We start from the raw sequence: 56,504 nt of genomic DNA on the forward strand, positions 1-56,504 counted from the left end.
CGGGACGCGGCCGAGGGCGGCAGGCCGATCACCGCCAGCGCGGCGGCCGCCACGCCGACGCCCACGAACGCGAGCCGCCAGCTCGCCTCGGCGGCCAACCCGCCCAGCAGCGGCGCCGAGGTCTGCCCGGCCGCCTGCATCGACGCGAACAACCCGAGCGACCGGCCGAGCCGCGCCCGCGGCGTCGCCGCCGCGATCGTCGCGATCAGCAGCGGCGTCGTGAACGCGTTGGCCACGCCTTGCACGCCCCGACCGGTCAGCAGCAGCGGGAACGTCGGCGCCATCGCGCACAGCGCGGACCCGACGATCGACACCACGTACGCCCCGATCACGCTGCGCCGCAGCCCCCACCGCGCGCCGAGGGTCCCGGAGAACAGCATCAGCCCGGCGAACGGCACCAGGTACGCGGTGATCGTCGCGGACGCGCCCGCCGCGGACACGTCGAACTCGGCACCCAGCTCCGGCAGCATCGCCGAGGTGACGCCGCCGCCGAACGGTCCGAGGAACGCGCCGGCATGCAGACCCGCGACCGCGAGGCGACGCCGATCGACCAGCCGATCGACCACTCAGGCGCCAGGACCGGTGGGACCCCGGCCCGGTCCGCCCGGTCGCCGCCTGCGCAGGTAGCGCTCGAACTCCGCGGCGATCGCGTCGCCGCTGGTCTCGTTCAGCGCGGTCTCCGCGTCGCCGCGCTCCTCCAGCGCCCGCACGTAGTTGCGCACGTCCTCGTCCTCGGCGGCCATCTCGCTGACCGTCTGCTGCCATTCCTCGGCCTGGTCGGGCAGCTGGCCTAGCGGCACCTCCATGTCGAGGACCTCCTCGACCCGGTGCAGCAGCGCGAGTGTGGCCTTCGGTGACGGCGGCTGGGAGACGTAGTGCGGCACCGCGGCCCAGATCGATATCGCCGGCACGCCGGCTTGCACGCAGGCGTCCTGCAGCACGCCGACGATGCCGGTCGGGCCCTCGTACCGGGACCGCTCGAGGCCGAACTGGGCGGCCGACGCGGCGTCGTACGCCGTTCCGGTCACCGGCACCGGCCGGGTGTGCGGGGTGTCGGCGAGCAGCGCGCCCAGCGTCACCACGGTGGTCACGCCGAGCTGGTCGATGTGCTCGAGCAGCTCGGCGCAGAACCTGCGCCACCGCATGTTTGGCTCGATGCCGTGCATGAGCACGACGTCCCGGGCGGCCCCCGGCGGGCGGCACACCGACAGCCGGGTGGTCGGCCACTCGACCCGCCTGGTCACCCCGTCCACCATGCGCACGGTCGGCCGGGTGACCTGGAAGTCGTAGTAGTCGTCGGGGTCGATCTCGACCAGGTCCGTCGCTTCCCAGGTGAGCTGGAGATGTTCGATCGCGGCGCTGGCGGCGTCTCCCGCGTCGTTCCAACCTTCGAACGCCGCCACCAGTACTGGCTCGACGAGTGGGCGCTCCTCGTCGGCTGGGGACGGGGTCGGCGGCTGCTGGTCCGGATCGGTCACCGGGCAAGCCTACGACCCGTGCCGAATGGCGGGGGATCGTAGGCTTGGTCGCATGCCAGCGGACACCACGTCGGGGCTGCTCCACGCCCTGACCGAGCAAGTGCTCGTCGCCGACCGGGCGATGGGCGGGGCGATGGGCACGGCGCACCGTGGCCCGGTCAAGGCTGTGCGCAACGTCACAGCGGCCAATCGACGTCCGCGATCCGAGCCGGGCGTGTCGTCGCTCCACCACCCGGAAGCCAAGTACGTCAACATATGAGCCGAGTCAACAGCCGCCCTGCCGCTGTCCTGTGGGACCTCGACGGCACCCTGCTCGACTCCGAGAAGCTGTGGGACATCCCGCTGTACGAGCTGACCGAGAAGCTGGGCGGCCAGCTCTCGACGGCCACCCGGCAGGCGATGGTGGGCACCAACGTGATGGTGACGCTGCGCCTGCTCTACGCCGAGGTGGGCATCCCCGACCCGTCGCCGGAGCAGGTCGCGGACGGCGCGGCGTGGATCGACCGGCGGATGGCCGAGGTGTTCCGCCAGGACCTGCCGTGGCGCCCCGGCGCCGAGGCCGCGCTCGCCGCGGTCCGCGCCGTGGGCTTCCCGATGGCCCTGGTGACCTCCACCGAGCGGGACCTGACCGAGATCGCCCTCGGCACGGTCGGCCGGCACCTGTTCGACGTGACGGTCTGCGGCGACGAGGTCGACGGCCTCAACAAGCCGCTGCCCGAGCCGTACCTCAAGGCGTGCCGCCTGCTCGGCGTCGACCCGGCGGCCTGTGTCGCGATCGAGGACTCACCGACCGGCACCGCCTCGGCGGTGGCGGCGGGCTGCACGGTGCTCGTGGTCCCCTGCGAGGTCCCGGTGGAGCCGGGGGAGCGGCGCGTGTTCCGCTCCTCGCTCAACGGGCTGACGGTGGCCGACCTGACCGGTCTGTTCAGCGGTTGAACCTACCCTCAGTCGATCTTCACGACTTCCGACCTGACACCGGGGTAGCTGGTCGAACCGCGCGGCGGCGTCGGTGGTCAGCAGAACGCTGCCGTATCAAGGATCAGCCGGCGGGCCACGCACGCTCCCGGTCGTCCTGCCACTCGCGGTTCGGTGACGTCTCCGTGGTGATGTCCGGTGCGGGCGCGCTTCGGGCGGGATGAAAGGATCTGTGCTCGTGAAGACGTTCGACGAGCTGTTCGCCGAACTCCGCGACCGGGCCGCCAGCCGGCCCGAGGGCTCCGGCACCGTCGCCGCGCTCGACGCGGGGGTGCACGCGCAGGGCAAGAAGGTGCTCGAGGAGGCCGGCGAGGTGTGGATCGCCGCCGAGCACGAGTCCGACGAGCGCCTTGCCGAGGAGGTGTCCCAGCTGTTGTACCGGGTGCAGGTGCTGATGCTGGGCCGCGGCCTCACCCTCGACGACGTGTACCGCCACCTCTGAGCCGTATCTCCGAGCCCACTGGAGTCATGATCATGCTGCGGGTTGCCGTGCCGAACAAGGGCGCGCTGGCCGGTCCGGCCGCCGAGATGCTCGCCGAGGCCGGGTACCGCGGGCGACACGAGTCGCGCGACCTGACCGTGCTCGACCCCACGAACGACGTGGAGTTCTTCTTCCTGCGTCCCAAGGACATCGCGGTCTACGTCGGGTCGGGCGATCTCGACCTCGGGATCACCGGGCGCGACCTGGCGCTGGACTCCGGCGCGCCGGTGACCGAGCGGCTCGCCCTCGGCTTCGGCGGCTCCACGTTCCGCTATGCCGCGCCGGCGGGCCGCACGTGGGAGGTCGGGGAGCTCGCGGGCAGGCGGCTCGCCACGTCCTACCCCCGCCTCGTGCGGGAGGACCTGGCCGCCCGTGGGATCACGGCGGAGGTGATCCGGCTCGACGGCGCGGTGGAGATCTCCGTGCAGCTCGGCCTGGCCGACGCGATCGCGGATGTCGTCGGCTCGGGCCGGACGCTGCGCCAGCACAACCTGGTGGCCTTCGGCGACCCGATCTGCGAGTCGGAGGCGGTGCTGCTGCACGGCACCAACGCGGACGGCTCCGCGACCAAGGACCAGCTCGCGGCCCGGCTGCAGGGTGTGGTGTTCGCGCAGCAGTACATGATGCTGGACTACGACTGCCCGAAGGCGCTGCTCGACCGGGCGATCACGGTGACGCCGGGCCTCGAGTCGCCGACGGTCGCGCCGCTCGCCGACCCGGAGTGGGTGGCGGTGCGGGCGATGGTGCCGCGCAACGAGGCCAACCCGGTGATGGACCGCCTGGCCGCCCTCGGCGCGAAGGCCGTGCTGGCCTCCGACATCCGCTCCTGCCGCCTCTGACGCGGCGCTAACGCTGCGGCCGGACCAGGAGCGCCTGGGCGCCGCGGCCGACCGGGCCGGTGAGGTCGTGCAGGACGCTGAACGCGGTGCCGATCCCGTTCGGTCCGATCGCCGTGGTGGCGTCCAAGGCGATCCACTCGCCCGCGGGCTCGCGGTGGAGATGGACGGTCAGCTCGGAGTTGATGAAGAGCCAGTCGTGCGGGTCCATCCGGCCGGAGACGCCGTTGCCGGAGTCGGCCACGACCAGCAGGCGCTGCAGCCCGGTCGGCCGCTCGCCCGCGACGAGGTCGACGCCCTGGCGGGCCCAGACCGTGGCGGGGCCGGGCTTGCCGAGGTGGCCCTCCAGCGCACGCCACTCCATCGCGTCGAGGTATCCGGCGCCCCAGCTCTCCGGGCGGTGCATCGGCTCCCCGTCCTCGGGCGGCGCCAGCCGCTCGTCGACGGCGACCGCCACCGCGCCGGTGTCCGAGGCGATGTGGCGCCATGCCCGGGCGCGGGCCACCGTCCGGTCACCGGCCTTGAGCTCGGCCCCGAGCAGCTCCACGGCCCGCCCCGGCCGTTCGACGCTCACCGTGACCTCCACCTCGGCCACCGGCACCGGGCCCAGGATCTCGACCGTGAACCGGGCCATGAGCATCGGCGCGTTCGTCGGAAGGTTCTCCATGGCCCGCGCGAGGAGGGCACTCGGCGGGCCCAGGTGCTGGGTCGTGGCGGACCAGGGGCCGGTGGTGTGGACGGTGGAGGTGAACCTGCCGTCGCCCAAGGGCTCGTAGAACGCGTCGGTCATGACTCCGGAAGTTAGCGGACGTTCACCTCGGGGCGCATCCGGCACACCACGACATCAGTCGGCGCGGTCCAGGGGTGTCTCCTCGCCGGGGTCGGGCTCGGGCCAGCCCGGGTACTCCGGTGGCGTGCCGCCGAAGGCAGGGCACCGGGCCTGGTGGGCGCACCAGTCGCACAGCCGGCTCTTGTTCGGGCGGAAGTCGCCGGTCTTGCCCGCCCGCAGGATCGCCTGCCACACCGCGTCGAGGGTGCGCTCGAAGCGGGTGAGCTCGGCCTCGTCGGGGGTGTAGGTGAGGGACTGGCGGTCGGCCAGGTACATCAGGCGGAGCTGACGGGGCACCGTGCCGCGCAGCCGCCACACGACCAGCGCGTAGAACTTCATCTGGAACAGCGCCTTGGCCTCGCCGATCTCGCGGGGCGCGGTGCCGGTCTTGTAGTCGACCACCCGGATCTCGCCGGTCGGTGCCACGTCGAGCCGGTCGATGTAGCCGCGGAGCAGGACCCCGGAGGCCAGCTCGGTCTCGACCAGCAGCTCGCGTGCCTCGGGGTCGAGGCGGCGCGGATCCTCCAGGGTGAAGTAGCCGTCGATGAGGCGGGTGGCCGACTCGAGCCACGACGCCAGGGCGTCGTCCTCGGTGAACAGCTCCGCCAGCTCAGGGCGCTCCTCGCGCAGCCGCTGCCACACCGGCGACAGCAGCGCGTGGGCCCGGTCCGGCACCCGCTCGGCGGCCGGCAGACCGAACAGCTCCTCCAGCACCGCGTGCACCACGATGCCGCGGACCTGCGCGGGCGTGGGTGTCTCGGGCAGCCGGTCGACCGCGCGGAAGCGGTAGAGCAGCGGGCACTGCTTGAAGTCCCCGGCCCGGGACGGCGACAGCGCCGGCCGTCGGGGCGCCGGGGTGCCGGCCTCCGAAGTGGGCAGCGTCGCTGTGTCGGTCATGGCACGAACCCTAGGCGAGGGCACCGACACTCTCGGGAGGCCCACCGCCGCGAGTCAACCCGATCGAGGGGTGCGGCCATCACCGCGTCCCCACACTTTGCCCCATACTCTTTCAGGGTGAGCGCCATCTGGACGCCGGACCGCGAGGGCGGCCTGCTGCTGTTCCGGTTCCGTGGCGTGCCCGTCCTGCTGTCCCCGTCCTGGTGGGTGGGGTCGGTCGCGGTCATCGTGCTCTACGCGCCGCTCGTCAGCCGGTTCCTTCCGGAGGCGACCGCGGTCGTGTCGATACTGCTGGCCGCCGCTTTCGCGATCCTGCTCGGCGCGTCCGTGCTGGCCCACGAGCTCGGCCATTGCGTCGTCGCGTTGCATCTCGGGATTCCGGTGCGCCGGCTCCGGCTGTTCCTCCTCGGCGGGCTGGCCGAGATCACCCGGACGCCCCGGCGGCCCGCGCACGAGGGCGTGATCGCGGCGGCCGGGCCCGCGGTGTCGGCGGTGCTCGCCGCGCTGTGCGGGTTCATCCTCCTGTTCATGCCCGCCGAGGGACCGGTGTGGCTGCTGGTGCTGGAGTGCGCCGTCGCCAACGTCGCGGTCGCGGTCTTCAACCTGCTGCCCGGCCTGCCGCTCGACGGCGGCCGGATGCTGCGCGCCGGCGTGTGGGCCGTGTCCGGGGACCGCGGCGTCGGCACCAGGGCCGCCGTCGTCGGCGGGTGGCTCGTCGCCGGGCTGCTGATGCTGTGGGCCCTCTGGGGTCTCGCGACCGAGAGCCCGGACCGATGGCTGCGCCTCGGCGTCTGCGCCCTGACCGCGTGGTTCGTCGCGTCCGGCGCGCGTGGCGAGCTGGCCGCCGACCACCGCCGCAGCTGGCCGGAAGGGCTCACGCTCGCCGACCTCACCCGGCCGATCCTGCAGCTGCCCGCGGAGAGTCCGGTCGCCGACGCGCTCAGCGCGGCCGCGGGCCGGGGCGTCGTGCTGGTCCGCGCCGACGGCGTCGCCGCCGGGCTGCTCGACCCGTACGCCGCGGAGCGGCTGGCCGAACGGTCCCCGATGGCACCGGCCGAGCAGGCCGCCGAGCCCATCCGGCCGGAGTCCGTGCTGTTGGACTCCGAGCCGGGGGAGGACATCGTCGAGCGCGTGCAGGAGACCGCCGCGTGGCAGTTCCTGGTGGTGGACCAGGACGGCCGGCCCGCGGGCGTGCTTCGCCGCGAGGACCTGCGCGCCGGCCTCACCGGTCGGCGTTAGTTCGTGGTCGGGATCGGGTTCGGCGGCAGCCGGCGGCTCGTGGACGGACGGTCACCGTCACCGTCACCGTCATGGTCGTCACCGTTGTCGGCGGTCGGCGACGGGCGGTCCTCGTCCTCGTCGCGGTAGAGGCCGCACACCGTCCAGTCGCCGTCCTCCTTGGCGACCGTCATCTTCCGCGAGTCCCCGTCGTCGTCCTCGACGGTCTGGGTCAGGGTGAACGTGGCGCCGTCGGACGTCGGCTCGTAGTCCTTCATGGTGAGGCCGACCTCGGGCTGGTCGCCGGGCGATGCGCTGTGGCTCTTCGAGAAGTCGCGCGCGTCCTCGATCTCCTCGTCGAGCTTCTCGTAGTCGCCCGCGCAGGCGAGCGGCTGGAGCGGGTGGAGGTCGATGTCCTGGAGGTCGGTGTTGAGGATCGTCGTCAGCTTCCCCACGTACGACTCGGCCGCCGACCGCGCGTCGCCGCCACCGCCACCGCTCCCGGTGTCGTCGTCCTTGCCGAGCAGGAGGTACGCGCCGACCCCGCCACCACCCACGACGAGGATCGCGACGATGACCAAGCTGGTGATCAGCCCGGTCCGCGGCTTGGCCGGCGGCGGTCCGACCGGGAAGCCACCCTGGTCTCCTGCGCCCCAGGGCGTCTGCGGCGGCTGGGGTGGGTACGGCCCCTGGTTGCGGGGGCCCTGGTGGTAAGGACCTTGCGGTCCGTAGGGACCCGGCTGCTGACCGTACGGACCCGGTGGTTGCGGCGGATAGGTCATGGCTCCCCCTGGTGAGCGCCCGGCATGGCGGCCGTCAGAGTAGTGCCGGCCCCCATTCGGCCCTGGCCGGGTCTCTGCGACGATCACCGGGGCGCACACGGCGCGAGGACACGAGGGAGCAGGGTGGGCGAGGTCAGGGCGAGCGGTCGGTTCCGGGTGGGGGACCGGGTGCAGCTCACGGATCCGAAGGGCAGGCACTACACCCTGGTGCTGACCCCGGGCGGGCAGTACCACACGCACCGCGGCGCGGTGTCCCACGACGACGTCATCGGGCAGCCCGAGGGCTCGCTGGTCAGCTCGGTCGGCGGCACCGCCTACCTCGCGCTGCGCCCGCTGCTCGCCGACTACGTGCTCTCGATGCCGCGCGGCGCGCAGGTGATCTACCCCAAGGACACCGGCCAGATCATCGTGTGGGGCGACATCTTCCCCGGCGCCCGCGTGCTCGAGGCCGGTGCCGGCTCCGGTGCGCTCACCTGCTCGCTGCTGCGCGCGGTCGGTCCGGAGGGCCGGGTGACCTCCTACGAGGTGCGCGCCGACCACGCCGAGCACGCCGAGCGGAACGTGACTGCGTTCTTCGGCGAGCGCCCGGCCAACTGGGACCTACACGTGCGCAGCCTGGCCGAGCACGGCGCCGACGGAACCGGGGAGGTCGACCGCGCGATCCTGGACATGCTGTCGCCGTGGGAGATGGTGCCCGTGGTCGCGCGAAGCGTGCTCCCGGGCGGCGTGCTGGTGGTCTACGTAGCCACCACGACCCAGCTGTCCAAGGTCACCGAGGCGCTGCGCGAGCAGCAGTGCTGGACCGAGCCGCAGGCGTGGGAGACGCTGATGCGACCCTGGCACGTGGTCGGGCTCGCGGTGCGCCCCGAGCACCGGATGGTGGCGCACACCGCGTTCGTGCTGACCACCCGCCGCCTCGCCGATGGCGTGCTGCCACCCCGGCTGCAGCGGCGGGCTCAGCGCGCCTGACCGGTCAGGGCACGCACCACTTGCCGCCGCGCTTCTCAAGCGGCAGCGGCACTACCGTCGGCTCGCTGCCGGCGATGGTCAGCTCGACCTGTGCGGTGGCCTTGTCGCCGGTGATCTGCGGGTTCTCGACCAGCCGCGCGGTGGCCTCCGGCGGGAACTCCTCGACCGTGCCGACCGCGCTCGGGTCGCAGGCGAGCTCCTCCATCGCGGAGACGTCCCGGCTCTCGATCGCCGCGGCGGCCTCCTCGGCGACCGTGCGCGCCGCGGCCACGTTCTCGTCCGCGGGCGGCGGCGGGGTGGTCAGCGGGCCGGGCTGCTCGCCGCCCGGCTCGGGGGTGGGTGCCTCCGAGCTCGGTGGCGCCGAGCCCGTGATGGTCGGCAGGTTCGGGTCGGCGTTGTCGTCGTCGCCGGGCTTGACCAGCAGGTAGACGACCAGGCCGACCACCGCCAGCACGACGACCGCGGCGACGATCGCCACGACGGCCCCGCGTCTGCTCGCCGGCTTCTCCGGTGGGTCCTGGTTCGTACCCGGGTCCTCGTTGGTGTCGGTCACCGGACCGCCCTCAGATCGCCACGCACCAGCCGTCCTCCCTGTTCTCCAGCAACAACGCGGTCTCACCGTCCCCGACGGTCACCTGTGCGGTGCCGACCGTTCCTTCCAGTACCTCGACCTTGCCGAGCCGAACGTTGCGTCCTTCGGTCACCGAGTAGAGCGTGCCCGGGTTGGCGCGCTCGCAGGTGAGCCCGGTGGCCGCGGCCTCGTCGCGGTCGTTCACCGCGTCAACGTAGTCGCGCGCGGTTGCCTCCAGGTCGTCGGTGCCACCGGGATCCGGTCCCTGGACCGCGGACGAGCCCGACCCGGTGCCCGACCCGGTGTCCGGCTCCGAGCCGCCGCCGGTCCCCTGGGACGGCGGCGCGGTCGAGCCGGGGGACCGCGGCGCGCTCGTCCCGGTCGCCGGCGGTGGCGCCGCCTCCTCCGGGTCGTCCGGGCCGAACAGCAGGTAGATGACGAGGCCGATGGCACCCAGCACCAGCAGAAGGCCCAGCAGCAGCACGGCGATCATGCCGGCGCGGCGGACCAGCGGCCGGTCGGTGATCAGGCCTCCCCCTCACCGCAGAACCGCCACTCGCCGTCCTCCTCGACGATCTTGATGAAGATGCTCGGCCGCTCGGTCGTGCCGCCCTGGGACAGCTCGAGGTCGATGTTGGCGGTCGCGGTGTTGCCGTTGACGTCCGGCTCGCCGCTGGCGGTGGCCGTGATGTCGAAGGGCGCGAGGGTGGTCTCGAGCTCGGAGGTGTCCGTGCCGTACTTGCTCTTGTAGGCCGCACAGGCGCTGTCGACGACCTCGCCGAAGCTCTTGTTCTCGTACGCGGTCATGTAGGCGTCGCGCACGTCGTCCGGGGTGTTGCTGGAGTTGTTCTCGTCGGTGGGCTCGTCGTCCGTCGTGGTGTCGTCGTCCGTGGGGTCGGTCGTCGGGTCGTCGGACTTCGGCGCCTCGGTCTTGCCGTCGTCCTGCGCGGCCGGCTTGTCGTCCTTGTTGAGCACGACGAGCGCCACGCCACCGCCGCCGACGACCAGCAGCACGATCACCACGATCGCGACGATCATGCCGGTGTTGCGCTTCTTCGGCGGTGGGGGCGGAGGAGTTCCGTAGCTGCCGAGGCCCTGGTAGGCGGACTGGCCGCCGTAGGGCGGAGTCTGCGGGGGTCGCTGCTGCCCGTACGGGTCCTGCCCGTACGGACCCGGCGGCTGCGGTGGGTAGGTCATCTCGGCCCGGACTCCTTCAACAGGTGTGCCAACACAAGCTAGACGGAGTCGCCGAACGACCCGTTCCCCCGGAAGACATCGTATTGTCCCGATTACGGCGATCGCCGCCGGGACCCGGGCCCCGGCGGCGATCGTCATCGAGTTGTGGCACCCGTCAGATGTTGGGCACCAGGTCGTCGACGCACCACTTGTCGTCCTTGTTGGACATCTTCAGCGTCATCTCCTGGCTGTTCATGCCCTCCGGCATGCCCTCCGGAAGGTCCCCGGAGAGGGTCAGCGTGACCTTGGCGCTCGCCTCGGTGTCGCTGTCCTTCGTGACCTCGCCGAGCTCGGCGCTCACCTCGAGGCCCGACGGCAGGCCCATGGCCTCCGGATCGATCGACTTGTCGACGTCGGACTCAGTCGCGTCGCAGCTCAGGTCGGCGATCGCGTCGGCGTCCTGGTTGTTGAACGCGTCGACCGCGGACTCGGCGACGCCTTCAGGGCTGCTCGTGTCCGACCCGCCGGACAGCGCGAGGATCAGGACCACCACGACCGCGATCACGACGACGCCGCCGCCGGCGAGAATCCACGGCATCGGGCTCTTCTTCTGCGGGGGGTAACCGTAACCACCCGGCTGGCCGTACGGCCCGGGCTGTCCAAATTGTTCCGGCTGCCCATATCCACCGGGCTGCTGCGGCTGCGGCCCGGTCTGCGGGTAGCCGCCTTGCTGCGGGTAGCCCCCCTGCTGCGGGTAACCGCCCTGCTGCGGATAGCCACCAGGCTGCTGACCAGGGCCTGGCTGCTGTCCGTAGCCGGGCTGCCCTCCCCACGGCCCTGGCTGCTGCGGCGGTTGCGACATCGAAACATCTCCCTCGGTGGCGATCTCGTCGCCAAGTCTGGTGTGGACGTCGGCGTCGGCCGTACCGACCCGACTGCCGGCCTTGGTCCTGACGCACCGTAGCGGGTAGGTGGTTCCGACACTCGCTGAGATGGCGCAATCTACCGGCCGCCCATCACCCGCGACTTCGGTTTCGGCCATGTGACGCGACGGTTCCGAGATGTGGATGCTCTTACTTTGTCGGTATGCACCGGTACCGTGGGACCAAGAGTATTAGCGGGAGGAGGTGCCGACATGCAGCACGATCGTCCCGGTGGTCGGCCCGAGGAGGCCGACGAGCACGGCGCTGGACCCACGCCGGCATCTGGGCAAGAACCGTCGGAGACCGCCCAGATCCGGTTCCTCGAGGAGGAAGTAGCGCTGCTGCGCCGGAAGCTGACGGACTCGCCGAGACATGCGCGGCTGCTCGAGCAGCGGCTCGCGGAGGCGTCGGAGCGGGTCAGCCAGCTGACCGAGCGCAACGCCAAGCTCGTCGAGACGTTGCGCGAGGCACGGAGCCAGCTGCTGGCCCTGCGTGAGGAAGTGGATCGCCTGGCCCAGCCGCCCAGCGGCTACGGCGTCTTCCTGGCGGGTCACGAGGACAGCACGGTCGACGTGTTCACCGCGGGCCGCAAGATGCGGGTCGCGGCGTCGCCTGCGGTCGAGGTGGACCAGTTGCGCCGTGGTCAGTCGGTCCGGCTGAACGAGGCGTTGACCATCGTCGAGGCGGGTGAGTTCGAGCGGATCGGCGAGGTGTCGACGCTGCGCGAGCTGCTCGCGGAGGCCGAGGAGGGCGTGCCGCCGGCACGCGCGCTGGTCGTCGGGCACGCCGACGAGGAGCGCGTGGTGTGGCTCGCCGACCCGCTGCGGGAGGCCACGCTCAAGCCGGGCGACTCGCTGCTGGTCGACACCAAGTCCGGGTACGCCTACGAGCGGGTGCCCAAGGCGGAGGTCGAGGACCTGGTGCTGGAGGAGGTGCCGGACGTCGACTACGCGTCGATCGGTGGCCTGTTCCGGCAGATCGAGCAGATCCGCGACGCGGTGGAGCTGCCGTTCCTGCACGCCGAGCTCTTCCGCGAGTACGAGCTGCGGCCGCCGAAGGGCGTGCTGCTGTACGGCCCGCCCGGCTGCGGCAAGACGCTCATCGCCAAGGCCGTCGCCAACTCGCTCGCCAAGCAGGTGGCGGCGAGCCGGGGCGACGGCAACACGAAGGACGCGAAGTCGTACTTCCTCAACATCAAAGGCCCGGAGCTGCTGAACAAGTTCGTGGGCGAGACCGAGCGGCACATCCGGCTGATCTTCCAGCGGGCGCGGGAGAAGGCCTCGGAGGGCACACCGGTCATCGTGTTCTTCGACGAGATGGACTCGATCTTCCGTACCCGGGGCAGCGGTGTGTCCTCGGATGTGGAGACCACGATCGTGCCCCAGTTGCTCAGTGAGATCGACGGTGTCGAAGGCCTGGAGAACGTGATCGTGATCGGTGCCTCCAACCGGGAGGACATGATCGACCCCGCGATCCTGCGACCGGGCCGGCTCGACGTCAAGATCAAGATCGAGCGGCCGGACGCGGAGGCGGCCAGGGACATCTTCTCCAAGTACCTGACGAAGAGCCTGCCGATCCACGCGGAGGATCTCGCGGAGTTCGGCGGCGACCCGGCGGCGACCATCGACGCGATGATCCAGCACACCGTCGAGCGGATGTACGAGGAGACCGAGGACAACCGCTTCCTCGAGGTGACCTACGCCAACGGGGACAAGGAGGTGCTCTACTTCCGCGACTTCAACTCGGGCGCCATGATCCAGAACATCGTGGACCGGGCGAAGAAGTACGCGATCAAGTCGGTGCTGGAGACCCAGCAGGCCGGCCTGCGCGTGCAGCACCTGCTGGACGCGATCGTCGACGAGTTCGCGGAGAACGAGGACCTGCCCAACACCACCAACCCCGACGACTGGGCGCGGATCTCCGGCAAGAAGGGTGAGCGGATCGTCTACATCCGCACGCTCGTCACCGGCAAGAACCAGGATACCGGCCGGGCCATCGACACGGCCAGCAACACCGGCCAGTACCTGTAGTAACGACGGCGTGTAGTGGCTGAGCGAAGCGAACAGCTCGACACTGCACCGAGGGCGGCGAGTGTCGAGCGGCTTGGGCTCGGGCTCGCCGCCCTCGGCCGTCCGGCCTACATCAACGTCGGCCGCGCCGAGCTGCCCGCGGACCGCTCGGTCGACGCGATGCGCGCGGCTTCCTGGGAGGTCCTCGACCGGGCGTACGCGGCCGGCGTGCGCTGGGTCGACGTGGCGCGCTCCTACGGCCTGGCCGAGGAGTTCCTGGCGGGCTGGCTGTCCTCGCGGGCGTCCGCCGACGTCACGGTGTCGAGCAAGTGGGGCTACGCCTACGTGGGCGAGTGGCGCCTCGACGCGCCGGTGCACGAGGTGAAGGAGCACTCGCTCGCCCGGTTCACCGCGCAGTGGGCGGAGAGCTCGGCGCTGCTCGGCTCGCACATCGCGCTGTACCAGGTCCACTCGCTCACCCCGGACAGCCCGCTGTTCGAGGACCTGGCGCTGCAGGACACGCTGGCATCCCTCGGCGTGCGGGTCGGCTTCTCCACGTCGGGCCCGCGTCAGGCCGACGCCGTGCGCCGCGCGTTGGCGCTGGAGCGGCACGGGGTGCGGGTCTTCACCGCGGTCCAGTCGACGTGGAACGTGCTCGAGCCGTCGGTGGGCGACGCGCTGGCCGAGGCGCACTCGACCGGCGCTCGCGTACTGGTCAAGGAGGCGCTGGCCAACGGTCGCCTGGCGGTCTCGCCACCGCCGGCGGTCGCGGCCCTGGCGGCCGAGCACGGGGTGGGTCCGGACGCCGTCGCCCTGGCCGCGGTGCTGGCCCGGCCCTGGGCGGACACGGTGCTGCTCGGGCCGGTCGGCCCCGAACAGCTCAGCCGCAACCTCGAGGCCCTGCGCGTGCCGCCGGTCGAGGGGCTCGCCGACCTGGCCACCGCCCCGGAGACCTACTGGCGGGACCGCGCGGCGCTCACCTGGGCCTGACCGTGCGGCGGACGACACACCTGCGGCGCGCCTTCGGGCTGCCCGTAGGCTGGCGACATGCGCCGGATCATGGGCACCGAGGTCGAGTACGGCATTGCCGTCCCCGGAGATGCCACCGCCAACCCGGTACTGACCTCCACCCAGGTAGTGCTGGCCTACGCCGCCGCCGCGGACATCCCGCGGGCGCGGCGCGCGCGGTGGGACTACGAGGTCGAGTCACCGCTGCGCGACGCGCGCGGGTTCGACCTCGGCGCGCCGGGCATGCCACCCGCCGACCCCGAGGTCGAGGACCTCGGCGCGGCCAACGTCATCCTCACCAACGGCGCGCGGCTCTACGTCGACCACGCGCACCCGGAGTACTCCGCGCCCGAGGTCACCAACGCGCGCGACGCCGTCATCTGGGACAAGGCGGGGGAGCGGGTCATGGAGGAGGCCGCCATGCGCGCGGCCACCGTCCCCGGCCAGCCGCGCCTGCAGCTGTACAAGAACAACGTGGACGGCAAGGGCGCGAGCTACGGCACCCACGAGAACTACCTGATGGCCCGCAGCACCCCGTTCACCGCGGTGATCGCCGGCCTCACCCCGTTCTTCGCCTCCCGCCAGGTCGTCACCGGCTCCGGCCGGGTCGGCGTCGGCGTTGCCGGCGAGGAGGCGGGCTTCCAGCTCTCCCAGCGCGCCGACTACATCGAGGTCGAGGTCGGTCTCGAGACCACGCTCAAGCGCGGCATCATCAACACCCGCGACGAGCCGCACGCGGACGCCGACAAGTACCGCCGCCTGCACGTGATCATCGGCGACGCGAACCTGGCCGAGATGTCCACCTACCTCAAGGTCGGCACCACCGCGCTCGTCCTCGACATGATCGAGAGCGGCCTGCGGTTCGACCACCTCAAGCTCGCCGACCCGGTCCGCGCGGTGCACACGCTCTCGCACGACCCGAGCCTCAAGGCGACCGTCGAGCTCGCCAACGGGCGCAAGTTCACCGGGCTGGACATCCAGCACGCCTACCACGAGCTGATCTCGGAGAACCTGGAGCGCACCGAGCAGGACGCCGTCGCGATGAACGTCCTCAGCACCTGGGGCGACATCCTGGACACGCTGGCCAGGGACCCGATGGAGTGCGCTGACCGGCTCGACTGGCCGGCGAAGCTCCGGCTGCTCGAGGGCTTCCGCGCCCGAGACGGCCTCGGCTGGTCCTCGCCCCGGCTGCACCTGGTCGACCTGCAGTACTCCGACGTGCGGCTGGCCAAGGGCCTCTACAACCGGCTGGTCACCCGCGGCTCGATGAAGCGCCTGGTCACCGAGGAGGAGGTCACGGCGGCCATCACCACCCCGCCGCTGGACACCCGGGCGTTCTTCCGCGGCCGCTGTCTGGAGCGTTACCCGAACGCCATCGCGGCCGCCTCGTGGGACTCGGTGATCTTCGACCTGGGCCGCGAGTCGCTCGTCCGGATCCCGACGCTGGAGCCGCTGCGCGGCACGAAGGCGCACGTCGGGGAGCTGCTGGAGGCCTCGGCGACCGCGGAGGAGCTGGTCGACGCACTCACCGGGGGACCCCGTCGCTGACGGGTCCGCCGGGCCGTTCGCCAGGAGCGAATCGCGATCATCGTCGTGATCGTCCGCGATTATGTCGGTCCCGGCCGGTAATCTTGAGACAGACAATCCCGATCCGGGAGGCGACATGGCCCAGGAGCAGACTCAGCGGCAAGGCGGCGGTGACGGCGACGACGATGTCGACGGCGGCGGGCCGGCCGGTCAGGAGCGCAGGGAGAAGCTCGGCGAGGACGTGGACACCATCCTCGACGAGATCGACGACGTGCTCGAGGAGAACGCCGAGGACTTCGTGCGCGCATACGTCCAAAAGGGCGGCGAGTAAGTTCGTCCCGGACACCCGCCGCGGCATCCGTAACCAGGAACGAAAGCAGGCATGGAACACACCCCGTCTCGCGCCACGCCCGGCGCCTCGTTGCCAGCTGCCTACCTGACGGCCGAAACGTCCTCGTTCACCGACTTCCTCCGGGTGCAGGCACCCCACCTGCTCCCCGGTTCGCTCGGTGGGCTGGGGTCGGCCGGGCCGGTGCAGGCGCGCCGGCAGGTGGGCGACCTGAGCTCACCTCCGCCGCACGGCACCACCATCGTCGCGGTCACCTTCGACGGCGGCGTGCTCGTCGCGGGTGACCGCCGGGCGACGTCGGGCAACCTCATCTCCCAGCGCGACATGGAGAAGGTGTACGTCACCGACGACTACTCGGCGGTGGGCATCGCCGGCACCGCCGGCATCGCGCTCGAGCTGGTCCGGCTCTACACGCTGGAGCTGTCGCACTACGAGAAGATCGAGGGCGTCACGCTGTCCCTCAACGGCAAGACCAACAAGCTGGCCGCGCTGGTGCGCGGCAACCTCGACGTCGCGATGGCGGGGCTCGCCGTGCTGCCGCTGTTCGTGGGCCTCGACACCGCGGCCGACGACCCGTCGAAGGCCGGCCGGATCGTGTCCTACGACGTGGTCGGCGGGCGCTACGAGGAGCGTGCCGGCTTCCACTCGGTCGGCTCCGGCTCCCCGTACGCCCGCTCGGCGCTCAAGAAGCTCTACGACCCGGGCAGCGACGCCGGCACGGCCGTCCGGCACGCCGTGGAGGCGCTCTACGACGCCGCCGACGACGACTCGGCTACCGGCGGTCCCGACCTGGCGCGCAAGATCTACCCGAGCGTCATCACCATCACCGCCGCCGACGGCGCGGTGCACCTTCCCGACGACGAGGCTGCCACGGTGGCCGAGGCCGTCGTCGCCGAGCGGTCCATCCAGCCGCGCGGCTGATCCCGCCAGACACACCAGAAGCGAACGAGGAGCCACCGCCGTGACCATGCCGCTGTACGCCTCGCCCGAGCAGTTGATGCGGGACCGCTCGGAGTACGCCCGCAAGGGCATCGCGCGGGGGCGCAGCGTGGTCGCGCTCAAGTACTCCGGCGGCGTGGTGTTCGTCGCCGAGAACCCCTCGACCACGCTGCACAAGGTGTCCGAGATCTACCACCGCATCGGGTTCGCCGCGGCCGGCCGCTACAGCGAGTACGAGAGCCTGCGCCGCGGCGGCATCCGGCACGTCGACCTGTGGGGCTACGCCAACGACCCGCAGGACGTCTCGGCCCGCCAGCTCGCCAACGTGTACGCCCAGACGCTCGCGTCGATCTTCACCGACCAGCTCAAGCCGTTCGAGGTGGAGATCTGCGTCGCCGAGGTCACCGCAACGCCGGAGACCGACCAGCTCTACCGGCTCACCTACGACGGCTCCATCGTCGACGAGCCGCAGTACCTGGTGATGGGCGGCCAGACCGAGCCCATCTCCAACACCATGAAGGACTCCTACCAGGAGGGCATGTCGCTCGAGGACGCGGTGGCGTTCGCGGCCGCCGCACTGTCCTCCGGCACCACCGCGGCCAACGGCGACAACGGCGTCGGCAAGCTCGAGGTCGCGGTCCTGGAGCGGTCCCGGCCGCGGCGCGCGTTCCGCCGCATCGAGGGCGCGGCGCTCACCGCGCTGCTGCCCGCGGGCACCGAGCCCGACGAGAAGCCCGAGGGTGAGTCGATGGACCCCAAGCCGGACGGCGACGGTGCCACTGACGAGGGCTGACGCGGTTCACCGTCCGTCGGTGTGGATGACGCGTTCATCTCACCTCGGAGCGGCCCGACCACCTTCGGCCGTTCAACGCCTAGGCTAAGAGAATGCAGCGGCGGATCTTCGGCATCGAGACCGAGTTCGGCGTGACCTGTACGTTTCACGGCCAGCGCAGGCTGAGTCCGGACGAGGTCGCGCGGTACCTGTTTCGGCGGGTGGTGTCCTGGGGTCGTTCCTCGAACGTGTTCCTGCGGAACGGCTCGCGCCTCTACCTCGATGTCGGCTCCCACCCGGAGTACGCCACCGCGGAGTGCGACGACCTCGTGCAGCTGGTCACCCACGACAAGGCGGGCGAGCGGATCCTCGAGGACCTGCTCGTCGACGCCGAGCGCAGGCTCGCCGACGAGGGCATCGGCGGCGACATCTTCCTGTTCAAGAACAACACCGACTCGGCCGGCAACTCCTACGGCTGCCACGAGAACTACCTGGTCACGAGGGCGGGGGAGTTCTCCAGGATCGCGGACGTGCTGCTGCCGTTCCTGGTCACCCGACAGCTGATCTGCGGCGCCGGCAAGGTCCTGCAGACCCCGCGCGGCGCGGTGTACTGCCTGTCCCAGCGCGCCGAGCACATCTGGGAGGGCGTCTCGTCGGCCACGACCCGGTCGCGCCCGATCATCAACACCCGCGACGAGCCCCACGCGGACGCCGAGCGCTACCGCCGCCTGCACGTCATCGTCGGCGACTCGAACATGGCCGAGGCGACGACGCTGCTCAAGGTCGGCAGCGCCAACCTGGTCCTGGAGATGATCGAGGACGGCGTCCAGTTCCGGGACTTCAGCCTGGACAACCCGATCAGGGCGATCCGCGAGATCAGCCACGACCTGACCGGCCGCCGCCTGGTCCGGCTGGCGGGTGGCCGGGAGGCCTCGGCGCTGGACATCCAGCGCGAGTACTTCAGCCGCGCGGTCGAGCACGTGGCGAAGCGCTCCCCGGATCCCGTCGCGGACCGCGTGATCGAGCTGTGGGGCCGCACGCTCGACTCGGTGGAGGCGCAGGATCTGGGCCGCATCGACCGGGAGATCGACTGGGCCATCAAGCACCGGCTGGTCGAGCGCTACCGAGCCAAGCACGGCATGGAACTCTCGAGCCCGAGGATCGCCCAGCTGGACCTGGCCTACCACGACATCCGCCGCGGCCGCGGCATCTTCGACCTGTTGCAGCGCAAGGACCTGGTGGCTCGGGTGACCGACGACGGCGAGATCGAGGCCGCGAAGGACACCCCGCCGCAGACCACCCGCGCGAAGCTGCGCGGCGACTTCATCGCGGCCGCACAACAAGCGGGCCGGGACTTCACGGTCGACTGGGTCCACCTGAAGCTGAACGACCAGGCTCAGCGAACGGTCCTGTGCAAGGACCCGTTCCGCGCGGTGGACGAGCGGGTCGAACGGCTGATCGCCTCGCTGTAGCGGGCGCGGCTCAGCCGACCCGGTCCCGCCGCCGGTCCGCCGCGGCGTCGATCCGGTGCCGGATCGGGGCGAGCGCCTCGGTGAGTGTGCCCGCGCGCAGCGTGCCAGGCTCGGTGGTGTCGAGCAGGTCGACGGTCTCCGGCTCCCGGAACCTGGCGCGCGCGATCATGGGCGCGGACGGGCCGACGTAGGCGCGGATCCCGGTCAGGAACAGCAGGTTGGCCACGACCAGCCACCGGTGGTCCACGTCGTCCGGATCGGCTCCGCCCTCCGGGTCCGACGGGTCGGGTGCCACGAACCGGACCGTGCCCACCCCGGTGAACGCGCACGCCGCCGCGCACATCGGGCACGGCCGGTGGGAGGTCCACAACGCCATCGCCGACAGGTCCCTGGCGGTGCTCACCCCAGCCAGCGCGACCAGTTCCGCATGGCCGAGCGGGGTGCCCTGGAGCGGGTCGTCGCCGCCGGGCGGGTCGTAGCAGCGGTTGCGGCCCTCCGCGACGATCTCGCCGGCGCCGTCCAGCAGGACCGCGCCGACCGGCAGGCCGCCGGCGAGCAGCGTCTGGTGGGCGAGTTCCAGGCTGCGGCGGACCCCGAGATCCACCGCTCGCCACTCGGCCGCCGGTTCGGACGTCACGGTGCCATCCTGGCACGACCCGACGCGGCGACGGGCTCGTCCGCTCCGGACGAGCCCGTCACCGCCAGGTGGCTACACCTTGGCGAGTACCCGAGCATGCTCCGTCGGGGGCTCGGACGGACCCTCGGAAAGACCGACCCGCCCGTGCACCCGCCGCAACCAGCGCGGTGCCCACCAGGCCGCGCGTCCCAGCACCCGCATCCCCACCGGCACCAGCACCCCACGGATCAGCGTGGCGTCGATCAGGATCGCGAGCCCCGAGCCGATCCCGAACATCTGGATGAACGAGACCCCGCTGGTCCCGAAGGCCAGCAGCGACACGGCGAGCAGCACGGCGGCCATGGTGATCAAGCGGCCGGTGCGGGACAGCCCGTGCGTGACGGCGTCGGTGGACGAGTGACCGAGGGAGTGCATCTCCTTGATCCGCGACATGACGAACACCTCGTAGTCCATCGACAGCCCGAACACGATGCAGAACAGCAGCACCAGCATGCTCGTGTCGAGCGGTAGCGGCGTGAAGCCCAGCCACGAGGACAGCCAGCCCTCCTGGAAGATCATCACCATCGCGCCGAGCGTCGCCGACAGGCCGAGCACGTTGAACAGCAGCGCCCGCAGCGGCTGGAGCACGCTCCCGGTGAAGAGGAACAGCAGCAGGAACGTGCTGATCGCGATCAGCCCCGCGGCCAGCGGCAGCCGGTCGCCGATGGCGGACTTGCTGTCCACCAGCCGCGCCGCCGCGCCGCCGACCAGCACGTCCATCCCGCCGGTCGGCACCGCGCGGACCTCTCCGACGAGGTCCTGGCCGGCCGCCGAGTGGGCGTCGTGGTCGGTGAGCAGGGTGAGCCGCTGCACGCCCGAGTCCGCGGCCATCGACGGGTCGACCCCGCCGACCGCGCGGCCGTCGGCGAACGTGCCGGCGCTCGTCGTCACCGACTCGACGCCCGGGACCCGCGACAGCGTCATCGCGTAGTCGCTCACCTGCGCGCCGGAGGCCGGCTCGCGGGTGACCAGCTGCACGGCCTTGCTGTCGTCGGTCGGGAAGTTCGCTCGCAGCACGTCGCCGACCACCCGGGTCTCCGACGCGGTCGTCAGCACCCGGTCGTCCGGCGTGCCGAACTCCACGCGGAGCAGCGGGATCGCGGCGATCACCAGCAGGATCACCACCGGCGCGCCGGCGAGCACCGGCCGCCGCATGGCCACCCGGGCGATCTTCGCCCACATCGCGGACACCGAGCTCGGCGTCTTCTTCACCCACGGCAGCCGCAGCGAGTTGACCTTCGGCCCGAGCACCGCGAGCAGTGCCGGCAGCACCAGGATCGCGCTGAGCATCGCGATGATCACGACGCCGACACCGGCGTAGGCGAACGACCGAAGGAAGTACAGCGGGAACATCAGCAGCGCGGAGAGCGCGACGGCGACGGTCAGCGCGCTGAACATGATCGTCCGGCCGGCCGTCTCGACCGTGCGGACGATCGCGTCCGGCGTGTCGCGCCCGGCCGCCAGCTCCTCGCGGAACCGGGACACCATCAGCAGCGCGTAGTCGATCGCGAGGCCCAGGCCCAACGCGGTGGTCAGGTTGATCGCGAACACCGACACGTCGGTCATCGAGCCGAGGATCGACAGCAGCGCGAACGTGCCGAGCACGGCGATCGCACCGATAGCGAGCGGCAGGAGTGCCGCGATCACGCTGCCGAACACGACCACGAGCAGCACCAGGATGATCGGCACCGCGATCGACTCGGCGAGCGCGAGGTCGCTGCCGACCTGGTCGCCGATGTCGGTGCCGACCGCGTCCGGCCCGCCGATGGACACGGCGAGTGGCCCGCTGGTGGTGTCGTAGGCGTCGCGCAGGTCCTCGACGTCGCCGTCGTCGGTGAGCTTGGCGACCGCGATCGCGTGCTTGCCGTCCGCGGACCTCATCGGCGGCGCGTCGGTCGTGAAGTAGGAGGTGAGGTCGACGACGGTGCCGTCGGCCAGCAGGCGCTCGGTCAGCGCGTCGGCCGCGGTGCGCACGGCCGGGTCGTCGACGGTGCCTTCGTTCGCGGTCATCAGGAAGACCACGTCGTTCTCGCCGCCGAACTGCGCGTTGATCAGTTCTTGAGCCTGGCTGGACTCGGCGGCCGGGTCCTCGAACCCGCCGTCCGTCTCGAGCTTGCCGAACGCGGTGAACCCCAGTGCGCCGGCCCCGAGCATGACCAGGACGGTGACCACGAGTACCGCGCGAGCGTGGGTGGCGGTGAACCGGCCGATTCGACCGAACATGACGTGCTCCCCTTGCCTCGCTGAATGTGTACATCCGTAAACTTGTCGCCTGTTAACTTGCCATCGATGTTTGCTGGTGTCAACATCAATGGCATGGTTTTCTCAGGTTCACCGAAGCGCGCCTACCACCACGGCGACCTGCGCAACGCGCTGATCGCGGCCGCGGCCGAGCTCGCGGCGCAGGGTGGGCCGGGCTCGGTGACCATCCGGGCGGCGGCCCGCCTGGTGGGGGTCACGCCGACCGCGGCCTACCGGCATTTCGCAGGTCAGGAGGAACTTCTCGGCGCCGCGAAGGACGCCGCGCTGCACGAGCTGACCGAGGCGATGCACAAGGAGCTGGCGTCCCGGCCGCAGTCCGAGGACCCGGTCCGCTACGCGCTGGGCAGCCTCGCCGCGCTCGGCCGCGGCTACATCGCGTTCGCCCAGGCCCAGCCGGGCATGTTCCGCACGGTCTTCGCGTGGGAGGGGCCGCTCGCCGGCGAACCGGACACGGGCCGGCGCGAGACGAGCGACCCGTTCCGCCTGCTGCTCGACTCCCTCGACGAGCTGGTCGCGGTCGGCTACCTGAGCCTGGAGCGCCGCCCGCTGGCCGAGGTGGCCGCGTGGGCGATGGTCCACGGCCTGTCCGTCCTGCTCGACGGCCCGCTGCGCGACCTGCCGGCCGCCATCCGGGAGGAGGCGATCGTGAAGGCGATGCTGATCCTCGCGCACGGCCTGTCCGGCAGCGGCCTCACCCCGGCGCAGGAGGCCCTGCTGATCGACGAGATGAAGACCGTCGTCTAACGGGCCTAGCTCGCGGCCGCCTCGCGGGAGTGCAGGTCGCGCACCGTGGGGGAGGTCGTGACCCGCCGCGGGTCGGGGTGCGTGCCGAGCACCCGGTCCGCGGTGCCGGCGCTGGTGACGGTGAACCAGTAGTGCTCGTTCTTGTAGTGGTGCAGCCGGTGGTTGCGCCAGATCGCCCGGTACACCTTGGTGCGCGGCCGGTAGTCGCTGTGGATGAGGTAGTGGGTCCACTCGTAGCCGAGCCCGAGCACGCCGACCACGGTGAGGAACGTCAGCCCGACGCCGGCCCGGGGGAACGCGAGCAGCCCGATCGCGGTGACCGCGGGCAACAGCCACACCAGCACCTGCCACGGGATGAACACCAGCGGCGCGTCGCGCGGGTCGGCGTGGTGCGCGCGGTGCTTGCGGGACAGCAGCGGGTCGATGGTGAGCCTGCCGAGCCGGCGCGGGCGCCAGTGCAGCACGCACACGTGCACGACCCATTCGAAGAACGGGAAGACGGCGACCATGATCACCGGGGTCAGCGCGTCGCCGACCCGCCAGTCGCCCACGACGACCCTGGCCGCGGCGGCGGCGACCAGGAGCGTGCCGACCAGCCACGGCGACGGGTGCCGCCAGAACGCGGCCGCGGAGTCGCGCAGGCCGATCGAGCGGCGGCGGGAGCCGGTGATGGCGGCCTCGTCGGCGCGCACCCGCGCCCGGGCCCTGGCGCCGGCCTCGTCAGTCATCGGGTTGCTCCTCCAGCGTCCGGATCACCGTCAGCAGGCTCTCGGTGGCGGGGCCGAGCAGGTCCTCTGCGATGCGGCGGGCCTCGGTGGCGTCGCCGGCGACGACGGCGTCGGTCAGTGCGCGGTAGGCCTCGATGCGGCCGACCTCGGCGTCCATCACCGTGGCCAGCGCCGCGAGGGCGGGTTCGTAGGCGGCCCGCAGGTTGTTGAACATCAGCCGGAACGCGATCGAGTCGGCGCCGTCGACGACGTGGTCCCAGAACACGAGCGCGTGCCGCTGCCGCTCGACTGCGTCGTCGGACGCCTCCAGCGCGGCGACCGTGTCGTGCAGCGGGGTGCCGAGCCGGGCACCGGCCCGCTCGGCGGCGAGCTCGGCGACCTTGGGCCCGATGTGCAGCCGGGCCTCCAGCACGCTGCGCGCCACCGAGAGGTCGAGCTCGCCGCGCGGCGCCAGCAGCTGGGGAAGCAGGTCGAGGCCCGCGTGCCGCCGGTAGTCCCGGACCGTCGTGGTGTCGCCCTGGCGAACCTCGACGAGCCCGGCGGCGGCGACCCGCTGCAGCGCCTCGCGCACCGCGGGCCGGGAGACGCCGAGCAGCTCGGCCAGCCTGCGCTCGCTCGGGAGCGCGTCGCCCGGCGCGAACTCGCCGGTCACGACGTCGGCGAGGATCTGCTCGAACACGGCGTCGGGAACCGACCGCCGGGCGACGGGTTGCAATGCCATGCCGACACCATGCTCACCGACAGGCGCGGCGGTCAAGTGGTCAGACCAGTTGTTATTCGTGGTCGGGATGTCGTGCAGGTGGTGCACCGCGGCTCGCCATGTGCTCGCGCGGCTGATGGACGCGGTCGACCCGGACCTCGTGACCACGGCGCGGGGCAGCCTCGAGAACACGCCGAGCGGCGGCTGCGCGACGGCGTCCCACGGCTCGCCGCCGCGACCGTGCACCCCCACCCAGCGGGCGCCCACGCCACCACCTGATCGGGGAAAAACCGTGCGAACGGACCGTTCGCACGAATCGCCGGGCGCGTTGGGGGGACCGAGCCGTGCCAGTCGGGCTAGAGTTCGAAACGTGTCCATCGCACGCGCCGAAAGACTCGTCAACCTGGTGCTGTGTCTGCTGTCCACCCGCCAGTACCTGCCCGCCGAACGCATCCGGTCCCTCGTGGCCGGATACTCCGACGCGCCCACCGACGAGGCGTTCTTCCGGATGTTCGAGCGGGACAAGACCGAGCTGCGTGACCTGGGCGTGCCGCTCGAGACCGGGCGCACCTCCACCTTCGACCTCGTCGACGGCTACCGGATCGCCCGCCGCGACTACGAGCTGGGTGACATCGACCTCGAGCCGGACGAGGCCGCCGCGGTGGCGCTCGCGGTCCGGCTGTGGGACTCCCCGGAGCTCACCGGCGCCGCGGCCGGCGCGCTGCTCAAGCTGCGCGCCGCGGGGGTGGACGTCGACCAGGGCGTGCCGTCCGTGGTCGAGCCCAAGGTGCGCACCACCGAGCCCGCGTTCGGGCCGCTGCTCGCCGCGGTCCAGGCCGGCCGGACGGTCGCCTTCGACTACCGCAGGCCCAACCCCACCGAGCTGCGCCGCCGCACGCTCGAGCCGTGGGGCGTGGTGTCCTGGCGCGGCCGCTGGTACGTCGTCGGCCACGACCGCGACCGGGAGGCGCCGCGCTGCTTCCGGCTGTCCCGCATCGTGGGCGAGGTCGAGGCGTTCGGCCGCACGGGTGCGGTCAGCCGGCCGGCCGATGTCGACCTGCTGCAGTTCGTCGCCAAGAGCAGCGGCGAGCCCGCGGACACGTCGATCGTGCGGCTGTGGCTGGCCAGGAACCGCGCGGCCGGGCTGCGCCGCCGCGCCACCGTGGTCGGCGAGCGCACCATCGACGGGGTCGAAGGCGACATCGTCGAGCTGGAGGTCTTCCATACCGACTCGTCGGCCAGCTGGATCGCCGGCTACGGCGAGGACGCCGTCGTGCTCGAGCCGGACGTGCTGCGCAAGTCGGTGCACGAGCGGCTGCTCGCGGTCGCGGGCGGCCCCGAGAGGATGCCGTGACTGGATCGCAGGACCGGCTGCCGCGCCTGCTGGCGCTGGTGCCGTATCTCATCGCCCGGCCGGGCATCCCGGTCGACGAGGCGGCCGCCGACTTCGGCGTCACCGCCAAGCAGCTCCGCAAGGACCTGGAGCTGCTGTGGATGTGCGGCCTGCCGGGCTATGGCCCCGGCGACCTCATCGACCTGTCCTTCGAGGGCGACACGATCTCGGTCAACTTCGACGCGGGCATGAACCGCCCGCTGCGGCTCACCGGCGCCGAGGCCACCGCGCTGCTCGTCGCGTTGCGCACGCTGCTCGAGACGCCCGGGGTGGCCGATGCCGACGCGGTGCGCCGCGCGGTCGCCAAGATCGAGGCCGCGGCCGGGCAGGCCCAGCCGGTCGGGGTGGCGGTCGGGCTCGGCGTGCGCGAGGGCGAGCGCACGGTCAAGGTCCGCCAGGTCGTGCAGGGCGCGCTCCAGGATCGACGGGCGCTGCGGATGACCTACTACACGGCGTCGAAGGACCAGATCACCGAGCGCTCGGTCGACCCGATGCGGATGCTCATCGTCGAGGGCCGCAGCTACCTGGAGGCCTGGTGCCGGCGCGCGGAGGCCGTCCGGCTGTTCCGCCTCGACCGCATCGACGAGGTCACCGAGCTGGACGAGCCCTCCGCCCCGCCGCCCTACGCCGAGCGGACGGACACCACCGCGGGCCTGTTCCGCGAGCGACCCGACCAGGCCGTCGCGCAGCTCGTGCTCGAACCTGACGCGCGCTGGGTGTCCGAGTACTACCCGGTGGAGAAGGTGACCGAGCTCGACGGCGGTCGGCTCCGAATAAGGATGCGTTACGCCGACCTGTCGTGGATGGTCCGGCTGCTCCTGGGCCTCGGCGGTGACGTCACCGCCGAGGAACCGGAGGACCTGGCGACGGGCTTGCGTGACCGAGCAATGCGGGCTCTTTCCCGTGCCGGACAGCTCTCGGTAACCTCGTGATCGGATGTTTGCCGGGTGCCGGTCACCGATGCGCCGGACCCACCCCGACCACACGACCACTACGGTAGGAAACGTGATGTCGTACCTGCCGACCTGGATCGTGGTCGCCGTGGGGTTGGTGCTGCTCGTCTTGGTGGTCATCCGGGTGCTCCGCACCGTGCGCCGGTTCGGCGCCACGGCGGCGGTGGTCAACGCCCGGTTCGCCGACGGGTCCGGCCTGCTCCGAGCGCGTTCCGCTGCCTTGCGGGTTGCGATGAAAGAGACCCGCGATCGGGTTAAGCATGCCTCGGCTGACGTACCATCAGGGCGCCGGGGGAGACAGGAGGATGACCGTGGGTAACTTGGGTGTACCCGAGCTCTTGATCATCGCTGGTGTGATCATTCTGCTCTTCGGGGCCAGGAAGCTGCCGGAGATGGCGCGTTCGTTGGGCAAGTCTGCCAAAGCCTTCAAGGAAGAGACCAAGGGCATGCGGGGCGGCGGCGCCGACGACAACGACGACACCCCGGAGGCACCGCAGGCGCAGCCGGTCGTGCAGCAGCAGCTGCCGCAGGCCCAGCCGGCGACGCCCGCTCAGGCGCCCGCCCAGAACGCCACCACCAACGGCACGCAGCCGGTCGAACAGGCTCAGCAGAACAAGAACGCAGGCTGAGAGAACGGATCCTGAACGGTGGCGCGCAAATCGCACCGCCGGGACGAAGCCCGCAGCGAGAAGAAGATTCGCAGCCGCCGGCACAATCCCGACGGAACCATGTCCCTTCGGGATCATCTGTACGAGCTGAAGCACCGGCTGGGGCTGGCGCTGCTCGGACTGGTGGTCGGCTGCATCGCCGGGTTCTTGTGGTTCCAGTGGCGGATCGGACCGATCCCGTCGCTCGGTGAGGTGATGACCGGCCCGTACTGTTCGCTGCCGGCCTCGGCGAGGCTCACCGGCGAGGAATGCAAGCTGTTGCAGACCCAGCCGTTCGAGGCGTTCCTCGTCCAGTTCAAGGTGGGGCTCGCCGCGGGTGCGGTGCTCACCTGCCCGTTCTGGCTGTACCAGATCTGGGCGTTCATCACGCCCGGTCTTTACGACAAGGAGCGGAAGTTCACCCGCATCTTCGTCGTGCTGGCCTCGTTCCTGTTCGCCTGCGGCGCGGTGCTGGCCTACTACGTGGTGCCGAAGGGCCTGGCGGTGCTGGTGAGCTTCGGTGGTGACCAGTTCACCACCGCGCTCGTGGCCAGCCAGTACATCTCGTTCATCTTGGTGATGCTGCTGATCTTCGGCGTGAGCTTCGAGCTGCCGCTGCTGATCACCATGCTGAACCGGATCGGCATGCTGCCCTACCGCAACCTCAAGAAGTGGCGCCGGGGCATCATCTTCACGCTGTTCGTGTTCGCGGCGATCGCCACACCCGGCACCGACCCGATCGGCATGCTCGCGCTGGCCGGCGCGATGACCGTGCTGTTCGAGGTCGCCGTGCAGATCGCCAGGGTCCACGACCGCAAGAAGGCCCGCCAGGCGGTCGCCGACGGCTGGGGAGACCCCGAGGACTCCGACCTCGAGCCCGAGGACGTGCCGGACAAGCCCGCGGCGGACAAGACCGTGTCGGACCGGGGAACCGGCTTCGACGACGTGACCTGACGGGCGGCTGACCGATGCGGGCCGCCATGGTGGTGCACCCGGCGTCCGGCCTCGGCCGGGCCGGCCGGATCGCGGACTCGGTCGCGGCGCGGCTGCGCGGCGCGGTCGACGACCTCATCACCGTGGCGGCGAGCACCGTCGAGGAGTCCCGCCGGCTGATGCACGAGGCCCACGGGGTCGCCCTCGACCTGCTGGTCGTGGTCGGCGGGGACGGGTCGGCGCACCAGGGCGTGCAGTTCTGCGCGGACACCGGGGTCGCGCTGGGCGTGGTCCCGGCCGGCACCGGCAACGACCTCGCCCGCACGCTCGGCGCGCCCAAGGACCCGCTCGAGGCGACCGACGCGCTGGTCACGGCCATCAAGGCGGGCGAGCGCAGCAAGCTCGACCTCGGCCGGGTCACCGGCGGACCGTGGTTCGCCGGCGTGCTCTGCGCCGGGTTCGACTCCGCGGTCAACGAGCGGGCCAACCGGATGCGGTGGCCGTCCGGCCCGCGGCGCTACGACCTGGCGATCCTCGCCGAGCTGGCCAAGCTGCGGCCGGGTCCGCTCACGGTCGTCGAGGACGGCGAGCGAGCCGAGTACGACGCCACCCAGATCGCGGTCGGCAACATCCCGCACTACGGCGGCGGCATCCCGATCTGCCCGGACGCCGACCCCACCGACGGGGTCTTCGACATCACCCTGGTCGGTCGGGCCAGCCGGTTCGACCTGGTGAAGATGCTGCCAGGGCTGCGCACCGGCAAGCACGTGCTCAACCCCATCGTCAGCACGTCGCGGGCCCGCGAGGTCCGCCTCGGCGGCGCCGACGGTGGGGCCAACGGCTGGGTCGCCTACGCCGACGGCGAGCGCATCGGCCCGCTCCCGGTCGAGGTGACCTGCGTTCCCGGCGCTCTCACGGTGGTCGGGTCCACGACGTGATCGCACGCGTGGTGTGACACGCTTGCGAGCGTGGCCACCAGCCCTTCTCCGTCTCCGGCTCCATCACCGGCGGAGGCCTATACGGCGTCCCGACGCCGGACGAGCTACCCGAAGCTGACCGAGTTCGTCCAGCAGCTGCCCTTCGAGCTCGACCCCTTCCAGGACCAGGCGTGTGCCGCCCTCGAGGACGGCCACGGGGTGCTCGTGTGCGCGCCGACCGGTGCCGGCAAGACCGTCGTGGGCGAGTTCGCCGTGCACCTCGCGCTCGCCGAGGGCCGCAAGTGCTTCTACACCACGCCGATCAAGGCGCTGTCCAACCAGAAGTACGCCGACCTGGTCGAGCGGCACGGTGCCAAGGCGGTGGGCCTGCTCACCGGCGACACGTCGGTCAACGGCGGCGCGCCGATCGTGGTGATGACCACCGAGGTCCTGCGCAACATGCTCTACGCGGGCTCCTCGACGCTCGACGGGCTCGGCTACGTAGTGATGGACGAGGTGCACTACCTCGCCGACCGGTTCCGCGGCGCGGTGTGGGAGGAGGTGATCCTGCATCTGCCGGACCGGGTGCGGCTGATCAGCCTGTCCGCCACGGTCAGCAACGCCGAGGAGTTCGGCGACTGGCTCGTCGAGGTGCGGGGCGACACCACGGTCGTGGTCGACGAGCACCGGCCCGTCCCGCTGTGGCAGCACATGATGGTGTCCGGCCGGATGCTCGACCTGTTCGTCGGTGAGGACGCCGACGCCCAGCCCAAGATCAACCCGGACCTGTTGCGCCGCACCGAGGACGCCTCCCGGCAGCAGGCGCCCTGGCAGGGCCCGCGCAACCGCGGCCGGGGCGCGCCCGCGCGCGGCGGCCCGCGGTTCCGGCCGCCGTCAAGGGTCGACGTGGTGTCCCGGTTGGACGGTGCGGGGCTGCTGCCGGCCATAGTGTTCGTGTTCAGCCGAGTCGGCTGCGACGCCGCGGTGGCCCAGTGCACCCGGTCCGGCCTGCGGATGAACACCGAGGCCGAGATCGTCGAGATCCGCCGGATCGTCGACTCGCGCACCAAGGGCCTCGCCGACGCCGACCTGGGGGTGCTGGGCTTCTGGGAGTGGCGCGACGCGCTCGAGCGCGGGTTCGCGAGCCACCACGCGGGGCTCCTGCCGGCGTTCAAGGAGACCGTCGAGGAGCTGTTCGTCCGCGGCCTCGTGAAGGTGGTGTTCGCGACCGAGACGCTCGCGCTCGGCATCAACATGCCGGCCCGCACGGTCGTGCTCGAACGGCTCGTGAAGTACAACGGCGAGGCGCACGTCGAGCTCACCGCGGGGGAGTACACCCAGCTCACCGGGCGGGCCGGGCGGCGCGGCATCGACATCGAGGGGCACGCGGTCGTCGTCTGGGGCCCGGGTGTCGACCCGAAGACCGTCGCCGGCCTCGCGTCCACCCGCACCTACCCGCTGCGCTCGTCGTTCCGCCCGGCCTACAACATGGCGGTCAACCTGGTCGACCGGCTCGGCGCCCGGCAGGCGCGGGAGCTGCTGGAGCAGTCCTTCGCCCAGTTCCAGGCCGACCGGTCGGTGGTGGGCCTCGCGCGGCGGATCGAGCGCAACCGCGAGGCGCTCGAGGGCTACCAGGAGTCGATGACCTGCCACCTCGGCGACTTCGCGGAGTACGCGGCGCTGCGCGCGAAGCTGTCCGAGCGGGAGAAGTCGTTGTCCCGCAAGACCGCCTCGGCCCGGCGGGCGGAGGCGGCCCGGTCGCTGGAGGCGCTGCGCAAGGGCGATGTCATCGCCGTGCCGGCCGGGCGGCGCTCCGGCCTCGCCGTCGTCATCGACCCGGGCGTGGACCCGATGGGGGAGCCGCGGCCGCTGGTGCTTACCGAGGACCGCTGGGCCGGCCGGCTGTCGGTGGCCGACTTCCCCACGCCCGTGGAGGCGCTCGGCCGGATCAGGCTGCCCAAGCAGGTCGACATCCGCTCGCCGCGCTCGCGCCGCGACCTCGCCTCGACGCTGCGCAACACCGGCATCGAGGCGCCCGGCCGCAACCGCCGCCGCACCGGTGACGGCGAGGACGACGGCGAGCTGGCGGCGCTGCGCAGGGCGTTGCGTGCGCATCCCTGCCACGGCTGTGACGACCGCGAGGTGCACGCCCGGTGGGCCGAGCGGCATCGCAGGCTCAGCGCCGAGACGCAGCAGCTGGAACAGAATGTCGCGACCACCACCCACTCGCTGGCCAGGGGTTTCGACCGGATCCGCGCGCTGCTCACCGAACGCGGCTACCTGGCGTCGAAGGCCGGCGAGGACGAGGTGACCGCCGACGGCCGGCGCCTGGCCCGCCTGTACAGCGAGTCGGACCTGCTGGCCGCCGAGTGTCTGCGGCAGGGCATCTGGGACTCGCTGACCGCGTCGGAGCTCGCGGCGGTGGTGTCGGCGCTGGTGTTCGAGTCGCGCAGGGACGGGCCGAGCGAGCCGCGGGTGCCGACCGGCCCGGTCACCGACGCGCTGGCCGAGACGGCGCGGCAGTGGGTGTCGCTGGAGGCCGACGAGCGGCGGCACAAGCTGGAGCGGACCCGGCAGCCGGACGCGGGCTTCGCGTGGACGGTGTACCGCTGGGCCCGCGGTGAGTCGCTGGAGCGGGTCATGACCGCGGCCGAGTCGGCGGGCGCGGAGATCTCCGCGGGCGACTTCGTCCGGTGGTGCCGTCAGGTGATGGACCTGCTGGACCAGCTGCGCAACGTCGTGGGCAGGTCCCATCCGGTGGGCGCGGCCGCGGACGAGGCGGTGCGCGGCATGCGGCGCGGGGTCGTCGCCCTGGGGACGGCATGACTCGGCCAGTTGTGTGGATTCGCGTGGCGGAGCACACGGGGCGTATACCTCCCGCTATGGTTTGATCGCGCCCAGCAGACCGGACCGTGCGACCTCGATTTCGCGGAGGCGAACCATGACCACCCCCTACGGGCCTCCCGGTGGGAACGACCCGCAGCAGCAGTGGGGACAGCAGCCCTATGGCGGCGGCCCCACCCCGGGCACGCCGTCCGGCGGGTTTCCGGCCCAAGCCCCGGGTCAGGGTGGTTACGGACAGCCGCAGCAGCCGTACGGCCAGCCCGACCCGTCGCAGCAGGGCTACGGTCAGCCCGACCCGTCACAGCAGCAGCCCTACGGCGGGTACGGCCAGCCGCAGCAGTACCCGTACGGCCAGCAGCAGCCCTACGGTGGCTACGGCCAGCCCCCCCAGCAGCAGCCGGGTGGGTACCCGGGCCAGAGCCCGTACGGCCCGCAGCCCCCGAAGAAGGGCGGCGGTGCCTGGATCTGGGTCGTCGTCGTGGTGATCGTGCTCGCGGCCGGCGCGTTCGGCGTGCTCGGCTTCGTGACCCCGGGCTTCCTGAACAAGAAGGTCTTCGACGAGTCGGCCCTCGAGGGCGACAACGGCGTGAAGAAGATCCTGGTCGAGAACTACAACGAACCGGCGGACGACATCTCGAAGATCGACTGCCCGGCTGACCAGGAAGTGAAGCAGGGCAACACCTTCGAATGCACGGCGACCATCCGCGACGAGGAGACGACCGTCAAGATCACCGTCGTCAACAACGACGGCCAGTACGAGGTGTCGACGCCGGAAGGAAAGTAGCCGGGGCAGTTGGACGGCTGCTCGGGGCGGCGCCGGAGGCCGGGGAGTAGGTTGAACCGGACATATCCGGCTTCGAGAGGGTGCGTGTGCGTCGTCGACTCGTCGGGTTCGCCGTGGTTGCGCTGATGGTGCTGGTCCTTCGTGTTCGGCCAGAATGAATGCCGCGCCGGACGTGGCACGCGCCACGGCTATGATCTTGTCTCGGCGTGCACCGGGTCGAGCACCTGGGCTACGCCGACAGCGGACACGGCCCAGTCCTCTACCCTGACCCGGCGGACCGGCAGCGTTTCGCTCGCGCCGACACCGACGAGGCTGCGGAACGGCTCGCCGCGCTGCTGCGCGAGGAGAACGCCGACGTGCTGCTCAGCTACGACTCGAACGGCGGGTATGGCCACCGCGACCACGTCAAGGTCCACCACGTCGGCAAGCGCGCCGCGGAACTAGCCGGGGTGGAGCGAGTCCTGGAGGCGACGATGCCCCGCGACTTCGTTGAGCGCCTCATGCGGCTGACTCGCACCCTGCGGATCCCCTTCCGCTATGACACAGACGCGCTGCACGCTGCCTACAGTTCCGGCTCGGCCATCACTCATCGGGTCAACGTGCGCCGTTTCGCCCGCCGGAAACAGGCGGCACTGGCCGCGCACCACTCCCAGGTGAGCGGGCGCGGCAGGCTCGCCTCCGTCATGCAGCTGCTCGTCCGGCTCCCAACGCCGATATTTGGACTGCTCCTCGGCCGTGAGTGGTTCGTCGAGCCTGCCAGGACGCCGGTTACCAAGCCTGCTACCAGCATCTTCGCCCACAACTGATCGTGTGAGCCGAGCTATCGCCCAGAAAGCCGGAAACGACGGAATAGCGCACACCTGTAATAGGTGCACTGCACCAGGACCGGGTGCGGGGAGGGCGAGACCTCGGAGCCGCCGGAGATCAACCCGCCGGGCGTGAACGTCCCGGACATGCCGTCGCTCGACGTGCTCGACGAGGAACTCCTCGAAGGCGCCGACGGCGTCCGCCAGTACCTCGCCGAGCAGTACCAGCACACCGACGTCGGCAGCGTCGACTGCCCCGGCCGGCTGGCGCTCGAGTTCGACTGCGCGGTCAGCGTCGCCGGGCAGGAGAAGACCGTCACCGTCACCGTGCTCGACGAGAACGGCGAGTTCGAGGTCAGCGAGCCGTGGTAACCGGGTCGCGTGAGGCACGGCTCGACAGGCATCATCGGCTGGTGACCCAGACGCTGGTGCCCGCGCGGACGACCGAGTTCGAGTTCCGGGCAGTGGAGGACGCCGAGCTGCGCGTGGCCAACGACGTCTTCCGGGAAGCACTGCACGACGAGCCGCTCGACGACGAGAAATGGGCGTCCGCCAAGAGGACCTACGAGCCCGGCCGCACGTTCGGCGCGTTCGCCGGCCCGACCATGGTCGGCACCACCACGTCGCTCACCTCGAGTCTCGCACTGCCGGGCGGCGCGGTCCTGCCGATGGCCGCGGTCACCGCGGTCGGCGTACGCACCGACCACCGCAGGCGCGGCGCGCTCACCGGGCTGGTGCGCCTGCAGCTCGCCGAGTGCGCCGCGGCCGGCGAGGTGTTCGCCACCCTGCACGCGAGCCAGCCCACGATCTACGGCCGGTTCGGCTACGGGCTCGGCACGCGGACCCGAACCATGCGGGTCCGCTGCGCCCGCGCGCGCATGCGCCCCGAGGTCCCGACCGCCGGCACCGTCCGGTTGCTCACCAAGGACGAGGCACTCACCTTGCTGCCCGAGGCGTACCCGCGGCTGCGGCCCGCCCGCGCCGGGATGATGGGGCGCTCGCCGGCGTGGTGGGTGCTCGGCTACGAGCGCCGGATGGAGCACGGCTACTTCCGTGCCGCCGCGCACCACGACCCCGACGGCGTGGTCGACGGCTTCGTCGGCTACCGCCCGGGCCCGTTCCCGTCCGACGACCCGAGGGTCGGCGCCTCGATCGCCGTGCTCGACTTCATGGCCGCGACCCAGGAGGTCGCCACCGACCTGTGGCGCTTCCTGCTCGGCATCGACCTCATCGAGGAGGTCACCGTCTACGTCCGGCCCACCGACGACCCGCTCGAGGCGATGCTCGTCGACATGTTCGCCGTCCGCAGCGAGCCGGACGACGAGCTGTGGACGCGGGTGGTCGACGTGCCCACGGCGCTCGCCTCGCGCACCTACGGGGCGGCCGACCCGGTGGTGGTCGAGGTCGTGGACCCGTTGCTGCCCGACAACTCCGGCCGCTACCTGATCAGTCCACATGGGACCGACCGGACCGAGGCGCGGCCCGCGCTCACGATGAGCGTCGAGACTCTCGGCTGGGTCTACCTCGGCGCGTGGCGCCCGTCCGACCTCGCCTCGATCGGCCGGCTCACCGCGCACGACCCGGCCGCGCTCCCCGCGGCGGACCGCCTGTTCGCGACGGACCGGCCCGCGTGGTGCGGTAGCTTGTTCTGACCCCCAGGCGAAAGGTCGGAACGGTGCGGCGCGTGTTCGTGGCGACTCTGCTCGCGGTGGTGGCCGTGCTCGGCACCGGCTGCGGCCCGGACGATCCAGAGGGCCCGGACCTCACCGACTTCGCCGCCGCGCATGTCCGCTAGGCGTGCGCGGCGGTCAGCGCTGCCAGCAGCCGGTCCACCGACGCGCCGAGGTCCCACTTCTCCTGCAGCGCCCGCACCCGGTCCAGGTCGCGCGGCTCGGTGGGCACGGCGTCGGACCGGTCGACGGTCACCGCGGCGTCCAGGGCCACCCGCACCACGAGCGGCGCCACGGACACGTAGTCGGCCGCGTCCTTGAGCGCCGTCTTCACCCGCAGCGGCACCAGCTTGTCGCCGGCCGCGGCCGCGGCGAGCAGCCCGTCGAGCGAGCCGAACCGGGTGATCAGCTTCGCCGCCGTCTTCTCGCCGACCCCGGTCACCCCCGGCAGCCCGTCGGAGGGGTCGCCGCGCAGCAACGCCATGTCCGCGTATGCCGGCCCGCTGTTGTCCACCGGCAGGTCGTACTTCGCGGCCAGCTCGCGCGGGCCCAGCTGCTCCGCCCTCGCCCACCCGCGACCGACGTAGATCACGCTGACCGGGGTCGGCTCGTCGCGCACCACCTGGAACAGGTCACGGTCACCCGACACGACCTCCACCGGGTCGACGGACTCGCGGTGTGCCAGCGTGCCGATCACGTCGTCCGCCTCGTAGCCCGGCGCCTCCGCGGTGGCGAGCCCGACGGCGTCCAGCAGGTCGAGGATGATCGGGACCTGGGGGGTCAGCGTGTCCGGCACCTCCTCGACGTTGTTCACCGGGTCGGCCACCCGGTGCGCCTTGTACGAGGGCAGCGCCCGCACCCGGAACGCCGGCCGCCAGTCGGCGTCGAGGCAGGCCACGAGCCGGGACGGTCGCCGCTCGGTGAGGATCCGCGCGATCGTGTCGGCGAACCCGCGCACCGCGTTGACCGGCGTACCGTCCGGAGCGGTCATCGAATCGGGCAGCGCGTAGTAGGACCGGAAGTACAGGCTGGCCGAGTCCAGCAGCGCAAGGGGTCGACTCACGGGCGTCAGCCTGCCACGTCGCGCCGGGAAGGCAGAATCGACACGTGCGGATCGCGATGCTCGGCCTGGTGGACGTCCGCGCCGATGACGGGACACCGGTGGAGATCACCGGCGCGCGGCTGCGCACGCTGCTGATCCTGCTCGCCCTCGATCCCGGCCGGGTGGTCACCGGCGCACGCCTCATCGACGGCGTCTGGGGCGACGATCCGCCGGCCGAGGCCACCAACGCCCTGCAGGCGCTCGTCTCCCGGCTGCGTCGCGCACTGCCCGAGCCCGCCGTCGAGTCCACGCCGGCCGGCTACCGGCTCGCCGTCCCACCCGACACCGTCGACCTGCACCGCTTCGAGCAGCTCGCCGCGCTGGGCCGGGCCGCCCTGCGAACGGACCCGCGACGGGCCGCGAAAGTCCTGCGTGAGGCCGAAGCGCTGTGGCGCGGCCCGGCCCTGGCCGACACCGCGAACGCCGCCTTCGCCCAGGCGCCGCTGGCCAGGCTCGAGGAGCGCCGGCTGGCCGTGCGCGGCGACCGCATCGAGGCCGAGCTGCCGGGCGCCGACGGCGTGGAGCTGGTCGCGGAGCTGGAGGAGCTGGTCGCCGAGCACCCGCTGCACGAGCGGTTCACCGGGCTGCTGATGCGCGCGCTCCACCAGGCCGGCCGTTCCGGCGACGCCCTCGCCGTCCACGCCCGCATCCGCGACGCACTGGCCGACGAGCTCGGCGCCAACCCTTCCGCCGAGCTCGCCGCGCTGCACCTGGAGGTCCTGCGCGGCGGCGAGACCCCGCAGGACCGCCCGCACACCAACCTCCGCGCCGGCCTCACCAGCTTCGTCGGCCGCGACACCGACCTGGCCAAGGTCAGCGCGCTGGTCGGCCCGTCCAGGCTGGTCACCCTCACCGGCCCCGGCGGCTCCGGCAAGACCCGCCTGGCCACCGAGGTCGCCCGTGCCCTCCTGGAGGAGATGCGCGACGTATGGCTGGTCGAGCTGGCCCCGGTCAGCGACGGCGCCGACCTGCCGCAGGCGGTGGTGTCCGCGCTCGGCCTGCGCATGCCGGCACTCCTCGGCAGCACCCTGGCGCACTCCACCGAGCCCGAGGCCGTCGATCCGGTCGACCGCCTCGCCGCCGCCCTGTCCACTCGGGCGCTGCTGCTGGTCCTGGACAACTGCGAGCACCTGATCGGGCCGGCCGCCGCGCTCGCCAACCGGCTGCTCGGCGAGTGTCCGCGGCTGCGTGTCCTCGCCACCAGCCGCGAGCCACTCGGCATCACCGGGGAGACGCTGTGGCCGGTCGACCCGCTGCCGCTGCCGCCGGAGGGCGCGAGCCGCGACCAGGCGATGAGGTTCCCGTCGATGCGCCTGCTCGCCGACCGGGCGAGCGCCGTGCGGCCGGGGTTCGCGGTCGACGACCGCACGGCGCTGCACATGATCCACATCTGCCGCGCGCTCGACGGCATGCCGCTCGCCATCGAGCTGGCCGCCGCCCGGCTGCGCACGATGTCCGCCCAGCAGGTCGCGACGAGGCTCGACGACCGGTTCCGGCTGCTCACCGGCGGCAGCAGGCTCACGCTGCCGCGGCACCAGACGCTGCGCGCGGTCGTCGACTGGAGCTGGGACCTGCTCGGCGACGCCGAGCGGACGCTGCTGCGCCGCCTGGCCGTGTTCGCCGGCGGCTCGACCCTGGAGGCCGCCGAGCAGGTGTGCGCGGGCGCCGGCCTGCCCGCCGTCGAGGTGTTCGACGTGCTGTCCGCGCTGCTGGACAAGTCGCTGGTGCTGCTTGCCGAGGACGGGCGCTACCGGATGCTCCAGACCATCAAGGCCTACGGTCTGGAACGGCTGGCCGACGCCGGGGAGACCGACCGGGTCCGCTGGGCGCACGTCGAGCACTTCGGCCGGCTCGCCGAAACCGCCGAGCCGTACCTGCGCCGCGCCGAGCAGCTGGACTGGATCGACCGGCTCGACGCCGACAAGGACAACCTCAACGCCGCGCTGCGCACCGCGATCGCCGCCGGGGAGACCCGCACCGCGGAGTGGTTCCTGGCCAACCTGGGCTGGTACTGGTGGCTGCACGGGCACAAGGTCGAGGGCGGCGAGCTGGCCGCCGAGGTCCTCGCCATGACCGGGGAGGGCGCGCCGGCCGAGGTGCGGGCGGTGGCGTACGGGATGGCCGCCCTGCTCGCCGTCGACGGGCTGCGGGACGCGGACAAGGCGCTCAGCTTCTTCACCAGCGCGGTGGCGGCCGCCAAGGGCATCGACCCGGGCACGCACCCGGTCATCCGGCTCATCGGGCCGCTCGACGAGGTCATGCACAGCCTCGGCCGGCCCACGGAGCCCTTGCGGCTCAACGCGATCGAGGTGCTCACCGAGGACGACGACCCGTGGGTGTGCGGCACGGCGCAGGCGTTGCGCGCGCACGCGTTCCTCAACGCGGGCCGGCTGCATGCCGAGGCCGAGGCGGACTTCCGCGCCGCCCTCGGGTCGTTCCGGGCGGTGGGTGACCGGTGGGGGATGTCGTTCGCGCTGTGCTCGCTGGCCGACCTGATCGCGTGGCGCGGTGACCTCGCCGGCGCGGCGGAGCTTTACCAGGAGGCCATCCTGGTGTTCTCCCAGCTGGTGACCAACGAGGACCTCACTCGCTACCGGCTGCGGCTGGCCGACCTGCTGCTCCAGCTCGGCCGGACTGCCGAGTCGGCCGCGATGCTCGCCCAGGCGCGGCGTGGCGCCGACCGTTCCGGCATGCCCGAGGGCCTGGCCCGCGTCGCCCACGCCACCGGCGACTTCGCCCGCCGCCGCGGTGGCCTCGACCCGGCCCGCGCCGACCTCGCCCGCGCCGCGGTGCTCGCCGCGCACACGTCGGTCGCGCCGCAGTTCCGCGCCGTCATCGAGGCGTCCCGCGGCTACCTGGCGACGGCGGCGGGCGATCCGGCCGCGGCGGCCGCCCACCACGCGACCGCGTTCGACTGGGCGCTCAAGTCCAACGACGCCCCGATGATCGCGCACGTCCTGGTCGGGCTCGCCGAGCTCAGCATCGACCGCGGCGACCCCCGGCACGCCGCGGCCCTGCTCGGCGCGAGTGTCGCCATCCGCGGCGTGCCGGACCTGTCGTTCGCCGACGGCGTGCGCGTGGAGGCGGCCACGCGGGCCGCACTCGGCGAGGAGCTGTTCGCCGAGTCGGCCGCACGTGGCGCCTCCGCCACCATGGACACCGTCCGGGAGCTGGCGGTTATACCCGCCGCCTGAAGGCGCGGACCGCGAGCGGCGCGAACACCACCAGGATCCCGGCCGCCCAGAGCAGCGACGTTCCCACCGGGCCCGCGACCGATCCGCCGACCAGCAGGCCGCGCACCGCGTCGGCCACCGATGTCACCGGGTTGACGTCCACCCAGCCCTGCAGCCAGCCCGGCATCGTGCCGGTCGGGGCGAACGCGTTGCTCACGAATGTCAGCGGGAACATCACCGAGAACCCGAAGATCATCACCTTCTCGGGCTCGTTGACCAGCATCCCGACCAGCACCGAGATCCACGAGAACGCCATCGCGAACCCGAGCATCAGCGCGAACGCGCCGACCACGCTCGCGACGTCGGTGCCCACCCGGAAGCCCATGATCGCGCCGAGGCCCAGCAGCAGCGCCATCGCCCAGGCCTGCTTGACCATGTCCGCCACGATCCGGCCGGCGAGCGGCGACCACCGCGCGATCGGCAGCGCGCGCAGCCGGTCGAACACGCCCTTGGCCAGGTCGGTGTTGAGCCCGACGCCGGTGTTGAGTGTGCCGAACAGGCTGTTCTGCACGATGACCCCGGGCAGTACGAAGGTCAGGTAGTCGTCCGTCGAGCCGGAGATCGCGCCGCCGAACACGTAGGTGAACAGCAGCAGGAACATGATCGGCTGGACGCTGAAGTCGATCAGCTCCATGGGGTTGTGCCTGATCTGCACCAGCGTCCGCCAGGACAGTGTGGCGCTCTGCACGAGGCCTTCCCAGGGGCGCGTGCGGGGGGCGAGTGTCCGTGGCGACGGCGCGGTCAACGTGGTCATGCCGGGACTCCTTCCGTCTCGGTGGCGGGCTCGTCGGTGCTCGCGCGGTGGCCGGTGAGGCCCAGGAACACCTCGTCGAGACTGGCGTCGCGCAGGGCCAGCTCGGCCACCAGCACCTCGGCGTCGTCGAGCCGCCGGACCACCGCAGGCAGTACGGCCGGGTCGGTCACCGACGCCGTGACGGTCGACCCCTCGACGACCGGCTCGGCGGCGGTGACGTCGCGGACCACCGACAGCACGATCGGCAGGTCGGCGGGGTCCTTGGGCCGGACGACGAGCGGCTGCGCGCCGGTGCGGGCCTTCAGCTCGGCAGGCGTGCCGGTGGCGATCACCCGGCCGTGGTCGACCACCGCGATCTCACCGGCCAGCTGGTCGGCCTCGTCGAGGTACTGGGTGGTGAGCAGCACGGTCACCCCGTCGGCCACGAGGTCGCGGACGATCTGCCACAGGTCGAGGCGGCTGCGCGGGTCGAGGCCCGTGGTCGGCTCGTCCAGGAACAGCACCCGCGGCCGGCTGACCAGGCTCGCGGCCAGGTCGAGCCGGCGCCGCATGCCGCCGGAGTAGGTCTTGGCCGCCCGGGTGGCGGCATCGGTCAGGCCGAACTGCGTGAGCAGCTCGCGGGCCCGGCGCTTGGCCTGCGCTCGCGGTATGCCCAGCAGGCGGCCGATGAGCAGGAGGTTCTCCGCGCCGGTGAGCATCTCGTCGACCGAGGCGTACTGCCCGGTCAGGCCGATGAGCTGGCGGACCTGGTGCGCGTCGCGGACGACGTCGTGCCCGCAGACCTCGGCGTGCCCGGCGTCCGGCCGCAGCAACGTGGTCAGGATCCGCACGGTGGTGGTCTTGCCGGCGCCGTTGGGCCCGAGCAGGCCCAGCACGGTGCCGGCGCGCACCGCGAGGTCGACGCCGTCGAGCGCCGTCGTCTCCCCGAACCGCTTGGCCAGTCCCTCGGCCAGCACGGCGTGGTTCATGGTTCGTCCCCTCGAAGTCGGGTCTTGGTGCCTCCGACGATGGGCCGGCCGGCTGATACCGCCCTGATCCGCCCACCCGGCTCGCTGACATGTCGCTGACACGTTCGACCACCCGCCCGGACTAGGCTTTCCAGCATGTCGACCACCGTCTCCGCCACCGACCCCACGGCCCTGCGCGCACGGCTCGACCGCGCCCGGGAGGCGGCCGGCGCCGCCGGCGTGGACGCGTTGCTGATGGCGCCCGGCTCGGACCTCAGGTACCTGCTCGGTGGCTCGGGCAGCTCGTTCGAGCGGCTCACCTGCCTGGTCCTGCCCACCGGTGGCGCGCCGGTGTTGGTGGTGCCCAAGCTGGAGGCGCCGGGCTACGCGGCCGTGCCCACGGGCGAGCTGGGCGTGCAGATCGCGACCTGGGTCGACGCCGAGGACCCGTACGCCATGGTCGCGGCACTGCTCGGGGCGCCGGCGCGGGTGGCACTCGGGGACGTCATGGCCGCGCTGCACGTGCTGGGGCTGCGCCGCGCGCTGCCGGGGGCCGACCAGGTGCTGGCCGGGCCGATCGTGCGCGAGCTGCGCATGCGCAAGGACGCCACCGAGATCGACGGGCTGCGCCGGGCGGGCGCGGCCATCGACCGGGTGCACGCGCGGATGGCGGAGTTCCTGCGGGTCGGGCGCACCGAGGCGGCGGTCGGCGCGGACATCGCCGCGGCCATCGTCGAGGAGGGCCACGCGGTGGCCGAGTTCGTCATCGTCGGCTCCGGGCCCAACGGCGCGAGCCCGCACCACTCGCTGTCCGACCGGGTGGTCGAGGCGGGTGACGTCGTGGTCGTCGACATCGGCGGCCCGATCGCCGAGGGCTACTGCTCGGACAGCACCCGCACCTACGTGCTGGGGGAGCCGCGCGACGCGGACGTGCCTCGGACCTACGCCGTGCTCCAGGCGGCCCAGGCCGCGGCGGTCGCGGCCGTGCGGCCGGGCGTGCCGGCCCAGGACGTGGACGCGGCGGCCCGGTCGATCATCGCCGACGCGGGTTTCGGCGAGTACTTCATCCACCGCACGGGCCACGGCATTGGGCTCGACGTGCACGAGGACCCGTACATCGTGTCGGGCAACGAGCTGCCGCTGGAGCCGGGAATGGCCTTCTCGGTCGAGCCGGGCATCTACCAGCCGGGTCGCTGGGGTGCGCGGATCGAGGACATCGTGGTGGTCACCGAGGACGGTGTCGAGCCACTGAACACGCGGCCGCACGAGCTCACCGTGCTCCCGACCCGATGACCGCCGAGGAGCCGGCGCCCTGTAACCGAGCCTGCGAGGGGGTGTCGTGAGCGGAGCTTGCGGAGCGAGGCATCGATATTCAGGATGCGGCCGAGTCTGCGGAGGGTGTCGGTGTAGCGGAGCCTGCGGAGCGTTCCGGCACCACGAAGCGGGCGAGGGGGTGTCGTGAGCGGAGCTTGCGGAGCGAGGCATCGATATTCAGGATGCCGCCGAGTCTGCGGAGGGTGTCGGTGTAGCGGAGCCTGCGGAGCGTTCCGGCACCACGAAGCGGGCGAGGGGGCGTCGTGAGTCCGTCGGAGCTGGAGCCGATCGACCAGTCCATCGCCCGCGAGCTGTCCGCCGACGGCCGGTGCAGCTTCACCGACCTCGCCGAGCGGGTGGGCCTGTCCGTGTCGGCGGTGCACCAACGCGTCCGCCGCCTCGAGCAGCGCGGCGTCATCCGCGGCTACACCGCGCAGCTCAACGCCGAGGTCATCGGTCTCCCGCTGACCGCGTTCATCTCGCTCACCCCGATCGACCCGTCCGAGCCCGACGACTACCCCCAGCGCCTCAACCACATCCGCGAGGTCGAGTCCTGCTACTCGGTCGCCGGCGACGAGTCCTACATCCTCCTGGTGCGGGTGGCCTCCCCAGCGGCGCTCGAGGAGCTGTTGCGCCAGATCCGCGAGGCCGCCAAGGTGTCCACCCGCACCACGGTCGTACTGTCCACTCCGTACGAGGGCCGTTCCCCGGCCCTCTAACGGACCCCTACGAGCACATGGTCGTCACCGAACTGCCAGACCGGGCCCGCCTCGGCGAAGCCGGCCGCGCGCAGCAGGTCCGCGTGCTCGTGGACGGTCAGCTCGTTCTCGGTGTGGTTCGCGATGGCGCTGTCGGAGCGGGCGGCGACCAGCGGGGCGAGCTCGTCGTCCTCGCGGAGGGCCTGCCACCACTCTGCCCAGTCCTCGTTGCGGTCGCTGCCCACCCGCGCGGTCCGCGCCTCCCGGACCCCGTCCGCGATGGCGTCCAAAGTAGACGCTCCGAGTCCCATGTTGTCGGCGTTGACGAACACGCCGCCGGGCCGCAGCCGCTCCGCGAGCGTCCGGTAGAGCGCGGCGAGCGAGTCGGGGTCGAGCCAGTGCAGCGCGGTCGACGACACGGCGGCGTCCCACGGTCCCACGAGCCCGGTGCGGTCCGGCCAGGACGGGTAGCCGAGATCGGCCTCGACCAGCGTCACCCGCGGTCCGGTGTTGGCCGCCCCGAGCCCGAGCAGCAGCGGGTCCGCGTCGACGCCGACGACGTTGACCCGGGGGAGCGCGGCGGCGATCCGCGCGGAGAGCGACCCGGGGCCGCAACCGAGGTCGACCACACTGGCCGCACCCGTGCCGACGGCCGCCCGGGCGACGTCGATGACGACCCGGAACCGCTCCTCGCGGTCGGGGATGTACCGCTCCTGCTGTGCGTCCCACCGCTGCACCCACCGCTGTGCCGTAGCCACCTGCATAGCGCACCTCCGTAACTGTCTATAAGCTTGATGACAGTGACGCTAGCGCGAACGGAGGTAACTGGTCAAGTGGACTTTGACGGTCACACAAGCGACGTTGTGGCAAACGCCGTCACCCTGATCAACGACGTGACCCCTGGCGAGCGCCACGGCCGTCCCTTCCCTGCGCCGGCGGACCTGGTGACCGCGGTGCGTGACGCCGTGCCCTCGTCGAGGACCCCCGGCCACCCGACCGCCGAGGAGGCCGCCGAGCTGGCCGACTGGGCGGGCCGCCTGCGTGCGGTGGTGGAGCTGGTGGACACGCGCGACGTGGACAAGGCATGCGCCGAGCTGAACGAGATCATGCGCACCACGAACGCGATCCCGACCCTGGCCCGCCACGACAACGAACCGTGGCACCTGCACTTCCACAGCGCCCACGCCGACTGGGCCGAGAGTTGGGCCGCGTCGATGGCGACCGCCCTCGCGACGGTCCTGGGCAACGCGGCCATCGAACGCCTCGGCATCTGCACCGCCCCGGCGTGCGACCGCGTCTACGTGGACGTCTCGAAGAACGGCACCCGCCGCTTCTGCTCGACCGCCTGCCAGAACAGGGTCAAGGCGGCCGCCTTCCGGGCCCGCAGGACTGCCACGCCCTGAACGACGCGCTCAGGGCGCCCAACGTCTCGAGCGGCGCGTTCGAGGCATGTCCGGTCACTCGCACAAGAACTTCTGCAGCCCGGCCAGGTCGTCGGTGTTGATGTGGTCCACGTCCGCGGCGACGAGCTCACGCCAGACCGCCTCGCGCTCCGGGCCCGCGACGTCCGGGGTGGCCCAGAAGCGGACCCGCTGGCCGGCGTCGTGCGCGGTCCGCACGATCTCACGCAACGAAGCACGCTCGGCGGCGGGCATCTGACCGGCGCCGGTCCACGAGAACAGCGTCGTCCAGTTGTCCGACACCAGCGGCGTCAGGCGGGCGTCGGACCCCGGGCCCAGGTCGGACTGGTTCGCGATCCGCCCGTCGTAGAACGCGACCCGGCTGCGCTGCGCCTCCATCGTCTCCCGCGGCCGGTTGCCCGACACGACCGCCGCCACCGGCCCGCGCCACACCCGGCCGAACCGGTAGGACGTCCACAGGAACGCGTACCGCGGCGAGCGCAGCACCGAGTCCAGCGCCGCGTAGGTCGACTCGCCCTCGGTCTTGATGTCGATCAGCAGCTGGAAGTCCACCCGCCGCCCGGGGTAGATGCCGCCGCGAAGCACCTTCTGCCGCAACGGTTCCAGGTACAGCGACCGCAGTGTGCGGGCGGGGTCGAGATCCTCGGGGTCGTGCGCGACGAACAGGTCGCCGTCGGCCAGGTAGATGTCCGCCTCGACGCTCGTGAAGCCGTGGTCCAGCGCGTCGTGGAGCGGCCGGTCGTGCTCGTAGTCGTTGTGCGCGTGGGCCTGCGCGAGCGGCTCGACCCACGACCAGTGCGGGGACGCGGTCGCCGGGACCGCGCCGGCCACCAGGCCGAGCAACGCCAACAGCAGGAACAGGGATCGGGGCAGGGCCCGCACGGCAGAACCTCCGTCGGTAGGGAGCAGGGTGCCGCCCAACGTAGGGCACGCGGGTGAACGCCGGGCACCGCCGACATGGCGGAGTCGAGCTCGGCCGACTCTAGGGGCCGGGCGACGAGGCGGCGTGCAGGTTGCCGTCCTCGCCGGCCAGGCACGCGGCCGCCCGGTCGGGGGTGTTGAGGAACTCACCCAGGCAGCGGCCGAACTGCTCGTGGCCCAACGCGTTGGGGTGGAACGACTCCTGCAGCGCGTGCGTCGCCCGGTCCTCGTGCTGGAGGTCGTCCCACTCGACGGCCAGGCGGCGGAACCACTCGCAGTCGGGGTCGCGTTCGGACGAGCAGGCCTCGTGGCCCGTGCCCGCGCGGGACAGGTCCAGGAACCGGGCGTTCACCCGCGCCGCCGCGCGGCGCACGCCCGCGGTCAGCACCGGCACCGCCGTCTCCTCGACCCAGCGCAGGTCCTCGGACCGGAACGGGCAGCCGGACAGGTCCTGCAGACCCCGCGCCACGTCCGTGCCGATCGGCGCCGCGTAGGACTGCACGATCAGCTGGTAGTCGCCCAGGTCGTAGCCCGCGTTGGCCATGACCTCGCGGATGTCCGACAGCGCCCGCTCCAGCTTGGGCACCATCTTGTCCACCCGCTCCGCCCACTCCGGCCCGACCGTCTTGCCGCACGGGTCGCCGCGGCCGGTCCACGCCTCCACGCACGAGTTCAGCACGTGCGAGAACGCCGGCTCGTCGTTGGCCCCGGACGCGACGACCACCGCCGCGACCCGGTCGCGCGCGGCGATCGGCGCGAGCTGCTCGGCCTGCGACGGCTCCGTGTACTGCTCGACGTCACCCAGCCCGACCTGCGGCGACGGCGCCCCCGAGCACGCCAGGTTGTACGTCCGGTCGATCGAGATCAGTTCCATGTGGTGGATCGACGCGTGCGGGGAGCGGTGGCACCAGTCGCCGTCCTCGCCGTCGGTGCCCTTCTCGTAGTCACCCGCGCCCTCGCCGGACATCGTGCTGTCGCCCATGGCCACGACCACGCGAGGGGCGTCCTGCGGCGGGCCGGGTAACGGGGTCGGCTCCGGGGCGAAGTCGTCGCCCACGAGCAGAACCGTGCCGAGCAGCAGAACGATCAGTATGAGCCCGGTCCAGGCTCGCCATCCCCGCGGTCGCATCGCACTCAAGCCTAGTGCGGCGCGCGTTCGGTCTGCGCGACCATGGCGGCTGTGCCCCACGACGCCGTGCCCCCCGGTCGACTGAGCGGTCGACCCCGCACGCTGACGATCTGGGCGGGCCGGCTGCTCACCGCGGTCGCGGCCGCGCACCTGGCCTTCTTCCTCGCCACGTCGACCGAGTTCGTCCCCGACTGGCTCTCCGGCGCGCTGTGGGCCGACATCCCGCTCGACGCGCCGATGCCGCAGGCCCAGGCGTTCTTCTGGCAGCTGGTCGGCAGCTTCGCGGTGCCGACCGCGCTGCTCGGGCTGCTGCTCTCCCGGTTCGCGCGTGAAGGCCGGGCGCTGCCGGGCTACGTCACCTGGACGGTCGCCGCCTGGGTGACGGTCTGCGCGTCGACCCTCGAGCCGTCCGGCTTCCCGGTCGGCCTGGTCCCGGCCGCGATGCTGGTGACGGCCCGGCTCACGGCGAACGGCGCCTCCCGGAGACCGGAAGGCGCCGTTCGTCGGTGAGTGATCAGAGCGGGCGGCGGATGTCGCGCGGGTCGCGCTGGTCGAGCTCACTGACGGCCGTGGACCGCTCGGCGGCCGGGGCGGCGCTGACGCCGGCCCACCGCAGCACCGTCGCGGTGGCGGCGGCCTTGTCGGCGGGGCTCAGCCGCGCGATGTTCGCGCCGTGGTTGGCACCCGGCGCGGTGTAGGTGTAGGAGTCCTTGTCGCTCGGGTGGAACGGCTCGGCGCCCCATGGGTCGTCGGAGCCGTAGACGAACAGCATCTGGCTCGCGTCCTTGCTGACCCACCTGTCGACGTCGGCGATCGGCCACGGGTCGTGCTTGGACCGAAGCTCCTGCGGCAGGCTGGAGTTCGCCACGTAGAGGCCCGGGTAGTGCAGCAAACCCTTGAGGTACTTGAACTTCGGCTGCGGCCAGCCCAGCTGCGTCGCCGCCTGGTAGTAGTACGGCGCGTAGGGGAGGATCCCCTGGTCGGCGTAGAACGAGAAGCCAGCGACGTTGTTGATGAAGTCGAAGATCTCCTGGTCGGTGGCGGTCACCGGCGGGACCGTGCCGCAGTCGGCCTCGCTCGAGTACTGCCAGAACGCCCACTCGGTGTCGAGGACGGTCATCTCGAACGCCTTGTCGGTCGACTCGAAGACCTGGTCGAAGGTGAGGTCGTTCTCGGCGGCGAACTGGTCGTAGAGGTCGACCAGGTTCGAGCGCCGGGTCAGCGCCTCCTTCTGCAGGGTCTCGAGCGCGGTCCGGCACTCCGGGGTCGAGCCGACGCTCGCGAAGAAGTCGTCGTAGGCGGTGTCCTGCTTGTTGTTGGCGTCGTTCGGGGCCACGTAGGCGACCACGCCGTCGACGTCGCGCGGGTAGAACCGGCGGTGGTAGACCGAGGTCATGCCGCCCTTGCTCGCGCCGGTGGAGATCCACTTGCCGCCGTAGACCGGCTTCAGCGCCTGGACGATCTTGTGATGGTCGGTCGCCGCCTGCCAGATGTCGAGCTTGCTCCAGTCGGCCGGGTTCGGCCGCGAGGGCGTGAAGAACCGCTGCTCGACCGAGATCTGGTTGCCGTCGAGCAGCGCGGTCGGCTCCGAGCGGAACGCGTACTCGGGCATGCCGTAGCCGGTCGTGTGCAGCACCATCGGGCGGCTGACGTCGCGGTGCAGCAGCTGGAGTCGCTGCTCGAACGTCGGGCCCTGCTGGTTGAGGTGGTCGACGGGCTGGCGGTAGGTGAGGAAGAAGAACCGGTAGCCGGGCGCGGGCGGATCCTCCTCCGAGACGACCGTCAACCCGGGCACCGCCTCGAGCCGGTCCAGGAGCTCGTCCTGCTGAACGGCCGCGGTGTACTGCGGCCCGGCCTGCGCCGGCACCGCCGCGGTCAGCCCGATCATGCTCGCCGCGACCACGGGCAAGATTGCGGCCGCGAGCGTCCTTCTTCGGATGGACACGCCACTCTCCTCAGGTCTCGTGTGGTCGCGATGGGTGTACGACCGACCTGCGAGAGTGTTCCCGACTGAACACGTTGGTGGTAGGTCCAAAACTAGCTACTTCACTCCGCGTACGACCTGCTACCGAGGGTCAGGGTCGCTGGTGCCCTAGGGCGATCAGCAGAAAACGGCACGCCGAGGCCGAGACAGTAGACCAGCACGAGCAGCAGGCCGCCGATCCCGGCGGCGAACACGACGGTGAAGCCGAGCACGAACAGGGCGACTGCGCCGAGGACGCGCGCCTTCTTGCCCTTCTCGTCCGGGGTGTTCGCGCGAACGAGGGCGGCCAGGTAGGTGAGGTAGCCGGGGGCCAGGGGGACCACATATGGGGGGCGATGGACACCATGCCCGCGAGCGGCGCCACGCTGGCGGCCAGCAGGAGCGGCCCGCCAGCGGCTATGGCGGTCGGATCCACGCGGATCAGGTACGCATGCGGGTACGGGGTCGGGGCTCTCAGCAGCCGTTAAGAGACCGAATGCAACAAAAGGGGTCACTTCCGCATTAGGGGTGCGAAATCGAGGTCGAGTCGACGATCGGGAGTTGCCGATGGAGTTCGCTGAGTACGTGGCAAGGCAGCGTCCCGCGCTGATGCGGTTCGCCACGGTCCTGACCTGCCGGACGTGGCTGGCCGAGGACCTGGTGAGCGACGTGTTGGGCCGGGCGTTCGAGCGCTGGGAACGGATCTCGGGGATGGCCGCGCCGAACGCCTACGTACGGCGGATGGTCGTCAACGAGTACCTGTCCTGGCGCAGAAGGCTGACCCGCACGTCCCCGCGCGCCGAGGTCGAGCCGATGGTGATCTCCGACGGCGCGGACGAGCGGGCCGAGCGGGACGCGATGATCCGCCGCCTCGCCGGCCTGCCCAGGAAGCAGCGCGCGGCCGTGGTCCTGCGCTACTACGCGGGCCTGTCCGACACGGAGATCGCCACACAGCTGGGGTGCCGGGAAACGACCGTACGCAGCCAGATCCATCGGGCGCTCAACGCTCTGCGCATCGACCTCACCGCCAGCGCCCCCAACTTTCAGGAGACCTCATGAGTGACCTACGCACCCTCCACGATGCCTTCGCCGAGTTGGAGCGGCGCGCCGACGCCGCGGCCGCGGGTACGGCCCCGGTCGCGCGGCCGCGCCGGGCCGTGCGGCTGGTACCCATCGCGGCCACCGTCGTCGCGGTGGCGGGCCTGGTCGCGGGTGCGGTGTGGCTGGTGCCGGGCGACTCCGGCACGCACGCCGCCAGCCCGCCGACCACCTCGTCGTCGACCGCACCATCCACGACCACGGCGCGCAGCCCGGTCCCCACCTCGCCGGATGACCTGATCGCCCGGTTCAGGGTGGTGCTCGGCGACACCGCGACGTTCGAGGTGACCGAAAAAATCATCGTGCCACCCCCGTCCTCGACGAACACCCCGCAACCGGGGACAGGATCGGTCGTGACACCACAGCTGGAGGACCCGGACGCCCCCACCAGCGCGATGATCGGCGGGACTCTGACCTCCGCAGGCGTCACCGGGGGCTTCACCCTGACGATCTACCCCAGCGATTCCGAGCCCGGCGAGTGGTGCGACCTTTCCCGCACGGAGGACTGTGATGTCAGCACGCTGCCCGACGGCTCCCGGCTGGCGACCGGGACCGCGCAGCCGGCTCCCGGCGCGGTGTCGTACCTGGCGTGCCTCAAGCGGCCCGACGGGACGATGGTCCTCATGCACGTCAGCAACCAGGAGGACCCCCTGGGCGCTGAGATCAACTCGCCGGGCGGTGAGATCTACTCGCCGCAGCCGCCGCTGAGCCTCGACCAGCTGAAGGCGATCGTCACCTCCGACAAATGGTGACGAGGTTCGTGATGGCCGGCCACCTCGGTGGCCGGCCATCAGTCATTTCTCGGCCAGGAGGCGATCCAGCTGCGGGGGTGAGGTCGCTGGCCAGCAGGTCAGGGAGGTAGACCGCCGCCACCCGATGTTTGCTTGTCCAGCCCGCCTTCGACCCGGCCGATTACCGCGGCCGCAACGTCGTCGAACGACGGTTCAACCTGCTCAAGCAATGGCGCGGATTGGCCACTCGCTACGACAAGCTCGCCATCATCTACCGATCAGCGGTCGTCCTCCACGCCGTGATCACCTGGACCAAAGCATTGTCAGACATGCCCTAGTCCTGGTCCGCCCACCACGTCTGGCCCGCCTTCGGGAGGGTCGAGATCGGGTCGTAGTACGGGTAGCGGCGGCTCAGCGCGTCCGGGTCGGACAGCTCGATCCCCGTCCGGTAGTTCTTCGTCCAGTAGGAGATGCCGCGCTCGCGGTCGTAGTCCGCCAGCTGGTGCACCCAGCGCTTCCCGACGTACGGCACGTCGCAGATGATCCGGGGCGTCGCATAGCCGGGCAGGTAACCCATGATCGCGTGCTGGAGCTGCTGCGCTTCCCACACGGCGACGCGCCAGTGCTCCGCGTTCGGGATCATGTCGCACATGTAGAAGTAGTACGGCAGGATGTTCGCCTCGCCCTGCAGCGCGAAGCACAGGTCCAACAGGTCGTCCGGGGTCGCGTTCACCCCGCGCATCAGCACGCCCTGGTTGCGGACGTCCCGCACGCCGACCTCGAGCGCCGTCCGCGCCGCCTCGGCCACCAGGGGGGTCACCGACTGGGCGTGGTTCACGTGCGTGTGGATCGCGAGGTTGACCCCACGGCGGCTCGCCGTCCGGCCCACCCGCTCCAGGCCCTCGACCACCTTCGGCTGCAGCCAGTGCTGCGGCATCCCGGCCAGCGCCTTGGTGGCCAGCCGGATGTCGCGCACCGTCTCGATGTCGAGCAGGCGCATCAGGAACGACTCGAGCTGGTGCCACGGCACGTTGGCCACGTCACCACCCGACACCACGACGTCCCGCACGCCGGGGGTGCGGCGAAGGTAGTCGATCATCTGGTCCTGCCGGTCGACCGGCTTCAGCGTCAGCTTGTGCTTGTCCACCGACGGCGTCGAGTTGCCGACCAGGTCCATCCGCGTGCAGTGCCCGCAGTACTGCGGGCACGTCGAGAGCAGCTCGGCCAGCACCTTCGTCGGGTACCGGTGGGTCAACCCCTCGACGACCCACATCTCCGCCTCGTGCAACGAGTCCCGCGACGAGTGCGGGTGGTTCGGCCACTCCGGGTCCCGGTCGCTCGCCACCGGCATCATGTAGCGCCGGACCGGGTCGGCCAGGAACGCCTTCGTGAAGGAGCCGTCCACCGACGGCGCCATCGTGTTCAGCATCTGCGGTGGCAGCAGCATCGACATCGTCGCCAGACGCTCCTGGTCCGAGACCAGGTCGTCATAGAACGACTCCTCGAGCAGGTCGCCCATCACCATGCGCAGCTGCTTGACGTTCTTCACACAGTGCACCCGCTGCCACTGAGCGTCACGCCACTGGGCATCCGTGACCTCCCGCCAGCCGGGAAACCGGCGCCAGTCGGGCTCAACCAGCTCTCGTCTGACGTACTCGTACGGTTGCCGGGAGGTCTCGTCCAAGGCCTCGGAGACCGTCGTGGCGGCTGCAATGGGATTGCGCACTGCCGTCATCTGTTCTCCTCGCCGCTAGGTTGACGTAAAGATATGCTGCCAGAACGTAGTCTAGGCGTAAATCCTACGGAAGGAGGCCTTGCGTGTCGTCACCGTACGGCCTACATCGCGTCGTTGCGCCGGTCGGGGTACTGCCCCAGCAAGCGTGGCGGCTGTCGACGGAGACCCGCTCGTGGCCGGATGAAGTCCTGGTCGACGTCGAGCGGCTGAACCTGGACGCCGCCTCCTTCCGCCAGCTCAGAGAGGAGCACGGCGAGCCCGGCGCGGTCCGCAAGGCGGTGCTCCGGATCATCGAAGAGCGCGGCAAGATGCACAACCCGGTCACCGGATCGGGCGGCATGCTGCTCGGCACCGTCCGCCAGGTCGGCCCGGAGTCTCCGCACGGCCTGCGAGTGGGTGATCGAATCGCGACATTGGTGTCGCTCACTCTGACCCCGCTGCGCATCGACGACGGCCTCGCCGGCTGGTCCGGCGACAGCGAGCAGGTCCCGTGCCGCTGCACCGCCGTGCTGTTCGGCCGCTCCATCGCCGCCGTGCTGCCCGACGACCTCCCCGACGAGCTCGCCCTGGCCGTCCTCGACGTCTGCGGCGCCCCCGCGCTCACCGACCGGGTCGTCCGGGAGGCCGGCGCGGAGCCGACGGTGCTGGTCCTCGGCGGCGGCGGCAAGTCCGGCTCGCTGTCCCTGGCCGCCGCCCGCCGCGCGGGCGCCGGGCGCCTCGTCGCGCTCGTCCCCACCCAGGGCGAGGCCGACGCCGTGGAAGCCAGCGGGCTCGCCGACGACGTCGTGCTCGCCGACGCCCGCAACCCGGTGGCCGTCACGGAAGCAGTCGTCGGCGCCGTCGGCGCGCCGGTCGACGTCACCGTCGTCTGCGTCGACGTCCCCGGCTGCGAGCACGGCGCGGTCCTCGCCACCGCCGACGGCGGCACGATCGTCTTCTTCTCCATGGCCACCTCGTTCTCCGCCGCCGCGCTCGGCGCCGAGGGCCTCGCCGCCGACGTCCGCATGCTCATCGGCAACGGCTACGTCCCCGGCCACGCCACCTTCGCCCTCGACCTCCTGCGCGCCACCCCAGGGGTTCGCGACCTGTTCGAGCGGCGCGAACGGCACACTTCCCGGATATGACGACCCTGTTCACCGGCGCCCGGATCCACGGCACGACGGCCACCGCGCTGGCGGTCGAGCACGGCGTGATCACCTGGCTCGGCGACGCCGCGCACGCGCCGCCCGCCCCGGCGCGGTTCGAGCTGGGCGGCGCCCACGTGGCACCGGCGTTCGTCGACGCCCACGTCCACGCCACCTCCGCGGGCCTCCTGCGCACCGGTCTGGACCTCACGAAGGCCGAGTCGCGGGAGGAGGTCCTCGACGCCGTCCGCGACCGCGCGGGCACCGACGAGGTCCTCTGGGGCCACGGCTGGGACGAGACAAACTGGCCCGGCAACCGCCCACCCACCCGCACGGAGCTCGACGCCGCCGCCGGCAGCACCCCGGTGTACCTGTCCCGCATCGACGTCCACTCCGCGCTCGCCTCCACCGCCCTGCTCGCCCGGGTGCCCGAAGCCCGCACCGCGGCGGGATGGTCGGCCGACGGCCCGCTCACCCGCGACGCCCACCACCACGTCCGCAACGCCTTCGGCGACTCGGTCGCCCCGGACCAGCGGCGCGCCGCCCAGCTCGAGTTCCTCCACCACGCCGCCTCCCGGGGCATCGCGTGTGTCCACGAGTGCGGCGGCCCGGACATCTCCGGCGCGCGGGACTTCCGCGACCTCCTTGCGCTGGAAGGAAAGCTCCCGCGTGTCGTCGGCTACTGGGGGGCGGCCGGCGACGCTCCCGCCGGAGCGCGCGGCAAGGCGGGCGACTTCTTCGTCGACGGCGCGTTCGGCTCCCGCACCGCCGCGCTCGCCGCGCCCTACGCCGACGCGCCGCACACCAGCGGCTCCCGCTACCTGGACGCCGGGCGGATCGCCGCGCACCTCGTCGCCTGCACCGAGCAGGGGATGCAGGCGGGCTTCCACGTCATCGGCGACGCCGCGGCCGCCGAGGTCGTCGCCGGCTTCCAGCGGGCCGAGAAGGTGGTGGGGGAGCACGCCCTCGGCGCGGCCCGGCACCGGCTCGAGCACCTGGAGATGGTCACCGCCGAGCAGGCCGCCGAGCTCGCCCGGCTCGGGGTCGTCGCCTCCGTGCAGCCGCTGTTCGACGCCACCTGGGGCGGCCCGGACGGCATGTACGCCCAGCGCCTCGGGGTCGAGCGGGCCAAGGGGCTCAACCCGTTCGCGCTGCTCGCGGCCGCCGGCGTGACGCTGGCGTTCGGCTCCGACGCCCCGGTCACCCCGGTCGACCCGTGGGCCACCGTGCGCGCCGCGGTGAACCACCGCACGCCCGGCTCCGGCCTGACCCGCGAGGCCGCGTTCGAGGCGCACACGGCGGGCGGCTGGGCGGCGGCCGGCGAGCGCGGCGGGGTACTCGAGGTGGGTGCCCCCGCCACCTTCGCCGTGTGGCGGGACGAGACCTGCCTGCGCACCGTCCTCGACGGCAGGATGATCTATCAGAGGAGCGAGAGCGAAGGAGCGGGCGCCGTCTGGACTGAGGAGCGCGCGCAGGCGCGAGGGACGAGCGCCGAGCACGCGACGAGGGAAGACGGCGTCTAGCGGATGAGCGAAGCGACCAACGAGACAGAGGTGCCGTGATGGCGTTGCTGGACCTGGATCCCGAGGTGGTCGAGACCGCGCGCAAGCTCGCCGCGCGCGCCGCCGAGCCGGTGGTCGAGATCGCCAGAGCGCACACCACGGTCGCCGTCGAGCGGGCGACGCTCCGGCTCGCCGGCATCACCGGCGCCGACTCCACCCACCGCGCGGGCGACGTCCCGTGGGTCAACCGGGTCGTCGACACGGTCCGCGAGCACTGCGGCCTCGAGCACGGCGTGGTCCTGCCCGCCTTCCACGCGCTCAGGCAGCACGACCTCACCACACTCACCGAGCTGGCCGAGGCCACCGCCGCCGGCCAGATCCGGTACGCGGTGCCGACCGGGCGCGACGCCGACCGGGCGGCCCGCGCGGGCCGCACGGCTGTCGCGAAGGGACTGCGCGCGGTCGACCGCAACCGGGCCCAGCGCGACCGGCTCGTCGCCAAGCTCGGCAACCCGCCGCAGCGGCCGTGGATCTACCTGATCGTGGCCACCGGGGACATCGACGAGGACGTCGTCCAGGCCGCCAACGCCGCCCGCGCCGGCGCGGACATCATCGCGGTCATCCGCTCGACCGGACAGTCCCTTCTGGACTACGTGCCGGAAGGCGCCACCCACCACGGGTTCGCCGGCACCTACGCCACGCAGGAGAACTTCCGCATCATGCGGTCCGCCATGGACGACGTGTCCAAAGAGGTCGGTCGCTACATCCGCGTGACCAACTACGCGTCGGGGCTGTGCATGCCGGAGATCGCGGTGCTGGGCGGGTTGCAGCGGCTCGACATGATGCTGAACGACTCGATGTACGGCATCCTCTTCCGCGACATCAACCCGATCCGGACCTTTGTCGACCAGCGGTTCTCCCGCCAGGTCCACGCCCGCGCCGGGATCATCATCAACACCGGCGAGGACAACTACCTCACCACCGCCGACGCCGTCGACGCCGCCCACACGGTCACCGTGTCGCAGTTGCTCAACGAGCACTTCGCGCACGAGGCGGGTCTGCCGGACGAGTTGCTCGGCCTCGGCCACGCGTTCGAGATCAACCCGACGGTGCCCGACTCCTTCCGGCTCGAGCTCGCCCACGCGCTGCTCGCCCGCGAGCTGTTCCCCGACGCGCCGCTCAAGTGGATGCCACCGACCAAGCACATGACCGGCGACGTCTTCAACGGCTATCTCCTCGACGGCTTCTTCAACCTCGCCGGCGTCCTCACCGGACAGTCGATCCTGCTGGTGGGCATGATGACCGAGGCCGTGGTCACGCCGTTCCTGTCCGACCGGGACCTCGCGCTGTCGAACGTGCGGTACGTGCTCAACGCGGCCGCCGGGCTCCGCGAGGACTTCCGCCCGGCGCCGGACGGGTTCATCGTCAAGCGCGCGCACCAGGTGCTCGGCGAGGCGGTGGACCTGCTCGACCGGATCGGCCGCGAAGGTCTCCTCGACGCGATCGCCGACGGGACGTTCGGGCTCATGAAACGCCCGCCGGACAAGGGAAAGGGCGCCGACGG

57 protein-coding genes and 2 pseudogenes (1 of these 59 running past the window's edge) are annotated in these 56,504 nt (G+C 71.9%); 37 read left to right on the forward strand and 22 right to left on the reverse strand.

Annotation, left to right across the window (positions count from 1 at the left end; all coding sequences use genetic code 11):
• The coding region (locus tag GEV28_RS02720) for an MFS transporter (protein WP_291408213.1) at positions 1–566 on the reverse strand (566 nt) is incomplete at its 3' end.
• Positions 567–1,478 carry a PAC2 family protein gene (locus GEV28_RS02725; protein ID WP_291408215.1) on the reverse strand — a complete coding sequence of 304 codons (912 nt, stop codon included), beginning with the start codon at positions 1,476–1,478 and terminating at the stop codon, positions 567–569.
• Between the two features lie 52 nt (positions 1,479–1,530).
• Between GEV28_RS02725 and GEV28_RS02730 the strand changes: the two genes are divergently transcribed.
• From GEV28_RS02730 to hisG, 4 genes are all read left to right on the forward strand, one after another.
• Positions 1,531–1,737, forward strand: coding sequence for a hypothetical protein (locus GEV28_RS02730; RefSeq protein WP_291408216.1), 207 nt, complete (start codon positions 1,531–1,533; stop codon positions 1,735–1,737).
• Positions 1,734–2,414, forward strand: coding sequence for an HAD family phosphatase (locus GEV28_RS02735; RefSeq protein ID WP_291408218.1), 681 nt, complete (start codon positions 1,734–1,736; stop codon positions 2,412–2,414). Before GEV28_RS02730 ends, GEV28_RS02735 begins: the two co-directional genes overlap by 4 nt.
• A 217-nt stretch (positions 2,415–2,631) precedes the next feature.
• Positions 2,632–2,895 (forward strand): phosphoribosyl-ATP diphosphatase, encoded by a 264-nt coding sequence (locus tag GEV28_RS02740; RefSeq protein WP_291408220.1) that lies wholly within the window; start codon positions 2,632–2,634, stop codon positions 2,893–2,895.
• 32 nt (positions 2,896–2,927) lie between these two features.
• The gene (hisG, locus tag GEV28_RS02745) at positions 2,928–3,773 is read left to right on the forward strand and encodes an ATP phosphoribosyltransferase (RefSeq protein ID WP_291408222.1); all 846 of its coding nucleotides are present in this window, start codon (positions 2,928–2,930) and stop codon (positions 3,771–3,773) included.
• A gap of 7 nt (positions 3,774–3,780) precedes the next feature.
• Here the strand turns inward: hisG and GEV28_RS02750 are convergent, their stop codons facing one another.
• Together GEV28_RS02750 and GEV28_RS02755 are read right to left on the reverse strand one after the other, a co-directional pair.
• The gene (locus GEV28_RS02750) at positions 3,781–4,560 is read right to left on the reverse strand and encodes a thioesterase family protein (RefSeq protein ID WP_291408224.1); all 780 of its coding nucleotides are present in this window, start codon (positions 4,558–4,560) and stop codon (positions 3,781–3,783) included.
• A gap of 54 nt (positions 4,561–4,614) precedes the next feature.
• Positions 4,615–5,496 carry a RecB family exonuclease gene (locus GEV28_RS02755; protein ID WP_291408226.1) on the reverse strand — a complete coding sequence of 294 codons (882 nt, stop codon included), beginning with the start codon at positions 5,494–5,496 and terminating at the stop codon, positions 4,615–4,617.
• A gap of 117 nt (positions 5,497–5,613) precedes the next feature.
• Between GEV28_RS02755 and GEV28_RS02760 the strand changes: the two genes are divergently transcribed.
• Positions 5,614–6,735, forward strand: a complete 1,122-nt coding sequence (locus GEV28_RS02760) for a site-2 protease family protein (RefSeq protein ID WP_291408229.1) — start codon at positions 5,614–5,616, stop codon at positions 6,733–6,735.
• Here GEV28_RS02760 and GEV28_RS02765 read toward each other — a convergent pair.
• Entirely contained in the window at positions 6,732–7,496 is a 765-nt protein-coding gene (locus GEV28_RS02765; RefSeq protein ID WP_291408231.1) for a hypothetical protein, read from the reverse strand. The genes GEV28_RS02760 and GEV28_RS02765 overlap by 4 nt on opposite strands.
• 123 nt (positions 7,497–7,619) lie before the next feature.
• On the opposite strand from GEV28_RS02765, the gene GEV28_RS02770 reads away from it, so the two are divergent.
• Complete coding sequence (locus GEV28_RS02770) at positions 7,620–8,465, forward strand: tRNA (adenine-N1)-methyltransferase (protein WP_291408233.1); 846 nt, start codon at positions 7,620–7,622, stop codon at positions 8,463–8,465.
• Between the two features lie 4 nt (positions 8,466–8,469).
• On the opposite strand, the gene GEV28_RS02775 is transcribed toward GEV28_RS02770, so the two are convergent.
• The 4 genes from GEV28_RS02775 to GEV28_RS02790 all read right to left on the reverse strand — a co-directional run bounded on the left by GEV28_RS02775 (position 8,470) and on the right by GEV28_RS02790 (position 10,810).
• A complete protein-coding gene (locus GEV28_RS02775; protein ID WP_291408235.1) occupies positions 8,470–9,018 on the reverse strand; it encodes a hypothetical protein in 549 nt (182 codons plus the stop codon).
• Between the two features lie 10 nt (positions 9,019–9,028).
• Positions 9,029–9,529, reverse strand: a complete 501-nt coding sequence (locus GEV28_RS02780) for a hypothetical protein (protein ID WP_291408237.1) — start codon at positions 9,527–9,529, stop codon at positions 9,029–9,031.
• 32 nt (positions 9,530–9,561) lie between these two features.
• Positions 9,562–10,233, reverse strand: a complete 672-nt coding sequence (locus tag GEV28_RS02785) for a hypothetical protein (RefSeq protein ID WP_291408239.1) — start codon at positions 10,231–10,233, stop codon at positions 9,562–9,564.
• Between the two features lie 154 nt (positions 10,234–10,387).
• Positions 10,388–10,810, reverse strand: coding sequence for a hypothetical protein (locus GEV28_RS02790; RefSeq protein ID WP_291408240.1), 423 nt, complete (start codon positions 10,808–10,810; stop codon positions 10,388–10,390).
• Between the two features lie 66 nt (positions 10,811–10,876).
• On the opposite strand from GEV28_RS02790, the gene GEV28_RS02795 reads away from it, so the two are divergent.
• The 8 genes from GEV28_RS02795 (at position 10,877) to pafA (ending at position 19,211) form a co-directional block, all read left to right on the forward strand.
• On the forward strand, positions 10,877–11,176 hold the full coding sequence (locus GEV28_RS02795; RefSeq protein WP_291408243.1) for a hypothetical protein: 300 nt from the start codon (positions 10,877–10,879) through the stop codon (positions 11,174–11,176).
• A gap of 171 nt (positions 11,177–11,347) precedes the next feature.
• On the forward strand, positions 11,348–13,165 hold the full coding sequence (gene arc / locus GEV28_RS02800; protein WP_291408246.1) for a proteasome ATPase: 1,818 nt from the start codon (positions 11,348–11,350) through the stop codon (positions 13,163–13,165).
• A 15-nt stretch (positions 13,166–13,180) separates the two neighbouring features.
• Positions 13,181–14,134 (forward strand): aldo/keto reductase, encoded by a 954-nt coding sequence (locus GEV28_RS02805; RefSeq protein WP_291408248.1) that lies wholly within the window; start codon positions 13,181–13,183, stop codon positions 14,132–14,134.
• A gap of 57 nt (positions 14,135–14,191) precedes the next feature.
• Positions 14,192–15,700 carry a depupylase/deamidase Dop gene (gene dop / locus GEV28_RS02810; protein ID WP_291408250.1) on the forward strand — a complete coding sequence of 503 codons (1,509 nt, stop codon included), beginning with the start codon at positions 14,192–14,194 and terminating at the stop codon, positions 15,698–15,700.
• A 115-nt stretch (positions 15,701–15,815) separates the two neighbouring features.
• A complete protein-coding gene (locus tag GEV28_RS02815) occupies positions 15,816–16,010 on the forward strand; it encodes a ubiquitin-like protein Pup (RefSeq protein WP_291408252.1) in 195 nt (64 codons plus the stop codon).
• 51 nt (positions 16,011–16,061) lie between these two features.
• Complete coding sequence (gene prcB / locus GEV28_RS02820; RefSeq protein ID WP_291408254.1) at positions 16,062–16,949, forward strand: proteasome subunit beta; 888 nt, start codon at positions 16,062–16,064, stop codon at positions 16,947–16,949.
• A gap of 40 nt (positions 16,950–16,989) precedes the next feature.
• A complete protein-coding gene (gene prcA, locus GEV28_RS02825) occupies positions 16,990–17,760 on the forward strand; it encodes a proteasome subunit alpha (RefSeq protein ID WP_291408256.1) in 771 nt (256 codons plus the stop codon).
• A 92-nt stretch (positions 17,761–17,852) separates the two neighbouring features.
• The gene (gene pafA, locus GEV28_RS02830; RefSeq protein WP_291408257.1) at positions 17,853–19,211 is read left to right on the forward strand and encodes a Pup--protein ligase; all 1,359 of its coding nucleotides are present in this window, start codon (positions 17,853–17,855) and stop codon (positions 19,209–19,211) included.
• Positions 19,212–19,221: 10 nt separating this feature from the next.
• On the opposite strand, the gene GEV28_RS02835 is transcribed toward pafA, so the two are convergent.
• Together GEV28_RS02835 and GEV28_RS02840 are read right to left on the reverse strand one after the other, a co-directional pair.
• On the reverse strand, positions 19,222–19,848 hold the full coding sequence (locus GEV28_RS02835; protein WP_291408259.1) for a nucleoside deaminase: 627 nt from the start codon (positions 19,846–19,848) through the stop codon (positions 19,222–19,224).
• A 72-nt stretch (positions 19,849–19,920) separates the two neighbouring features.
• Positions 19,921–22,110, reverse strand: a complete 2,190-nt coding sequence (locus GEV28_RS02840; protein WP_291408261.1) for an MMPL family transporter — start codon at positions 22,108–22,110, stop codon at positions 19,921–19,923.
• A gap of 93 nt (positions 22,111–22,203) precedes the next feature.
• Here GEV28_RS02840 and GEV28_RS02845 point away from each other — a divergent pair, with 93 nt between their 5' ends.
• Positions 22,204–22,893, forward strand: a complete 690-nt coding sequence (locus tag GEV28_RS02845; RefSeq protein ID WP_291408263.1) for a TetR/AcrR family transcriptional regulator — start codon at positions 22,204–22,206, stop codon at positions 22,891–22,893.
• Between the two features lie 5 nt (positions 22,894–22,898).
• Here the strand turns inward: GEV28_RS02845 and GEV28_RS02850 are convergent, their stop codons facing one another.
• Positions 22,899–23,621 carry a sterol desaturase family protein gene (locus GEV28_RS02850; RefSeq protein ID WP_291408265.1) on the reverse strand — a complete coding sequence of 241 codons (723 nt, stop codon included), beginning with the start codon at positions 23,619–23,621 and terminating at the stop codon, positions 22,899–22,901.
• The gene (locus tag GEV28_RS02855; RefSeq protein WP_291408267.1) at positions 23,614–24,588 is read right to left on the reverse strand and encodes a GntR family transcriptional regulator; all 975 of its coding nucleotides are present in this window, start codon (positions 24,586–24,588) and stop codon (positions 23,614–23,616) included. Before GEV28_RS02855 ends, GEV28_RS02850 begins: the two co-directional genes overlap by 8 nt.
• Before the next feature lie 103 nt (positions 24,589–24,691).
• On the opposite strand from GEV28_RS02855, the gene GEV28_RS02860 reads away from it, so the two are divergent.
• The 11 genes from GEV28_RS02860 (at position 24,692) to GEV28_RS02910 (ending at position 35,250) form a co-directional block, all read left to right on the forward strand.
• The gene (locus GEV28_RS02860) at positions 24,692–25,675 is read left to right on the forward strand and encodes a YafY family protein (RefSeq protein WP_291408269.1); all 984 of its coding nucleotides are present in this window, start codon (positions 24,692–24,694) and stop codon (positions 25,673–25,675) included.
• Positions 25,672–26,646 carry a YafY family protein gene (locus GEV28_RS02865; protein WP_291408271.1) on the forward strand — a complete coding sequence of 325 codons (975 nt, stop codon included), beginning with the start codon at positions 25,672–25,674 and terminating at the stop codon, positions 26,644–26,646. The genes GEV28_RS02860 and GEV28_RS02865 overlap by 4 nt, the downstream gene beginning before the upstream one ends.
• 76 nt (positions 26,647–26,722) lie before the next feature.
• Positions 26,723–26,986 (forward strand): bacteriophage holin, encoded by a 264-nt coding sequence (locus GEV28_RS02870; protein ID WP_291408393.1) that lies wholly within the window; start codon positions 26,723–26,725, stop codon positions 26,984–26,986.
• Between the two features lies 1 nt (position 26,987).
• Positions 26,988–27,296 (forward strand): Sec-independent protein translocase subunit TatA, encoded by a 309-nt coding sequence (gene tatA / locus GEV28_RS02875; RefSeq protein WP_367115022.1) that lies wholly within the window; start codon positions 26,988–26,990, stop codon positions 27,294–27,296.
• 99 nt (positions 27,297–27,395) lie between these two features.
• Positions 27,396–28,268 carry a twin-arginine translocase subunit TatC gene (tatC, locus tag GEV28_RS02880; RefSeq protein ID WP_291408275.1) on the forward strand — a complete coding sequence of 291 codons (873 nt, stop codon included), beginning with the start codon at positions 27,396–27,398 and terminating at the stop codon, positions 28,266–28,268.
• A gap of 14 nt (positions 28,269–28,282) precedes the next feature.
• Positions 28,283–29,185 carry a diacylglycerol kinase family protein gene (locus tag GEV28_RS02885; RefSeq protein ID WP_291408277.1) on the forward strand — a complete coding sequence of 301 codons (903 nt, stop codon included), beginning with the start codon at positions 28,283–28,285 and terminating at the stop codon, positions 29,183–29,185.
• A 30-nt stretch (positions 29,186–29,215) separates the two neighbouring features.
• Positions 29,216–31,990 carry a DEAD/DEAH box helicase gene (locus GEV28_RS02890; protein WP_291408279.1) on the forward strand — a complete coding sequence of 925 codons (2,775 nt, stop codon included), beginning with the start codon at positions 29,216–29,218 and terminating at the stop codon, positions 31,988–31,990.
• A gap of 115 nt (positions 31,991–32,105) precedes the next feature.
• The gene (locus tag GEV28_RS02895; RefSeq protein ID WP_291408280.1) at positions 32,106–32,792 is read left to right on the forward strand and encodes a DUF4333 domain-containing protein; all 687 of its coding nucleotides are present in this window, start codon (positions 32,106–32,108) and stop codon (positions 32,790–32,792) included.
• Between the two features lie 206 nt (positions 32,793–32,998).
• Complete coding sequence (locus GEV28_RS02900) at positions 32,999–33,598, forward strand: PIG-L deacetylase family protein (RefSeq protein WP_367115020.1); 600 nt, start codon at positions 32,999–33,001, stop codon at positions 33,596–33,598.
• A 63-nt stretch (positions 33,599–33,661) separates the two neighbouring features.
• Positions 33,662–33,970, forward strand: coding sequence for a DUF4333 domain-containing protein (locus GEV28_RS02905; protein ID WP_291408282.1), 309 nt, complete (start codon positions 33,662–33,664; stop codon positions 33,968–33,970).
• A 41-nt stretch (positions 33,971–34,011) separates the two neighbouring features.
• Positions 34,012–35,250 carry a GNAT family N-acetyltransferase gene (locus GEV28_RS02910; RefSeq protein WP_291408284.1) on the forward strand — a complete coding sequence of 413 codons (1,239 nt, stop codon included), beginning with the start codon at positions 34,012–34,014 and terminating at the stop codon, positions 35,248–35,250.
• 139 nt (positions 35,251–35,389) lie between these two features.
• Here GEV28_RS02910 and GEV28_RS02915 read toward each other — a convergent pair whose 3' ends face one another.
• Positions 35,390–36,331 carry a 5'-3' exonuclease H3TH domain-containing protein gene (locus tag GEV28_RS02915; RefSeq protein WP_291408286.1) on the reverse strand — a complete coding sequence of 314 codons (942 nt, stop codon included), beginning with the start codon at positions 36,329–36,331 and terminating at the stop codon, positions 35,390–35,392.
• A gap of 44 nt (positions 36,332–36,375) precedes the next feature.
• Between GEV28_RS02915 and GEV28_RS02920 the strand changes: the two genes are divergently transcribed.
• Positions 36,376–39,564 carry a BTAD domain-containing putative transcriptional regulator gene (locus tag GEV28_RS02920; RefSeq protein ID WP_291408288.1) on the forward strand — a complete coding sequence of 1,063 codons (3,189 nt, stop codon included), beginning with the start codon at positions 36,376–36,378 and terminating at the stop codon, positions 39,562–39,564.
• On the opposite strand, the gene GEV28_RS02925 is transcribed toward GEV28_RS02920, so the two are convergent.
• Both GEV28_RS02925 and GEV28_RS02930 read right to left on the reverse strand, forming a co-directional pair.
• On the reverse strand, positions 39,548–40,357 hold the full coding sequence (locus tag GEV28_RS02925) for an ABC transporter permease (RefSeq protein WP_291408290.1): 810 nt from the start codon (positions 40,355–40,357) through the stop codon (positions 39,548–39,550). The two genes, GEV28_RS02920 and GEV28_RS02925, sit on opposite strands and share 17 nt — an antisense overlap.
• Entirely contained in the window at positions 40,354–41,325 is a 972-nt protein-coding gene (locus GEV28_RS02930) for an ATP-binding cassette domain-containing protein (protein ID WP_291408292.1), read from the reverse strand. Before GEV28_RS02930 ends, GEV28_RS02925 begins: the two co-directional genes overlap by 4 nt.
• A 135-nt stretch (positions 41,326–41,460) precedes the next feature.
• On the opposite strand from GEV28_RS02930, the gene GEV28_RS02935 reads away from it, so the two are divergent.
• Positions 41,461–42,597 carry a Xaa-Pro peptidase family protein gene (locus GEV28_RS02935; RefSeq protein ID WP_291408294.1) on the forward strand — a complete coding sequence of 379 codons (1,137 nt, stop codon included), beginning with the start codon at positions 41,461–41,463 and terminating at the stop codon, positions 42,595–42,597.
• A 284-nt stretch (positions 42,598–42,881) separates the two neighbouring features.
• Entirely contained in the window at positions 42,882–43,337 is a 456-nt protein-coding gene (locus tag GEV28_RS02940; RefSeq protein ID WP_291408296.1) for an Lrp/AsnC family transcriptional regulator, read from the forward strand.
• Here the strand turns inward: GEV28_RS02940 and GEV28_RS02945 are convergent.
• Positions 43,334–44,074, reverse strand: coding sequence for a methyltransferase domain-containing protein (locus GEV28_RS02945; RefSeq protein ID WP_291408298.1), 741 nt, complete (start codon positions 44,072–44,074; stop codon positions 43,334–43,336). The genes GEV28_RS02940 and GEV28_RS02945 overlap by 4 nt on opposite strands.
• A gap of 105 nt (positions 44,075–44,179) precedes the next feature.
• Between GEV28_RS02945 and GEV28_RS02950 the strand changes: the two genes are divergently transcribed.
• A complete protein-coding gene (locus GEV28_RS02950) occupies positions 44,180–44,719 on the forward strand; it encodes a CGNR zinc finger domain-containing protein (protein WP_291408300.1) in 540 nt (179 codons plus the stop codon).
• A gap of 54 nt (positions 44,720–44,773) precedes the next feature.
• On the opposite strand, the gene GEV28_RS02955 is transcribed toward GEV28_RS02950, so the two are convergent.
• Positions 44,774–45,580: a phosphatidylinositol-specific phospholipase C/glycerophosphodiester phosphodiesterase family protein gene (locus tag GEV28_RS02955; RefSeq protein WP_291408395.1), complete on the reverse strand. Its 807-nt coding sequence runs from the start codon at positions 45,578–45,580 to the stop codon at positions 44,774–44,776.
• Between the two features lie 139 nt (positions 45,581–45,719).
• Entirely contained in the window at positions 45,720–46,787 is a 1,068-nt protein-coding gene (locus GEV28_RS02960; protein ID WP_291408302.1) for a GDSL-type esterase/lipase family protein, read from the reverse strand.
• A gap of 51 nt (positions 46,788–46,838) precedes the next feature.
• Here GEV28_RS02960 and GEV28_RS02965 point away from each other — a divergent pair, with 51 nt between their 5' ends.
• Entirely contained in the window at positions 46,839–47,297 is a 459-nt protein-coding gene (locus GEV28_RS02965; RefSeq protein ID WP_291408304.1) for a DUF6463 family protein, read from the forward strand.
• A gap of 4 nt (positions 47,298–47,301) precedes the next feature.
• Here GEV28_RS02965 and GEV28_RS02970 read toward each other — a convergent pair whose 3' ends face one another.
• Both GEV28_RS02970 and GEV28_RS02975 read right to left on the reverse strand, forming a co-directional pair.
• Positions 47,302–48,732 (reverse strand): S28 family serine protease, encoded by a 1,431-nt coding sequence (locus GEV28_RS02970; protein WP_291408306.1) that lies wholly within the window; start codon positions 48,730–48,732, stop codon positions 47,302–47,304.
• A 203-nt stretch (positions 48,733–48,935) separates the two neighbouring features.
• Positions 48,936–49,186: pseudogene (locus GEV28_RS02975) on the reverse strand (cytochrome c biogenesis protein CcdA); the annotation flags it as partial.
• A 125-nt stretch (positions 49,187–49,311) separates the two neighbouring features.
• Here GEV28_RS02975 and GEV28_RS02980 point away from each other — a divergent pair.
• The 3 genes and pseudogenes from GEV28_RS02980 to GEV28_RS02990 all read left to right on the forward strand — a co-directional run.
• Positions 49,312–49,809: a SigE family RNA polymerase sigma factor gene (locus GEV28_RS02980; protein WP_291408307.1), complete on the forward strand. Its 498-nt coding sequence runs from the start codon at positions 49,312–49,314 to the stop codon at positions 49,807–49,809.
• The gene (locus tag GEV28_RS02985; RefSeq protein WP_291408309.1) at positions 49,806–50,600 is read left to right on the forward strand and encodes a hypothetical protein; all 795 of its coding nucleotides are present in this window, start codon (positions 49,806–49,808) and stop codon (positions 50,598–50,600) included. Before GEV28_RS02980 ends, GEV28_RS02985 begins: the two co-directional genes overlap by 4 nt.
• 140 nt (positions 50,601–50,740) lie before the next feature.
• Positions 50,741–50,917, forward strand: a pseudogene (locus GEV28_RS02990) (transposase); the annotation flags it as partial.
• On the opposite strand, the gene GEV28_RS02995 reads toward GEV28_RS02990, so the two are convergent.
• Complete coding sequence (locus tag GEV28_RS02995; RefSeq protein WP_291408311.1) at positions 50,914–52,314, reverse strand: lysine 2,3-aminomutase; 1,401 nt, start codon at positions 52,312–52,314, stop codon at positions 50,914–50,916. The pseudogene GEV28_RS02990 and the gene GEV28_RS02995 sit on opposite strands and share 4 nt — an antisense overlap.
• A gap of 83 nt (positions 52,315–52,397) precedes the next feature.
• On the opposite strand from GEV28_RS02995, the gene GEV28_RS03000 reads away from it, so the two are divergent.
• The 3 genes in view from GEV28_RS03000 to GEV28_RS03010 are tightly spaced (at most 38 nt apart) and all read left to right on the forward strand, a layout consistent with a single transcriptional unit that may run on beyond the window.
• Entirely contained in the window at positions 52,398–53,438 is a 1,041-nt protein-coding gene (locus GEV28_RS03000; RefSeq protein ID WP_291408313.1) for an L-erythro-3,5-diaminohexanoate dehydrogenase, read from the forward strand.
• A complete protein-coding gene (locus GEV28_RS03005; protein WP_291408316.1) occupies positions 53,435–54,961 on the forward strand; it encodes an amidohydrolase family protein in 1,527 nt (508 codons plus the stop codon). The genes GEV28_RS03000 and GEV28_RS03005 overlap by 4 nt, the downstream gene beginning before the upstream one ends.
• A gap of 38 nt (positions 54,962–54,999) precedes the next feature.
• Positions 55,000–56,504, forward strand: partial view of a lysine 5,6-aminomutase subunit alpha gene (locus GEV28_RS03010; RefSeq protein ID WP_291408318.1) — the 5' portion only. 70 nt of this gene lie beyond the right edge of the window; only the first 1,505 of its 1,575 coding nucleotides appear in the window; it begins with the start codon at positions 55,000–55,002; the stop codon falls past the right edge of the window.

Source organism: Actinophytocola sp. (assembly GCF_009379765.1).
Taxonomy (GTDB): domain Bacteria; phylum Actinomycetota; class Actinomycetes; order Mycobacteriales; family Pseudonocardiaceae; genus Actinophytocola.

Coding starts and splice junctions, on each gene's coding strand:
- GEV28_RS02730 (WP_291408216.1), top strand. CDS start 1,531: ATGCCAGCGGACACCACGTCGGGGCTGCTCCACGCCCTGACCGAGCAA.
- GEV28_RS02735 (WP_291408218.1), top strand. CDS start 1,734: ATGAGCCGAGTCAACAGCCGCCCTGCCGCTGTCCTGTGGGACCTCGAC.
- hisG (WP_291408222.1), top strand. CDS start 2,928: ATGCTGCGGGTTGCCGTGCCGAACAAGGGCGCGCTGGCCGGTCCGGCC.
- GEV28_RS02750 (WP_291408224.1), bottom strand. CDS start 4,560: ATGACCGACGCGTTCTACGAGCCCTTGGGCGACGGCAGGTTCACCTCC.
- GEV28_RS02755 (WP_291408226.1), bottom strand. CDS start 5,496: ATGACCGACACAGCGACGCTGCCCACTTCGGAGGCCGGCACCCCGGCG.
- GEV28_RS02765 (WP_291408231.1), bottom strand. CDS start 7,496: ATGACCTATCCGCCGCAACCACCGGGTCCGTACGGTCAGCAGCCGGGT.
- GEV28_RS02780 (WP_291408237.1), bottom strand. CDS start 9,529: ATGATCGCCGTGCTGCTGCTGGGCCTTCTGCTGGTGCTGGGTGCCATC.
- GEV28_RS02785 (WP_291408239.1), bottom strand. CDS start 10,233: ATGACCTACCCACCGCAGCCGCCGGGTCCGTACGGGCAGGACCCGTAC.
- GEV28_RS02790 (WP_291408240.1), bottom strand. CDS start 10,810: ATGCCGTGGATTCTCGCCGGCGGCGGCGTCGTCGTGATCGCGGTCGTG.
- arc (WP_291408246.1), top strand. CDS start 11,348: ATGCAGCACGATCGTCCCGGTGGTCGGCCCGAGGAGGCCGACGAGCAC.
- dop (WP_291408250.1), top strand. CDS start 14,192: ATGCGCCGGATCATGGGCACCGAGGTCGAGTACGGCATTGCCGTCCCC.
- GEV28_RS02815 (WP_291408252.1), top strand. CDS start 15,816: ATGGCCCAGGAGCAGACTCAGCGGCAAGGCGGCGGTGACGGCGACGAC.
- prcB (WP_291408254.1), top strand. CDS start 16,062: ATGGAACACACCCCGTCTCGCGCCACGCCCGGCGCCTCGTTGCCAGCT.
- pafA (WP_291408257.1), top strand. CDS start 17,853: ATGCAGCGGCGGATCTTCGGCATCGAGACCGAGTTCGGCGTGACCTGT.
- GEV28_RS02840 (WP_291408261.1), bottom strand. CDS start 22,110: ATGTTCGGTCGAATCGGCCGGTTCACCGCCACCCACGCTCGCGCGGTA.
- GEV28_RS02845 (WP_291408263.1), top strand. CDS start 22,204: ATGGTTTTCTCAGGTTCACCGAAGCGCGCCTACCACCACGGCGACCTG.
- GEV28_RS02850 (WP_291408265.1), bottom strand. CDS start 23,621: ATGACTGACGAGGCCGGCGCCAGGGCCCGGGCGCGGGTGCGCGCCGAC.
- GEV28_RS02870 (WP_291408393.1), top strand. CDS start 26,723: ATGTCGTACCTGCCGACCTGGATCGTGGTCGCCGTGGGGTTGGTGCTG.
- tatC (WP_291408275.1), top strand. CDS start 27,396: ATGTCCCTTCGGGATCATCTGTACGAGCTGAAGCACCGGCTGGGGCTG.
- GEV28_RS02885 (WP_291408277.1), top strand. CDS start 28,283: ATGCGGGCCGCCATGGTGGTGCACCCGGCGTCCGGCCTCGGCCGGGCC.
- GEV28_RS02895 (WP_291408280.1), top strand. CDS start 32,106: ATGACCACCCCCTACGGGCCTCCCGGTGGGAACGACCCGCAGCAGCAG.
- GEV28_RS02925 (WP_291408290.1), bottom strand. CDS start 40,357: ATGACCACGTTGACCGCGCCGTCGCCACGGACACTCGCCCCCCGCACG.
- GEV28_RS02930 (WP_291408292.1), bottom strand. CDS start 41,325: ATGAACCACGCCGTGCTGGCCGAGGGACTGGCCAAGCGGTTCGGGGAG.
- GEV28_RS02935 (WP_291408294.1), top strand. CDS start 41,461: ATGTCGACCACCGTCTCCGCCACCGACCCCACGGCCCTGCGCGCACGG.
- GEV28_RS02960 (WP_291408302.1), bottom strand. CDS start 46,787: ATGCGACCGCGGGGATGGCGAGCCTGGACCGGGCTCATACTGATCGTT.
- GEV28_RS02985 (WP_291408309.1), top strand. CDS start 49,806: ATGAGTGACCTACGCACCCTCCACGATGCCTTCGCCGAGTTGGAGCGG.
- GEV28_RS02995 (WP_291408311.1), bottom strand. CDS start 52,314: ATGACGGCAGTGCGCAATCCCATTGCAGCCGCCACGACGGTCTCCGAG.
- GEV28_RS03005 (WP_291408316.1), top strand. CDS start 53,435: ATGACGACCCTGTTCACCGGCGCCCGGATCCACGGCACGACGGCCACC.